66 protein-coding genes, 1 tRNA gene and 2 pseudogenes (1 of these 69 running past the window's edge) are annotated in these 56681 nt (G+C 44.3%); 42 read left to right on the top strand and 27 right to left on the bottom strand.

Annotation, left to right across the window (positions count from 1 at the left end):
* The 4 genes from RE317_RS07700 to tssD (RE317_RS07685) all read right to left on the bottom strand — a co-directional run.
* Nucleotides 1-408, bottom strand: partial view of a phage baseplate assembly protein V gene (locus tag RE317_RS07700; RefSeq protein ID WP_118214458.1) — the 5' portion only. It extends 1422 nt beyond the left edge of the window; only the first 408 of its 1830 coding nucleotides appear in the window; the start codon lies at nt 406-408; its stop codon lies off the left edge, out of view.
* Nucleotides 409-430: 22 nt separating this feature from the next.
* Nucleotides 431-1816: a DUF5458 family protein gene (locus tag RE317_RS07695; RefSeq protein WP_118214457.1), complete on the bottom strand. Its 1386-nt coding sequence runs from the start codon at nt 1814-1816 to the stop codon at nt 431-433.
* A gap of 28 nt (nt 1817-1844) precedes the next feature.
* A complete protein-coding gene (locus RE317_RS07690; protein ID WP_118214456.1) occupies nt 1845-2297 on the bottom strand; it encodes a hypothetical protein in 453 nt (150 codons plus the stop codon).
* A gap of 138 nt (nt 2298-2435) precedes the next feature.
* Nucleotides 2436-2828 carry a type VI secretion system tube protein TssD gene (gene tssD / locus RE317_RS07685; RefSeq protein ID WP_118214455.1) on the bottom strand — a complete coding sequence of 131 codons (393 nt, stop codon included), beginning with the start codon at nt 2826-2828 and terminating at the stop codon, nt 2436-2438.
* A 325-nt stretch (nt 2829-3153) separates the two neighbouring features.
* Here tssD (RE317_RS07685) and RE317_RS07680 point away from each other — a divergent pair, with 325 nt between their 5' ends.
* The 13 genes and pseudogenes from RE317_RS07680 to RE317_RS07615 all read left to right on the top strand — a co-directional run bounded on the left by RE317_RS07680 (nt 3154) and on the right by RE317_RS07615 (nt 16003).
* Nucleotides 3154-5643 (top strand): ATP-dependent Clp protease ATP-binding subunit, encoded by a 2490-nt coding sequence (locus RE317_RS07680; protein ID WP_257421175.1) that lies wholly within the window; start codon nt 3154-3156, stop codon nt 5641-5643.
* An 8-nt stretch (nt 5644-5651) separates the two neighbouring features.
* Nucleotides 5652-6068 (top strand): type VI secretion system tube protein TssD, encoded by a 417-nt coding sequence (gene tssD, locus RE317_RS07675; protein WP_118214453.1) that lies wholly within the window; start codon nt 5652-5654, stop codon nt 6066-6068.
* A 10-nt stretch (nt 6069-6078) separates the two neighbouring features.
* Entirely contained in the window at nt 6079-6642 is a 564-nt protein-coding gene (gene tssD / locus RE317_RS07670; RefSeq protein WP_118214452.1) for a type VI secretion system tube protein TssD, read from the top strand.
* Nucleotides 6643-6659: 17 nt separating this feature from the next.
* Nucleotides 6660-7097 carry a GPW/gp25 family protein gene (locus RE317_RS07665; RefSeq protein ID WP_118214451.1) on the top strand — a complete coding sequence of 146 codons (438 nt, stop codon included), beginning with the start codon at nt 6660-6662 and terminating at the stop codon, nt 7095-7097.
* A 23-nt stretch (nt 7098-7120) separates the two neighbouring features.
* Nucleotides 7121-7986, top strand: a pseudogene (locus tag RE317_RS20970) (TssN family type VI secretion system protein).
* 35 nt (nt 7987-8021) lie between these two features.
* Nucleotides 8022-9173, top strand: a complete 1152-nt coding sequence (locus tag RE317_RS07650) for a hypothetical protein (protein ID WP_118214449.1) — start codon at nt 8022-8024, stop codon at nt 9171-9173.
* A gap of 32 nt (nt 9174-9205) precedes the next feature.
* Nucleotides 9206-9712 (top strand): type VI secretion system TssO, encoded by a 507-nt coding sequence (tssO, locus tag RE317_RS07645; protein WP_118214448.1) that lies wholly within the window; start codon nt 9206-9208, stop codon nt 9710-9712.
* Nucleotides 9699-10226 (top strand): type VI secretion system transmembrane protein TssO, encoded by a 528-nt coding sequence (locus tag RE317_RS07640; RefSeq protein ID WP_118214447.1) that lies wholly within the window; start codon nt 9699-9701, stop codon nt 10224-10226. The genes tssO and RE317_RS07640 overlap by 14 nt, the downstream gene beginning before the upstream one ends.
* A 6-nt stretch (nt 10227-10232) precedes the next feature.
* On the top strand, nt 10233-11132 hold the full coding sequence (locus RE317_RS07635; protein WP_118214446.1) for a PKD domain-containing protein: 900 nt from the start codon (nt 10233-10235) through the stop codon (nt 11130-11132).
* Between the two features lie 8 nt (nt 11133-11140).
* Nucleotides 11141-13624: a type VI secretion system protein TssR domain-containing protein gene (gene tssR / locus RE317_RS07630; protein WP_257421174.1), complete on the top strand. Its 2484-nt coding sequence runs from the start codon at nt 11141-11143 to the stop codon at nt 13622-13624.
* 24 nt (nt 13625-13648) lie between these two features.
* Nucleotides 13649-14389 (top strand): hypothetical protein, encoded by a 741-nt coding sequence (locus RE317_RS07625; RefSeq protein WP_118214445.1) that lies wholly within the window; start codon nt 13649-13651, stop codon nt 14387-14389.
* A gap of 5 nt (nt 14390-14394) precedes the next feature.
* Nucleotides 14395-15255 carry an AraC family transcriptional regulator gene (locus tag RE317_RS07620; RefSeq protein ID WP_118214444.1) on the top strand — a complete coding sequence of 287 codons (861 nt, stop codon included), beginning with the start codon at nt 14395-14397 and terminating at the stop codon, nt 15253-15255.
* 124 nt (nt 15256-15379) lie between these two features.
* A complete protein-coding gene (locus RE317_RS07615) occupies nt 15380-16003 on the top strand; it encodes an RteC domain-containing protein (RefSeq protein ID WP_118214443.1) in 624 nt (207 codons plus the stop codon).
* Nucleotides 16004-16024: 21 nt separating this feature from the next.
* Here RE317_RS07615 and mobC read toward each other — a convergent pair whose 3' ends face one another.
* Genes mobC through mobA form a run of 3 tightly spaced genes read right to left on the bottom strand, consistent with a single transcriptional unit; the run spans nt 16025 to nt 19754 of the window.
* On the bottom strand, nt 16025-18040 hold the full coding sequence (mobC, locus tag RE317_RS07610) for a conjugal transfer protein MobC (protein WP_118214442.1): 2016 nt from the start codon (nt 18038-18040) through the stop codon (nt 16025-16027).
* 38 nt (nt 18041-18078) lie between these two features.
* On the bottom strand, nt 18079-19326 hold the full coding sequence (mobB, locus tag RE317_RS07605) for a conjugal transfer protein MobB (RefSeq protein WP_118214441.1): 1248 nt from the start codon (nt 19324-19326) through the stop codon (nt 18079-18081).
* Nucleotides 19311-19754, bottom strand: coding sequence for a conjugal transfer protein MobA (mobA, locus tag RE317_RS07600; protein WP_118214440.1), 444 nt, complete (start codon nt 19752-19754; stop codon nt 19311-19313). The genes mobB and mobA overlap by 16 nt, the downstream gene beginning before the upstream one ends.
* A gap of 129 nt (nt 19755-19883) precedes the next feature.
* Between mobA and RE317_RS07595 the strand changes: the two genes are divergently transcribed.
* From RE317_RS07595 to RE317_RS07505, 19 genes are all read left to right on the top strand, one after another.
* Nucleotides 19884-20114, top strand: a complete 231-nt coding sequence (locus RE317_RS07595; protein WP_303266229.1) for a hypothetical protein — start codon at nt 19884-19886, stop codon at nt 20112-20114.
* Between the two features lie 347 nt (nt 20115-20461).
* Nucleotides 20462-21211, top strand: coding sequence for a ParA family protein (locus RE317_RS07590; RefSeq protein WP_118214439.1), 750 nt, complete (start codon nt 20462-20464; stop codon nt 21209-21211).
* Between the two features lie 8 nt (nt 21212-21219).
* Nucleotides 21220-21693 carry a DUF3408 domain-containing protein gene (locus tag RE317_RS07585; RefSeq protein WP_118214438.1) on the top strand — a complete coding sequence of 158 codons (474 nt, stop codon included), beginning with the start codon at nt 21220-21222 and terminating at the stop codon, nt 21691-21693.
* Nucleotides 21690-22430: a hypothetical protein gene (locus RE317_RS07580; RefSeq protein WP_118214437.1), complete on the top strand. Its 741-nt coding sequence runs from the start codon at nt 21690-21692 to the stop codon at nt 22428-22430. Before RE317_RS07585 ends, RE317_RS07580 begins: the two co-directional genes overlap by 4 nt.
* A gap of 137 nt (nt 22431-22567) precedes the next feature.
* A complete protein-coding gene (locus RE317_RS07575) occupies nt 22568-22870 on the top strand; it encodes a DUF4134 domain-containing protein (RefSeq protein WP_118214436.1) in 303 nt (100 codons plus the stop codon).
* A 38-nt stretch (nt 22871-22908) separates the two neighbouring features.
* Complete coding sequence (locus RE317_RS07570; RefSeq protein ID WP_118214435.1) at nt 22909-23226, top strand: DUF4133 domain-containing protein; 318 nt, start codon at nt 22909-22911, stop codon at nt 23224-23226.
* Entirely contained in the window at nt 23223-25721 is a 2499-nt protein-coding gene (locus RE317_RS07565) for a TraG family conjugative transposon ATPase (protein ID WP_118214434.1), read from the top strand. The genes RE317_RS07570 and RE317_RS07565 overlap by 4 nt, the downstream gene beginning before the upstream one ends.
* Before the next feature lie 7 nt (nt 25722-25728).
* A complete protein-coding gene (locus RE317_RS07560; RefSeq protein ID WP_118214433.1) occupies nt 25729-26088 on the top strand; it encodes a DUF3876 domain-containing protein in 360 nt (119 codons plus the stop codon).
* A gap of 13 nt (nt 26089-26101) precedes the next feature.
* The gene (locus RE317_RS07555; protein ID WP_118214432.1) at nt 26102-26470 is read left to right on the top strand and encodes a hypothetical protein; all 369 of its coding nucleotides are present in this window, start codon (nt 26102-26104) and stop codon (nt 26468-26470) included.
* Between the two features lie 40 nt (nt 26471-26510).
* A complete protein-coding gene (locus RE317_RS07550; RefSeq protein WP_118214431.1) occupies nt 26511-27425 on the top strand; it encodes a radical SAM protein in 915 nt (304 codons plus the stop codon).
* Between the two features lie 58 nt (nt 27426-27483).
* Nucleotides 27484-28113, top strand: a complete 630-nt coding sequence (locus RE317_RS07545) for a DUF4141 domain-containing protein (RefSeq protein ID WP_118214430.1) — start codon at nt 27484-27486, stop codon at nt 28111-28113.
* A 5-nt stretch (nt 28114-28118) separates the two neighbouring features.
* Nucleotides 28119-29189 carry a conjugative transposon protein TraJ gene (gene traJ, locus RE317_RS07540; RefSeq protein WP_257421092.1) on the top strand — a complete coding sequence of 357 codons (1071 nt, stop codon included), beginning with the start codon at nt 28119-28121 and terminating at the stop codon, nt 29187-29189.
* A gap of 54 nt (nt 29190-29243) precedes the next feature.
* The gene (gene traK / locus RE317_RS07535) at nt 29244-29867 is read left to right on the top strand and encodes a conjugative transposon protein TraK (RefSeq protein WP_118214429.1); all 624 of its coding nucleotides are present in this window, start codon (nt 29244-29246) and stop codon (nt 29865-29867) included.
* Between the two features lie 4 nt (nt 29868-29871).
* Nucleotides 29872-30156 carry a TraL conjugative transposon family protein gene (locus RE317_RS07530; RefSeq protein WP_118214428.1) on the top strand — a complete coding sequence of 95 codons (285 nt, stop codon included), beginning with the start codon at nt 29872-29874 and terminating at the stop codon, nt 30154-30156.
* Nucleotides 30157-30162: 6 nt separating this feature from the next.
* The gene (gene traM, locus RE317_RS07525; RefSeq protein WP_118214427.1) at nt 30163-31560 is read left to right on the top strand and encodes a conjugative transposon protein TraM; all 1398 of its coding nucleotides are present in this window, start codon (nt 30163-30165) and stop codon (nt 31558-31560) included.
* Between the two features lie 49 nt (nt 31561-31609).
* Complete coding sequence (traN, locus tag RE317_RS07520) at nt 31610-32617, top strand: conjugative transposon protein TraN (protein ID WP_118214426.1); 1008 nt, start codon at nt 31610-31612, stop codon at nt 32615-32617.
* 1 nt (nt 32618) lies between these two features.
* Nucleotides 32619-33203: a conjugal transfer protein TraO gene (locus RE317_RS07515; RefSeq protein ID WP_118214425.1), complete on the top strand. Its 585-nt coding sequence runs from the start codon at nt 32619-32621 to the stop codon at nt 33201-33203.
* A 4-nt stretch (nt 33204-33207) separates the two neighbouring features.
* Nucleotides 33208-34098 (top strand): DNA cytosine methyltransferase, encoded by an 891-nt coding sequence (locus RE317_RS07510; protein ID WP_118214424.1) that lies wholly within the window; start codon nt 33208-33210, stop codon nt 34096-34098.
* 18 nt (nt 34099-34116) lie between these two features.
* The gene (locus RE317_RS07505) at nt 34117-34560 is read left to right on the top strand and encodes a DUF3872 domain-containing protein (protein WP_118214423.1); all 444 of its coding nucleotides are present in this window, start codon (nt 34117-34119) and stop codon (nt 34558-34560) included.
* 172 nt (nt 34561-34732) lie between these two features.
* Here the strand turns inward: RE317_RS07505 and RE317_RS07500 are convergent, their stop codons facing one another.
* Genes RE317_RS07500 through RE317_RS07485 form a run of 4 tightly spaced genes read right to left on the bottom strand, consistent with a single transcriptional unit; the run spans nt 34733 to nt 36086 of the window.
* Nucleotides 34733-35326 (bottom strand): hypothetical protein, encoded by a 594-nt coding sequence (locus tag RE317_RS07500; protein ID WP_257421093.1) that lies wholly within the window; start codon nt 35324-35326, stop codon nt 34733-34735.
* A gap of 19 nt (nt 35327-35345) precedes the next feature.
* Nucleotides 35346-35603, bottom strand: a complete 258-nt coding sequence (locus tag RE317_RS07495; protein WP_118214422.1) for a hypothetical protein — start codon at nt 35601-35603, stop codon at nt 35346-35348.
* 11 nt (nt 35604-35614) lie between these two features.
* Complete coding sequence (locus RE317_RS07490) at nt 35615-35836, bottom strand: hypothetical protein (protein WP_118214475.1); 222 nt, start codon at nt 35834-35836, stop codon at nt 35615-35617.
* A gap of 19 nt (nt 35837-35855) precedes the next feature.
* Entirely contained in the window at nt 35856-36086 is a 231-nt protein-coding gene (locus tag RE317_RS07485) for a hypothetical protein (protein ID WP_118214421.1), read from the bottom strand.
* 592 nt (nt 36087-36678) lie between these two features.
* On the opposite strand from RE317_RS07485, the gene RE317_RS07480 reads away from it, so the two are divergent.
* A complete protein-coding gene (locus RE317_RS07480; protein WP_118214420.1) occupies nt 36679-36963 on the top strand; it encodes a hypothetical protein in 285 nt (94 codons plus the stop codon).
* Nucleotides 36964-37594: 631 nt separating this feature from the next.
* Here the strand turns inward: RE317_RS07480 and RE317_RS07475 are convergent.
* The 4 genes from RE317_RS07475 to RE317_RS07460 form a co-directional block, all read right to left on the bottom strand.
* Nucleotides 37595-38026 carry a virulence RhuM family protein gene (locus RE317_RS07475; protein WP_118214418.1) on the bottom strand — a complete coding sequence of 144 codons (432 nt, stop codon included), beginning with the start codon at nt 38024-38026 and terminating at the stop codon, nt 37595-37597.
* A 45-nt stretch (nt 38027-38071) separates the two neighbouring features.
* A complete protein-coding gene (locus tag RE317_RS07470; RefSeq protein WP_118214417.1) occupies nt 38072-38665 on the bottom strand; it encodes a site-specific integrase in 594 nt (197 codons plus the stop codon).
* Nucleotides 38666-38679: 14 nt separating this feature from the next.
* Nucleotides 38680-39900 carry a site-specific integrase gene (locus tag RE317_RS07465; RefSeq protein ID WP_118214416.1) on the bottom strand — a complete coding sequence of 407 codons (1221 nt, stop codon included), beginning with the start codon at nt 39898-39900 and terminating at the stop codon, nt 38680-38682.
* Between the two features lie 402 nt (nt 39901-40302).
* Nucleotides 40303-40376, bottom strand: a tRNA-Asp gene (locus RE317_RS07460).
* Between the two features lie 230 nt (nt 40377-40606).
* Here RE317_RS07460 and RE317_RS07455 point away from each other — a divergent pair.
* Entirely contained in the window at nt 40607-41197 is a 591-nt protein-coding gene (locus RE317_RS07455) for a YqgE/AlgH family protein (RefSeq protein ID WP_005846781.1), read from the top strand.
* On the opposite strand, the gene RE317_RS07450 is transcribed toward RE317_RS07455, so the two are convergent.
* From RE317_RS07450 to recR, 3 genes are read right to left on the bottom strand one after another with little or no spacing between them, the layout of a single operon-like run.
* Entirely contained in the window at nt 41190-41726 is a 537-nt protein-coding gene (locus tag RE317_RS07450; RefSeq protein WP_005846779.1) for a GNAT family N-acetyltransferase, read from the bottom strand. The two genes, RE317_RS07455 and RE317_RS07450, sit on opposite strands and share 8 nt — an antisense overlap.
* On the bottom strand, nt 41723-42193 hold the full coding sequence (locus RE317_RS07445) for a hypothetical protein (RefSeq protein ID WP_005846777.1): 471 nt from the start codon (nt 42191-42193) through the stop codon (nt 41723-41725). The genes RE317_RS07450 and RE317_RS07445 overlap by 4 nt, the downstream gene beginning before the upstream one ends.
* 20 nt (nt 42194-42213) lie before the next feature.
* Nucleotides 42214-42831 carry a recombination mediator RecR gene (gene recR / locus RE317_RS07440; protein WP_005846775.1) on the bottom strand — a complete coding sequence of 206 codons (618 nt, stop codon included), beginning with the start codon at nt 42829-42831 and terminating at the stop codon, nt 42214-42216.
* Nucleotides 42832-42909: 78 nt separating this feature from the next.
* Here recR and RE317_RS07435 point away from each other — a divergent pair, with 78 nt between their 5' ends.
* Complete coding sequence (locus tag RE317_RS07435) at nt 42910-44391, top strand: sodium:solute symporter (RefSeq protein WP_016270447.1); 1482 nt, start codon at nt 42910-42912, stop codon at nt 44389-44391.
* Nucleotides 44357-44959: a ribosome biogenesis GTP-binding protein YihA/YsxC gene (yihA, locus tag RE317_RS07430; protein WP_005846771.1), complete on the top strand. Its 603-nt coding sequence runs from the start codon at nt 44357-44359 to the stop codon at nt 44957-44959. The genes RE317_RS07435 and yihA overlap by 35 nt, the downstream gene beginning before the upstream one ends.
* Nucleotides 44960-45068: 109 nt before the next feature.
* Here yihA and RE317_RS07425 read toward each other — a convergent pair whose 3' ends face one another.
* The 8 genes from RE317_RS07425 to RE317_RS07390 all read right to left on the bottom strand — a co-directional run bounded on the left by RE317_RS07425 (nt 45069) and on the right by RE317_RS07390 (nt 51126).
* On the bottom strand, nt 45069-47372 hold the full coding sequence (locus RE317_RS07425) for a DEAD/DEAH box helicase (RefSeq protein ID WP_032944640.1): 2304 nt from the start codon (nt 47370-47372) through the stop codon (nt 45069-45071).
* Nucleotides 47373-47475: 103 nt separating this feature from the next.
* Nucleotides 47476-47877, bottom strand: a complete 402-nt coding sequence (locus RE317_RS07420; protein WP_005846767.1) for a HEPN domain-containing protein — start codon at nt 47875-47877, stop codon at nt 47476-47478.
* Nucleotides 47874-48182: a nucleotidyltransferase domain-containing protein gene (locus RE317_RS07415; protein WP_005846765.1), complete on the bottom strand. Its 309-nt coding sequence runs from the start codon at nt 48180-48182 to the stop codon at nt 47874-47876. The genes RE317_RS07420 and RE317_RS07415 overlap by 4 nt, the downstream gene beginning before the upstream one ends.
* A 182-nt stretch (nt 48183-48364) precedes the next feature.
* Nucleotides 48365-49933 carry an ATP-binding protein gene (locus tag RE317_RS07410; RefSeq protein WP_022508943.1) on the bottom strand — a complete coding sequence of 523 codons (1569 nt, stop codon included), beginning with the start codon at nt 49931-49933 and terminating at the stop codon, nt 48365-48367.
* Nucleotides 49934-50057: 124 nt separating this feature from the next.
* Nucleotides 50058-50450, bottom strand: a complete 393-nt coding sequence (locus tag RE317_RS07405; RefSeq protein ID WP_032944567.1) for a DUF86 domain-containing protein — start codon at nt 50448-50450, stop codon at nt 50058-50060.
* A complete protein-coding gene (locus RE317_RS07400) occupies nt 50443-50736 on the bottom strand; it encodes a nucleotidyltransferase family protein (protein ID WP_008667148.1) in 294 nt (97 codons plus the stop codon). Before RE317_RS07400 ends, RE317_RS07405 begins: the two co-directional genes overlap by 8 nt.
* Before the next feature lie 77 nt (nt 50737-50813).
* A complete protein-coding gene (locus RE317_RS07395; protein WP_008781504.1) occupies nt 50814-50975 on the bottom strand; it encodes a hypothetical protein in 162 nt (53 codons plus the stop codon).
* A gap of 1 nt (nt 50976) precedes the next feature.
* Nucleotides 50977-51126 (bottom strand): hypothetical protein, encoded by a 150-nt coding sequence (locus RE317_RS07390; RefSeq protein WP_005847786.1) that lies wholly within the window; start codon nt 51124-51126, stop codon nt 50977-50979.
* 159 nt (nt 51127-51285) lie between these two features.
* On the opposite strand from RE317_RS07390, the gene RE317_RS07385 reads away from it, so the two are divergent.
* The 6 genes from RE317_RS07385 (at nt 51286) to RE317_RS07360 (ending at nt 56175) form a co-directional block, all read left to right on the top strand.
* A complete protein-coding gene (locus tag RE317_RS07385) occupies nt 51286-51942 on the top strand; it encodes a BT4734/BF3469 family protein (RefSeq protein ID WP_032944568.1) in 657 nt (218 codons plus the stop codon).
* A gap of 72 nt (nt 51943-52014) precedes the next feature.
* On the top strand, nt 52015-53820 hold the full coding sequence (locus RE317_RS07380; RefSeq protein ID WP_032944569.1) for a DUF3987 domain-containing protein: 1806 nt from the start codon (nt 52015-52017) through the stop codon (nt 53818-53820).
* A gap of 390 nt (nt 53821-54210) precedes the next feature.
* Nucleotides 54211-54405, top strand: coding sequence for a DUF4248 domain-containing protein (locus RE317_RS07375; RefSeq protein ID WP_008667139.1), 195 nt, complete (start codon nt 54211-54213; stop codon nt 54403-54405).
* A 365-nt stretch (nt 54406-54770) separates the two neighbouring features.
* Nucleotides 54771-55265: a DNA-binding protein gene (locus tag RE317_RS07370; protein ID WP_303266228.1), complete on the top strand. Its 495-nt coding sequence runs from the start codon at nt 54771-54773 to the stop codon at nt 55263-55265.
* A 219-nt stretch (nt 55266-55484) separates the two neighbouring features.
* A complete protein-coding gene (locus RE317_RS07365) occupies nt 55485-55595 on the top strand; it encodes a smalltalk protein (RefSeq protein ID WP_007852218.1) in 111 nt (36 codons plus the stop codon).
* 61 nt (nt 55596-55656) lie between these two features.
* Entirely contained in the window at nt 55657-56175 is a 519-nt protein-coding gene (locus RE317_RS07360; protein ID WP_005847794.1) for an N-acetylmuramoyl-L-alanine amidase, read from the top strand.
* Nucleotides 56176-56433: 258 nt separating this feature from the next.
* Here the strand turns inward: RE317_RS07360 and RE317_RS07355 are convergent.
* Nucleotides 56434-56681: pseudogene (locus RE317_RS07355) on the bottom strand (hypothetical protein); the annotation flags it as partial.

Raw genomic sequence — 56681 nt, 5'->3', positions numbered from 1 at the left:
GCCATAATTCTTCACCACCTCTCCGACAATAGCCGACAGGGTATAATCCATAAAGGAATCCATTGTCTTTCCGGATTCAAGCAGAATAGTAGGACTGCATCCTCTGTAATGGATAGTACCGGAAACTCCTCTCTCCCCATCCATTCCGATTTCGGTGATGATACCTTTGAAGATGCTTTCATCACCGCTAATTACATGTTTCATTCGGATTACCACACTCTGCCCCTGCATGGCAATCATGCTTTCACGCTCGTTGTACCAGATATTCTCTCCCGGCAGAGGGGGACACAACACACCAATATCAAAAACATGGTGCCCGTTGAACACCTGTTTGAGATAAATTGTAGTGAACTTACATTCACTGCCACCTATAGAAACAGTCGCTTCCACTTGATTCCAGTCAGTCATGATAATCCTTTTTTAATAAATTCTATTTCGACATTTCGTATTCAGAGTTCCAAGAGGTTCCCTCTTCACCTTTCGTCCCATCCAACTTAACGACAAATTCTTTTGCCGGGAAGAACGGTATCATAGTTATATCCAAATATATACGGTCTTTCTTTACCGGATCGCGCTCAAACCGCTCGATGCTATATTTTTCAATCAGTCTATCCGGCCCCTTGATGCTATCCAGGAAGCGGATCATCTGCTGGCGCAAATCTTTCTCCGACTTGCTTGTCCAGTTCTCAAATGCCCTTCTGTTCAGAAAGTCAACGAGCACTTTTGCCACGTAGTCAAATACACGAACCACGGAGTAGGTCTGTAATCCCAAATTATCACCGTTGAAAATGGATTTGCCGGAGAATGCCATCACTTTCTTATATTCATTGACCAACGGGATAAGTCCCATCTTTTCCAACTTAGATATTTCACTCTTTTTCAGAGGAAATACAACTGCATCCACCTCATCAAGTGCGCCGAATTTCTTACCGGCAGTAATCTGTGACATAAGAGAGCCATATACCTTGCCGGACAATGCTGATGATGGAGAGATGTGCAAATCTTCCTCTTCACCTAATTCTGCATATTTAGCCCGACCGATCAGCCAGTTACACACCAGTGAAGTATTGCTCTTAAAACCGTCACCGCCCGAAATATTAGACTCGTAGAACATTTCAATCACATCATCAGGCTTTTCAAGGTCGGCAAAATCAGAGAACAAATACACCTTATTATTATAGGCTATCTTTGCCCATTTCTCCACAGTTTTGTTGGAACCGAGGAATCCCGGAATGACAAGCAAAGAGTAGTTGTCTCTCAAATCAAGTTTGTCATAATACTGTTTCAGTTCATCCTCCACAGCATCAATGAAAATCGGATTATCCAAATCGGTGGTTTGTTCCATCGAAGCATTCATAATCGAGATATTGGTAATTTTATCCTGTCCGGTATTGTCATAGAACGATTTAACTTCTCTGTAAGCACGTTCCAGATCCTTAACCTTTTCGGCTGCTACCAACTGGTTGGCAGCAAGCAAGCCGGAAACCTCGTTCACTTCCGTATTGCAAGCGGACAGCATTTCATCAACTGTGCCGTTCTCTTCCAACATTTCAATCCACAAATCCAGCGTGCGCAACAAATTACGTCTGTCCTCCTTTTTGTCTTCATCTTTTAGATATATACTCATTCTAGCTTTCCGATCCGGATTGAGATTCTGCACCCTGTCAATCGCCGATTCGAGAAAACTGAAACCGCCAAACCGGGATAGTTTACCCAAATTTTCTTTCAGCGTATCCTGTGAAAAACGTTCATGAACAGCTTCACGGCTTTGTGACAACTGTTGCGTATCTGTCGCTTTAGTTCCTTGTTCTACCATGTTTTTTCCTTTTTATATTATACTGTAATTACAGTGACTCTTCCACCTGCTTTCTCAATTCTTTCAATATAATTAGCATGGCTGCCTTTGTATCATTGTTGGCAATAACACGCTGCAATACCTTGTTGGAGCGAAGCTGTTTAATCACTTTTTCATAAAATTCTTTGCGGATGCTCAGATTGTTAAGAAAAGGACTACGCTGGGTCATGCTTTTGACAGAGAAGTCCCCCACATTGCCGAACCGAAAATTCTCCGTTACATCCTGCCCTTCTTTATCCTGAAAATTCACATCGATGTTCGGATCAAAATACTTGAATACATCTTCTATCGTATATAAATGATCTACTATCTCAGGAACACCGGGTTCTTCGGCTGTCATTTGGTTAACTATTAGTGTACGATTGCCGGGAATATCGGCAATGCCCTCATTGGCTTCCTGCTCTACCGCATTACCGCCAATACCTATTTTGTCATCTATCATAATTCTGATTTATTAATTGTTTCTGCTTTAAGAAGTCTTATTTTTCATTGGTGCTATTAAAAAAAGAGACTGCCCATATTGCATACCTTATAGGAAAACTTTACAGAACAGCCTCTTTTTACGTTTTTTAAGTCCGGCTTATTTTGCATCCGGCCAGTCTTGTTCAAAGACAGCACCACCGATGGTTAATTTCTGAGCCGAAACTTCGAATTTGATAACCATAGGCTTCTTACCTTCAACATCAGCTACTTCCTGGAAGCGGGTGATATAGCCCTTTTCCCATTTCAACTCTTTCATCACAGATTCTTCATCTCCCTTCTTGTACACAACAGTACCTTCGTGAGGTTTGAACTGACTAACCATGTTTTCGATAATGGTTGTGTCTTCTGTAGATTCAATGGTAATTTTGATAATACCACCATACAGATGGGAAGCCGGACGCCCTTTAGCATCAACATCTCTCTTGATTTCGTAATCCACAAAGCGGATATCGAACTCCTTTGACTGAAATTTCAATGTCGATTTAAACATAGCATGAAATTTTTTAAATGAATAATAGGTTAACGATCTCGTTTGATGTGAACATTTGCGTTTGGTACTTGTTATATTATAACAGTCATAATACAATAAAGCCAAATAACTCCTGTATCACGCCCTAAAAATAGAGCTTTTTCTGTATATTACAAAAAAAATCTCTGTTTTTTTTATTGGTTTTGAAATAAAAATTAAGAAAATCTCTTGTTTTTATCGTTTTTATCCTATTTTTGCAGGTAGAAAAATTGATTGGAATGAGGTTTTTATACCTATTCTATATTATAACTATTATAATTCTAATACCCGATTAAAATAGAAGAACATGGAAAACGATTTTGTAAATTACTTAAGCGAATCAGTAAAGATTGCGATCCGTATAGCGAAATCTATTGCACGGGAATATGCAAACGAGTGTTATACACCTTCGCACCTGCTAAAAGCTTTGATGCATAAAGAAATCGGCCTGCAAGGATTCATTCAAAGCTTGGGAAAAGATACCGGATATATTGAGGATTGGGCAGAGGTGCGTATTGAAGAAGTACCCCGTTCGGGGAAAACTTCGGAAATTACGGCAGACAAGCAAATAGCCCATGTGTTTGAAGAAGCCGATATGGTACGGCTGAAACTGGGACTGCTGGAAATTAACCCGATATGTGTACTGGCTGCTCTCGCAAAGCCGGGGACTGCCTACTCCATCGCGCAACTGAAATCCTTTCCTATAAAAGAAGAAGAAATCTTATCATCCGTAGTAGACAGCCAAGATATTGCCCATGACATTACAGCCGACATACCGGCATCGGGAGGAGAAAACGGGACGGCATCGGCAGCCCTATATAAATATTGTATAGACAAGACCTCGGAAATCAGAGAAAATGAAATGCACGAAATCGTGTGCCGTGAGAACGAAACCCGCATGATGATAGAAACACTGGGACGCAAAGGCAAACCGAATGTACTCATCACCGGAGATTCGGGGGTGGGTAAAACTGCCATTGTGGAAGGTTTGGCACAGTCTATTGTAAAGGACAAAGTGCCATCCTTTTTGAAAGGAGCCGTTATATTGGAATTGGATACAGGTGCTTTGATTGCCGGAGCAAGCTATAAAGGCGAAGCGGAAGACAGACTAAAGAACCTGATAAAAGAACTTCGAAAAGTGGACAAGGCTATCCTGTTCATTGATGAAATACATACGCTGCTCGACCCCAAACAAGGGAACAATGGGATAGCGGGCATTCTTAAACCGGAACTGGGCAAAGGAGACTTGACAGTCATCGGTGCAACTACCGCCGACGAATACCGAAAAATTATAGAACCGGATCATGCTTTCAGCAGACGTTTTGAAGAACTGAAAATTAATGAACCGGATATTTCATCAGCTATCATAATGGTAGAATCCGCCTTGAATACCTACACCGACTTTCACGGGCTGGAAGTAACGGAAGAGGCAGTACCGGAATGCGTACGTCTGGCCAAACGTTATGTCAAGGACAGAAGATTGCCGGACTCTGCCATTGACTTACTCGATCGCACGCTGTCTGCCGTGAAACTTATCAATGAAACTTCCCAAGAATGTATAGAAGAACTGTCAACTGCCTTGAACGAGCTGGAAAAGAAGGAGGACGTGGATAGCGGAGCCAAATTGAAAAAGCTAAAAGCCATCTACCATACCATGCAGAACCGATTGAGTCCGGTTCTGCTCGGAATGATAGCCGAAGATATTCATCCGGAGAATTACGATACGGCGGAAGAACTATCCGGCTATATCAGACAGAAAATAGAAGCACTACACTCTTTTATTGCGGAGCCTATCAGCAAAGTCGGACCGCAAGAGGTTGCAGCAGTGGTATCCTACAAAACCGGCATACCACTAGGCAAACTGCAATCCGAAGAGAAAGAACGGTTGCTCAATATGGAAAATATCCTCCGAAAAAGAGTAGTCGGACAGGATAATGCATTGAAAGTATTGACTGATGCGATTTTGGAATCCAGATCGGGACTGAACAAAGCGGGACAGCCCATTGGTTCTTTCTTCTTTCTGGGGCCTACAGGAACCGGAAAGACCGAACTGGCAAAGACACTTGCCGAAGCACTTTTCAATGATGAGAAGGCTATGATACGGTTCGATATGTCGGAGTTTAAGGAGGAGCACTCCGCAGCCTTGTTATACGGTGCGCCTCCGGGATATGTAGGATACGAAGAGGGTGGACTGCTGGTCAACAAAATACGAAGACAACCCTATTCAGTCGTATTGTTCGATGAGATAGAAAAAGCACACCCTTCAGTTTATGATATTTTTCTGCAAATCATGGATGAAGGAAAGTTGCATGATCGATTAGGCAAAGAAGGAGACTTCTCAAACTCTATCGTGCTGTTTACTTCCAATGTGGGCAGTGAATGGTTATCCAATCAACTGGCAGAGGGGAAAAATCCTACTACCACTCAATTGATGGAAGTGATGGGAAGGTATTTCAGGCCGGAATTTCTGGCACGCCTGTCGGAGATAGTTCCGTTCTCACCTATCGGAGAAGATATATTGCTAAAGATATTTGATATTCAGTTCAGGAATGTTTCGAACTTGCTGGAAAAGCAAGGTATAACTATTATTCTAACGGATGAAGTGAAAAAGTATCTTGCACATAAGGGATTTGATCCTAAATATGGTGCAAGGCAGGTGGCAGGAGTGATACGAAATTATCTTCGAAGACCTATATCCCGACTGATTATCAGCGGAAAATTATCCAAAGGGAATGTACTGAAAGTAGGTATGGGAGAAAACGAAGAGTTAACGTGGAATATTGAAAATATAGATTAAGAAATTCTATGATAGATGCCGGGCACAATTATCTGTCGGTGGTATATTCCACAACAATATACCCCTATAATGCGGATGGAAGGGATTTGTACGAATTGTTGGAATGTGACTACTCATTCATGAAAGATACCGAAAAAAACGGGGAAGTGACATCACGGGTAAAGGGCGGTGTCATTACGTTGCGACTATCGTCGCTCTCTACTAACAGTCTGTTCGGATGGTTTGTGAATACACGCCAGAAGGCAAACGGTGAAATACTAGTAACAGGGAATGACCGAAGGTGCAAACCCGTGCTGAAATTCGAGGATGCCCGATGTACCGGATTCCGTATGCAGTGTGGCAGCACAGAAAAAGCTCCCGTTCTTATACTGAGGATCAGTTCTCCGAAAATACGGATGGGAAACACAGAGTTTGATAACTTATAAAACTCAACATATGAATTTTTGGAGTAAACTATGGAGAAAGAATAATATCTCCGAATCTTCTGAAACTCACTCTGACAGAAAGGAAGCGGAGGTGAAACAGGAACTACCCGGCAGAAGCGTGAAAGAGCAGAAGCAGGAAAGAGCAGCCCATATTGTTCATAATGAACAGGACGAACTGTTACAGATTCTATTGGAAGTGGAACAGTCGGTATACGAAGCCGCCTGGTTCGACATCGACTTTAACCAGGAGAAAGACAAGGAAGGACGACCGGACGGCAGTGTGTACGGAGGTATAATTTCACTCAAATTGAAGGAGATGGAATCAGAAGATTCACTTTATGAATGGTTAGCACAAACACAGGGACGCCACGAAGGAAGTGTGAGTATCTATCGTAAATGCAACGGGAAAATAAGCGGGGAGCCGATTTGTAACATAATCTTTAAGGATGCGTGTTGCGCAGGCTACCATAAGTATCTGAGGGGGGTAACTTCCGAAGATGTGACTGAATTGAAGATTACTTCCCGCTATCTTAAAATCGGTGATGAAGAATTTGAAAACAATTGGCGAAACTAAAAATATTTGAAGAGATTATGGAATACTACAAATTTCCACTCAGGATAGGTCTGCTGCTGCAAGATGGAAACAAGTCTCTGCCCAAATGCAGTGAGAAGGAATCCATCGACCAGCATCTGGAACTGCTGTTCACGACCTGTCCCGGTGAACACCGGTATGATCCCCGGTACGGATGCCGCATTTGGGACATGGACTTTGAAAAGGTGGCTTCGCAAAAAAGCTGGCAAGACCATTTCACAACCTGTCTGACAGAATCGATCAGAGCCTATGAGCCGAGATTGAGCGAAGTTGAGGTGCAGGTAACAGTCAGTGATATAACTTATACGGATGACGTTGCAGATACAACGACTATCAAAAAGAAGGCGGACGTGTTAATCAAAGCGGTACTGAATAGTACTCAGGAGAACTGCCGTTTTCGATTCAGGCTGTTTCTAGGCCCGTTGTCTAGTGAATAATAACTACTTAACACACTAATATTATGGAAGATTTTTTGGGACGATTCTTAACTTCTTACGTGTTATTCCCGCTGATAGCTTTCTTACTGGGAGGCGTAGTATTTCTTATTGCAAAAAAGAACAAGCTGATGGGGAACAGAAAGCTGATCACTTATGCTCTGGTGACTGTCTTAATTCTTGTTCTTCCGGCTTTAACAGGATTTGTGGAACAGTATTTTATTCCGTACATCTACATAGCTTTGCAGCTATTGTACGTAGTGTTCGGATATTACCATCTGAAAGCTATGGATTTGTTTTTGCCGGACTTCGCGCAGAAGCCTTTCAAATATGAAATTATTTTCACTTTAGTGCTCTGTATCATGGGAATGGCTTTCTTTTCACTGGTATTTAATTTGTGCAGTGAACTGCAATATGGCTGGTGGGCTTCAACATGTATAGTCCCGTTCATTTTTATATCGTTGTTCAGGAAAACATACCGTTTGTATCTGGATATACCACTGGAATTTATAAGATATGGGAATATTCGGATGACAGGAAGATTGCGGATGACAGCAGTATAGATACATCGGAATTAATACTGGTGGATATCGAACTCTTCAAACAAATTGGAGATCCTGTTCCTTTTCACTTATCGGTACAGGCTTCCGACACGATGATATTCGGTAACTGGTTCCAGCGATGCATCAAGGATCATAGCCGGAAATATCCCATGAGCAGAATCTATTATAATGATAATGAAATACCATACGGATGGATATTTTATACTAAACCGTCTTTCTTCCTACCTAGGAGATATATCGATCCCGATCTGTCATTCACGGATAATAAAATCAAAGGGGGTTACACTATAATCGCCAAACGGGTAAGAAAGGAAGAGGTATATAGCTAATTAATAGAACATAAGAATAATAATCATTACAAGATATGGAAAACAAAACATTTAACTTGGTTAACTGGGAAGAAGGTATGAGCCTTTCTCCCGATTGCTTCGAAATGACTGAGAATTATTTCATTAACGGGCAATGCCTGGGACAGGAGATACACATCACTAACTTTAACTACGGTCTTCTCAGACCGTTGAGAAATAATCAACAGTTGATGTGTGAAATTGAAGTAAGTCATTCCGTCACAGACAGTATAGAAGTGCGCTTGGTACGTTGCCACGGAATTACCACTGGGGGATTCATCATCAATTATGAACCCGGCCCAATGGAATACCTAAGTTATAAAGTTCCGGCAGGAGAGCTGACAAGCAGCTCTTCCTCTCGTACTTCCTATCTGAATGTCATTTTCTCGGTCAATCCCTACAGTCGTATTCCGACAGGTGAGCTAAACAATGACGTGCTTCCGCCACGATACCCGGAAGTCCGACCGGAATACAAACTTTACACGGTTCCGGTAGAACAGATGCAGAATGGAATTGACCCTTACAGTCTGATAGTAGGACGCATACGTAAGGATGGCGACCGATACGAAATGGACTACAACTATATTCCTCCATGCATGACAATGTTGAGCGATCCTGATTTGACTCGTTATTACGGACGCTTTGGCGTCTTCTTCAACAATATCGAGAAGGCTTCCAAGGATATTGTCGCTAAGGTTGTCAATCGCTCCGATTCATCGACAATGGCTTTGAACGTGGCTGAAATCTGTAAGAATATCCTGCAATATTCAGCTACCTCGTATTTCAGTTATAGGAATACCGGGGCGTATTGGCCACCCATACGGATAATCGGCTGTTTCTCAAACCTTGCACACCTATGCTTCAATACGCTCAATTTCATGGAGAAAACAGAAAAAGAAGATGTACTCAAATATTTTTACGAATGGAGCGATACTACTCCTGCACAATTTGAAACCATACTTTCAGAAGCGGTCGAAATCAAATACGAACATGATGAAATACGAAGTATGATGCTTATTATTGAAGGATTCCTAAACAATTTCTCTGAATTGTGGATGATGCTAAGTTCTTTAGAATATATCGGCAAGCATAAAGAAAATATCGTAGTTGGTGAACGAATCCGGCGACGGGACAATGTAACCCGGTCGGATTGGAATTTGTTAGACTAACTGTGTAATAATCATTTTAAACTAAATAAACGATGAAACCTCTGAATAATAATACTGTAAGGAAAGGCTATCTGAGATTCTCAGGTTTTCTGATTATCTGTGTGGCAGTCTCAGTATTCTGTTTCTATTCTTATATGAGAACGGCTTCTACTGAGGTCAAGATGATCATGGCCAAAACGATGGAATACGATAATATCTATTCCGCAGAGCTGAATATGGCGGCAGCGGTGGATTCTATCTACCAATATATGTCACTGATGAACAGTTCCCCGAAAATCAACGATCTCCTGCTGCAAAGCGTGGTCAGTAACCGGAAAATGCAGCTGCAAAACAGAATTAATGGTCTGGATGAACGGGACTTTCTGCTATACAAGAAATTGGCAGGAAACATTAATGTATTTTTAGGTGTGAAGGATTCTATCCGCCTGGCAGAAAAAGAAGAAAGCGTAGTACGGGAGGATTTATTGAGATGCGTAAGGGAAAACCGGGAAATTTCAAGAAAACTAAAAGTAGGAGGTATTACTTATGAGAGAAAATGAACAACTTACACAGAATAGGACTACCATAAACCATCGTGAGAAAACAATAGGATTTGTATATGTCCTGTTATTGTTCCTTGCCGTGTCTATTTGCTGCTGCATGATTATCTTTTGGACAAACTCTGATTTTGACACTACCCGGCAAAAGGATATTGTACTGGTAAAGGTGGAGAAAATCAAGAAGTTCCAGGAAACGCAAAAGGAGTATAAACCGGTGGTGGATTCCTTATATAATAGAATATACAAACTCAAACCGGGTATCAACGCGCAATATGAAGAGGAAGATATCAAATACCTGCTGAATGATCTGAAAAACACGTACCAGAACAACGGCTGGGATAACCGGTATAAGGTATTCATGCACGTAGCTGATTTTTATCAAATGTGGCTGACAGACAAAAAGGAGTTGTGGAGCAAACGGGAGAATATCAGCACTTTCAAAAGGAATCTGGAAGAGTGTGAAATCGGTCTGGAAAGCAAGAAACAAGATTGGCGTTCAGCATTAAAAAAATAATTTGTCATGGGAAAAATCAATAACAGGAAATCGTTCATTATAATAGGAGCCGTCATACTGTGTATTATAATTGCCTGTTTAATCAGTCTTTATCTGAGAGAGAAACCGGTAATTGCCTATATCACTCCCACTGATATAGAAATAGGAGAAGAAATCCAATACACTGACAGTACCAAAAGGGCGGATACGTGGTTATGGGAATTTGGAAACGGAGATGCCTCGGAACAACGGACAGGTAGCTATCGGTTCAATCAAAGCGGAAAATATCAAGTGAGACTAACCGTAGATAGAAAATATGAGAAAAAATTCATCATCAATGTACGGGAAAAGAACAGTGAGAATACAGAGGGAGAGTTGATCAAGATCGATGCCCCCGACTTTGCCCTTCAAGATGAAATTATCTCCTTTCATGGTATTGGGGATTCAAAAGAATGGAGATGGCAGTTTGGAGAAACAGGAATGGTGGATTCACGAGAAAAGAATCCGCTATATGCCTATATGGAACCCGGTATTTATGAAATTCTGCTGACAACGGAAGATACTCATTATCCGATACGGCATACCATACAAATCGAACCGAACTATCAAAAGAACGATTCTACCGATGTGCTTACCCTTGTGGGAAACGACATCAGGGAGAGATTACAGGCAATCGTGGACGGCAAGCCATTCAACCCCAACTATAATTATGTACTAAACACTTACCTGTGCGATAATCCGGATGTTGTCGTAACTGTCAATGGCGACAAACATAATGATTTTTATTCCTACTGCCAAGGTTTGAAAATTATTGGAAGAAAAAAACTCATTATCGAAGAGGTCGTAGTAGATACCGGGAATAGCAATGCAGATGAATGTATCAAAAAGCTGCTAGTCACCCAATCTGAAAAATATATATCAAAATAACCTGCATCATGAAGAGAACTAAAAGGACGTGGAACGCAACATTTGCACTACTTTGCACAGGAGCGGCTATTGTGACCTCCTGTGCTCCGATAAACCGGTTCACGAGAATAAAGCAAGTGCCTCGTGAACATATCATGAATTATTGCGGCGGTGAAATAAAAGCTCCAAAGACCCTACTGTTGAAAAATAATCCGTGGATTGTTTTCTCTGACCAGCCGGGCAATATGAGCTATCAGAGTCCTACGGGAAAGAATGAAATGAAAGAACTGAAATTTATGGATGCTTTTTTGGTAGTGGGAAAAAAGGGCGACTGGCTGAAAGTCGTCAAATATGATCCGACACAAATAAAAAGCCGAGGACGTAGGCTAGGAAACCATAAATCAGCCATCTATTACGGATGGGTTCACCAATCGGACTTGTTGCTGACACGAAGTTCCGTAACGGATCTGGCAACGGGATTGAAAAATAAACAGATTACTGTATTATCCGATACTCTTCCGTTGAAAGTTCCGGATAAATACTTTATAAATGATTCTCTACTGACGTTTGAAAATACGGATCTCAGTAAACCATATACCAAGATTCCCATACATCAGTTGGTTTTCCCACTGAAGCAATCAGAGGACAGAAGTAAAACATTGATTGCCAGAAAGTCTTATATTTCCCCGGACAGTTTGGGTATGGAAGTATGTGGCTGGGTAAGCAACCAAGTAATAAAGAATATAGGGCAGCAACTGCATGTTGATGTGCGAAGTCTCCCGGACAGTACGCTATGCTTCATGAACAAGGCAGAAACCGATACGCTAAATTTCAGACGGGCACAACTGACACCTAGCCGGGAACTGATACAAATAGCGCGTCCGCTGGCCTACAGTCCGATAACGTCCTATTGCCAAATGGATACGGTTATCCGTTTTAAAACCGGTGCATTCATGCCGGTGATAGACAAGCGGGAGAATTATGTTCTGAATGTGAATGGTAACCGTATCTATTACAACCAGTTCAAGAAGATAGAAAAAGACCTGCAAAAAATTAATGTCGTGTTTGTTGTGGAAGGAAATGAACTGGCAGTCAAACAATTCCCAGAAGTGGTCAATGTGATACAAGGATTGCAACCAATGTTTGCCGATCCCGCTGACGGGTTCGACTACAAATTCGGTTCTGTGCTGGCTTTCAATGAAAAAGGCAACAGTGAAAATCCCGAAGTAGATTTGACAAATGATTATATGCAAGTGCTCGATTTTTTGTCTGCCAAAAGCAATAATGCAAAACAACTGGTTCCCACAGGGGGAAGAAGCTGGAACGCACTGAGAACGGCCGTCAATCTGTTTAAAGGCCACCAGAAAGAAAGTAATCTGATTATCCTTATCGGTGAAACCGGAAACAATAGTGAATGGGCGGATTCAACACTGGTTAACCGTATGGCTGAATATAATTGCAGAATGCTGGGATTCCAACTTTTTGGTGGAAATCCGGACAAATTCAATAACTTCGTTCTGCAAGTTGAGAATATGATTGATAACTATGCTGTTAAAATCAGCCGACAGAAAAGAGAAATCATCGTATATGCCGACCAACTGCGTAAATACCATGAATACAGAGAAGTCAATAAGAATGTTTATTGTCTGGACTTTCCCGACAGGAGTATGACACAGGGATGGGTAGTCTTCCCTCAAAAACAAGAGAATCTACCCCTTGAAGGGCTGGCTTCATCCGTGGATACCTTGTTACAACAAGTAAAGTGGGATAACAAATTGCTAACGCAAAGTCTGTATAAGGCATTTAACGAAGTCGGAAACTTCCGCAACAGGGAGGATTCAACATTAGTAGACTATTTCCAAGTGCAACCATCAGGAATAAAATCTCTGACAAAAGCATTAAGAAATACCGAACCGGAATGGTATCTGCCGGCACAACCGGTAGTATTACATGATTCGGTGTCTCCATTATTGGAATATTGGTTACTTGTGACGGAATCAGAATTTAAAAAAATGCGCAGTTTTGTAAATACGCTTTCCAAATATGAAGTGGATTACAAATATGAAGCACAGAAAAAAGAAAAAAGAAAAAAGAGAAAAATTTGCGACTGCCCTGAAGACCAAAAATTGCTTAGAGATACCAGATCATCTGCCGCTAACATGAAAGATAGTCATGAGTATGCTTCTACCAAAAAAGTGAGAGCGAATCTCTTTGCTCTTTATTGTACATATATAAATGATGGAAAATTGTGCAGAATCAAGTATAAGAAACTAAAGAAAATGACTTTGGCGGAAGCGCAACGGTTTATTACAACCTGTCCCACGGATAATCCATTTTTGAAAGCCTTTACAGTAAACGACCTAAAGAGAAAAAGACATCTGCCGGATGAAACACTAGATATGCTTGTGGAATACTTCAAATCCAAAAAAACGGCATGGGAAGAAGCGGCCGGGAAGGGTTTCACCTCCAACGGACAAACTTATTATTGGATAGACAGGAATATGTTGCCATAAAAAGAGAATATATTAACCTATTAAATGAATAAGATGAAAGAAGATTTGTTTATTTCTATTATGCAGAAAAATGGAGTTTCCGATGAAACATCCATACATAATGCTTATCTGGATATTCTGCATGAAATAGAAAAGGAGAATGTAGTAAAAAAAGAGTGTAAATCCAAACTGGAAAAAATGGTATACAAACTAATTCGGGACATTCTCGCTTTTCGTATTGCCATGAATGCACCTTTTTTCTTATACAAAAACTATTTAGAAAAAAAATGTTCACAAAACAAAGATATTTTTCTATGGCAATTCGCTGATAATCTGAATGCTTATGCCGCATTACTTAAAAGCAATTTAGCCGGACGAATACGCATAAGAATCGTAGATAACGATATAAAGATTATTCCTACGAGTTTGATTAAAGAAATGAAACGTGTGGCAAGCATTGGAGCAGATGCTATAAATAACTGCATTTTCGATAATGTAGAGTATGATACAATAACCGGGCGTTTTACCGTCATTGCCAATATTATAGATGGAGCTTTTTTTGAACGACATGGCATCAGTTATTATTTCAGAGAAGCCGATGCAAGAAAAGCCGTCTTCTCGGGATCGCTGAAAGGACAGAAAATCAAACTCGGCTTAATGGTAAACAGAGATGAAATATTTACGGACTTTGAGATAGAAATGGTGCAAAAGAGCGAAGAAACAGGTATAAGCGTGATCCTCCGCGATTCGATAAATAAAGCCAATGAAGTGATTAACGGTAAGTAATATCTATGAATAAAACCAAACTACATACGTTTCTACCTTGTGACGAAATACCGGATAACTGTAACTTCCTGTTGAAAAAATACCAAAGGGGTGAAACTTTCAGCAACGTCAACAAGGAAACAAATTACCTCGTCTTCTGCCAGGAAGGCGAGGTGCATTTGACCAGCAACTTGTTTCGGGAAAAGATGCTGTATAGCGGTGAAATCATGTTTCTTCCCCGCATGGCAGACTGTCAGGGTGAAATTTGGAAAGAAACCCATGTGGTCATTCATACTTTCAATAATACGGTATGCCACCCTGAAAATTGCATACTTAGGTTTTTATACAGTCATGCGAAGAAAAGGGACGAGGATAAATCTGGTATCTATTGTTGCAAGTTACCTGCACATAAAGTTATCATCTTTTTTATGGAGAGCATATCCCAATATTTGACGGACGGCACCGGAGACTTGCTATTGTGGCATCTGAAACATAAGGAACTGATTCGTCTGTTCAGTTGTTACTATAGTCCAGAGGAACTACAAGCTTTCTTTCACCCAATGATAGGGGAAGTAGTGCCATTTAAGAATCTGGTGCTCTCGCATTATATGAAAGCTAATGATACGCAAGAACTTGCCGACCTATGCGGTTATGGGGTAGTCACTTTTCGCCGTATTTTTAAGGAAGAGTTCGGTACATCGGTTTACCAATGGTTGTTGAAGAAACGCTCGAAACATATCTTGTATCGGCTTTCTTTCCCTTATATTTCTTTTCAGGAGATTATTGAAGAGTTTAATTTCACTTCTCCCCAGCAATTCAACCGGTTCTGTAAGACCAATTTAGGCGATAGCCCTACCAATCTGAGAAAAAAACACCAATCTTCTTGACAATCCATGGGTTTTGCGCAATAATGATGAATTTATGATTATTTTTGGTAACACTTCCTACATGAAATGTCCATACCTTTGCAGCCAATTTCAAACAAAGAGAAAATTACGGAAATAATCATGTATGGAGGATTTTAAAACAACACTATATATTCAATTATTATCAAAAGGAGAGGCAACTAGAGAAGAATTTGAAGAAGCATTGAGTGATTTCACCAATCGTATCTATGAATTCTGTATGGATAAAAAAGATGTGGGATTCATCTACTTTTCACTAAACAATATACGGATATTGCTCATCCATTTAGAAGAGATGAGAGCTATCACGAATAGCAAATTGTCAGCCAATGGAGGTATCACCTTTGTTAATGCCGCTATAGAATGGGTGATTAAACAAAGTGAAATGCCACATAAAAAGAATGATGTATATTTAAAAGAGAAAGAATTTCAACAGAAGGAGGAAATACCAACACAAGTTATATGGACAGGAAAGATAATCCATTTGATGGAATTTATCTACGGTTCGGAGGCTTTGAAAAATTTCAATAACGGACAAGTGACTATCAAGGAGATTTCCGCCTACTTTGGCAAGATGCTAGGTATAGAAATCAAAGATCCATCAGGCTGTTATGTAAATATGAGGGAACGGGTGCAGGAAAGCCGCACCACTTATATTGACAGTATGCGGGACGCATTGCTGGAGAGGATGGAAAAGGATGATGAGAAGTTGTACCGGAGGAAAAAGTAACAGCTTTTTCCTCCGTTTTTTTTAATCCTGTTTATTCAGTTCCAATAAATGGCAAAGTGCCGGGTCATTCTTGATTCGTTCTAGTTCATCAGTAACTATCTGTTTCACGTCTTCTTTAATTTGATTGTAGTTGGATTGCACCATTTCCTGCATATGATCCACTCCGTTCTCATCCACAAAATTTGTGATAACGGGGATTTTTTGATAACTCTTTTCTTCTTCAGCAATCTTAGCAGCATCCACTACTATTTCACAGTGGAAAATCTTCTGCTCGATGCGCTCGGAGAAATTATCGGCAATTGCACCGACAAACATACCTTGTGTCAGTCCGCTGATTTTGCTTGGCGGTATCATGCTGTCCATCTGGGTAGAGATGGAAGTAGACTTGTCATTTCGGTTAATACTTATACTTTGACGTTTTTGTAGTATCTTTCCGAATCTCTCGGATAGGGTCTTAGCGGTTTCACCGACAACCTGACCGGAAAAAATATTGCCTACCGTATTGATGATTACTTTCGCTTCTTTGTCGGTATAGTCACGAATGAGCTGGGAAAAGTCCTGAAAGCCCAATAGTACCGCAACTTTGTTACTTCGAGCTGTGGCAATTAGGTTGTCCAGCCCTTTGATAAAAACGGTGGGCAATTCGTCAATGATGATGGAACTTTTCAACATCCCTTTCTTATTAACCAGTTTAATGATACGACTGTTATACAGTCCGAGAGCAGCTCCGTAAATTGCCTGTCTGCTGGGATTGTTACCGATACAAAGGATTTTCGGGGCTTCGGGATTATTGATGTCCAATGAAAACTCGTCGGCGGACATGACCCAATAGAGTGCCGGGGAAATCATACGGGACAAAGGTATTTTAGCACTGGCTATCTGTCCCATTAATTGGTCGGCTGCGCCGGCAAGCCATGCATCCAAAAACGGGCTAAGATAATTTTCCAACTCCGGATAGGAAGACATAATAGGGAAAATCTGCTCGTAGGGCTTGTTAAGGAACTCGATGGCATGAGGAAAGGTACAGTAACGTCCGTCCTTGTAGATGCGAAGGAACCAAATGATTGCGGCGAAGAGAATGGTAGGTGATTCGACAAAGAAGTCGCCCTGCTTTGCCGCCCAGGAACGGTTAAGGTTCAACATGATATTGTAACTGGATTCGTAGGCATCGGATATATCGGTCATGAATTTGGCATTCAGCGGATTGCACCGATGGCTGCGGCTTGGATCATCGAAGTTGATAATGTAGAACTTCGGTTTGACCTTATAGCCTTCCTGATGTGTGAGCAGATGATTATAAGCTATGGTAGTGAGATCGGGAAACTTGAAGTCATAAATGAACTGCGAATAGCCTTTTTCAATCTGTTGCTTAATGTACGAGTTTACCACGGCAAAGGATTTACCGGAACCGGGAGTACCGAGAACAATGCTCGCACGAAACGGGTTGACGACATTAATCCAACCGTTGTTCCATTTCTTCTTGTAATAGAAACGGGTGGGCAGATTGACGGAGTATTCATTTTCCATGAGCTTGGTTTCCTGCATGAAGCTCTCGTTTTCATTATTAAATACGTCATCAAGCAGATTATTCTTCAGCAAACGACTTATCCAAATACCTGCCGCCAAAAGACAGAGATAACCAACACTAAGCGTCAGTATATAGAAAGCTGTGCGGACAATGAACGATAACGGTAAGTCAAGTAACCACCAGTTGAAAAAGAACAGAACAAAGCCGACAGATAATACTACCCATATATGCACCCATTTTATTTTTTCTTCCTTTACCCCTTTAGTTCCAAGACAGGATAAAGCAAGAAACACTACACAAAAAAGTTTTGTATAAAGCGAATAAGTGAACAGTCCCGCCGTTCGCTGGAAATTAAGCAGTATCTTATCCACTACCCCTATATCTATCCCCCATTCCTTAATGGCAGGATAACAATACCAATAGATATTTATTATAACAAACAAAATACTTAATGCACGCATGAAGTCCATCACCCGTGCCAATCCTCTTAAATCATCTTCTTGTGACATAATTTCTAAATTTTAATTGTGATACCAAATGTTGTCCGTTAATCCTGACGACCGTAACGCCGACGTTTTTTCCTGCGCTTCTTGGGAAGCGGCGGTTCCCGGTCAAGCAATACCGGATCGGGAGAGAAAAGGGAAAGGAGACTGCCGGAGGAAGTGTCCTTTGTTGCAACTTTATCATCTGACGATGATTTCCGTTCCGTATGGTCGGCTGAAATGGGCTGTTGCACCGACAAAAAATCTTCTTTGGCATTCCGAAAATACTCGTTAAAAACATTTGCCGAGAAGTCTTTGCCCAAACGGGAACCGTTCAGAACTACCCGATTACGATGGTCAATGAAAGTTACGCCATAAATACGGTTATCTTCATTGCGACGTAATACCAGGTCAATGCCTTGTGCGGAAAGTTCCTTGCGAAAGTCCGATTCTGTCCGGGTGCGTTGTATGGCGGCGGAAACCACACGGCGGGTACGCTCTTTCAGTTTCTTGTCCTTGATAACTGTGCCGGACTGCTGCATCTGTTTTTCGATGGCTGCTATACCTGTCGATTTACCGAGGACGGAAGATTTTATCGGCGTGCCGTTTTTTTTTCCGTCTTTGTTCAGGGCGGAGTACAGGATGCCGTGGTAGTTACATCCGTTTACTTCGCCTTTAACTTCTTCCACGCCGATGTTGTAGAGAGAAAGCAAAGCCCGAAATTCACCCATCGATTGAAAACGGTACATTTTAAGCAAAGGCTTCACTACATTATTTATTTGTTTTTTCAAATTGCCTTTGTCGTTGTCTACAGGGGTAAGCTGCCAATCTTCCCCTTTTTTCTGCCCTTCTGCCGGATGCAGACCGTATTTTTGTTCCAACTCTTCGGTGATGGCTTTACTGCGGCGGTATTCGTTACTGTCGTTAATCTTTTTTCCGGTACTGTCCACCCGAAGGGAAACGATATGGATATGCCTGCGATCGATGTCCTCATGCTTAAAAATCAGATAGGGCTGATTACCGTATCCTAATTTTTGCATGTATTCTTCACCGATGGCAGTCAACTGCTCATCGGTAAGCACATCGTCGGGATGCGGATTAAGTGAGATATGAATGACGGGCTTCTCGGTACGGTAGTGGGACGGCATCCACCGCTGAAAATCCTTCATACAGTCACCGATGCTGAACTGTCCGTCTTCGGGTTGCAGTACAAGATTGGCCGCAAGGATCTTGGCATGACCTTCGTCCACCTTCTCCTGGTTATAAGCAAGTGCACCGTAAAGAGATTGTCCAGTACTTATTTTCGCAACCATTGGTTCTCGAAAGTATTGGAAAGTTCGACAATTTTACGGCTTAATTCTATCAGCTCCATTGTGGTTTTCTCCAGTTTATAAAGCATGGCAAGGGCTTTTTTCTCGGAGAAATGAACATGAAGTTCTTTCACTACCTGATTGTAATTCACTCCAACGGAACGGAATTGCTGATACAAGGCAGTGAGTTTGGCGACATATTCGAGCGCGGCACGGTCGGTTCGGACTACCCGAAATTCTTCGGAAAAGACACGGGCGGCAATAAACTGCGCCTTGGATTGGAGACCGGACTGCTCGAAAAGTGTGAGGAAACGGGCATGTTCCACCGCATTGAAATTGACGGTGTAGCGAAAAACGGCAGGATTGGTTTTAGGTTTTCTGCCTCCTTTCTTTCGTGAAGGCAGGCGTTTGTTTTCTTTTTCTTCATTCATAACTCTTGGATTTTTTAGTGGTACAATAGCAGGTCGGCGGAATAACTACGCCCTACCACTCTCCCCTGCAATTACCGACTTCGGAGGTAATTGTCCCCCTTTCTCCGTAGGAAAAGGGGCAAGCGTTTTTTGCGGCAGAACTCGTTTCGTGCTGCAAAAAACACAGCTTGCTATGTTCAAAGTGAACATAAAAATCTGACCGTACCCGGTCAGATTAGGGTTAGCGACAGACGGCAAGGACGGCGGTTACAATCCGGACTGCTTGACGATACAAAGTTAAGGGAATGGAAACGAGTGGTAGAATTTGCATCAGTGCCACTCCGTACCACTTTGATGCCTGTCGATGCCACTGAATTATAAAGCGATACAGGCAGCCGTTATTAGTCGTTTATTTGCGTTGCCGTTCTTTTGAGACATGGAAAGAATGAAATACAGAAGCAGTGATTTCTATCATTAACGGGACAATGAAGTCCTTCATTGAGGATAAATTGACATGGTGACGTAAAGATGTAATGAAGCATTGTCGTACTGACGTATTGCCATATAAAAGCATTGAGATTCTTCCATGCTGACGGACTGACAGAAAGAGATAACGAGGTAATGCGGTGATGATGCAATACCACACAGAAACACTGAAAGAATGCAGTAACGAAATAAGGAAACAGTGAAATAATTAATTGAATAACAAATGATTTAAAATTAAACGTATGAAAAAAGAACCGAAGTACATCGCATTCTCCACCCAGAAGGGAGGAGCGGGAAAAACAACGCTGACCGTATTGGTGGCAAGCTATCTGCACTATGTAATGGGATACAATGTAGCCGTGGTAGACTGCGACTATCCCCAACACAGTATCGTGGAAATGCGAGAACGCGACCTGAAAATGGCAATGGATGACCCGTATTACAAACGAATGGCTTACGATCAGGTGCAACGACTGAAAAAGAAAGCCTATCCGGTGATCGAGAGCACACCGGAGGATGCGGTAACCAAAGCCGGAGAACTGGCAGAAACGGATTTTGACTTTATCTTCTTTGACCTTCCGGGAACTATAAATAACGGTGGCGTGGTGCGAACGTTAGCACGCATGGACTATATCTTTTCACCCATCTCCGCTGACCGGGTGGTGATGGAAAGCACACTCCGTTTCGTGGTGGTACTGAACGATACGCTGATAACCACGGGCAAGTCGAAAATCAAAGGTATGCACTTACTATGGAATATGGTGGACGGACGGGAAAAATCGGAACTGTACGATGTATATGAGGAAGTGATTCATGAATTGGGATTGTCGGTGCTGAAAACTTTCCTGCCGGACAGCAAGCGATTCCGTCGGGAATTATCCGTAGGACACAAGGCATTGTTCCGCTCGACTATCTTCCCGGCGGACAAGGCGTTGGTGAGAGGCAGCAACCTGAACGAGATTATTGAAGAGATGCTTGAACTTATAAAATAAGGATATGTATGGCCAAGAAAACGAAAGAGGATATTAATTTGGACGAGATTGATGAGAATTTTATCATCGCGTCCTTCAAGACACCGGGGAAACCGCAGACTCCGGTTGCCGACAACAACAAAGTGGAAGCGGCAGAGCAGCAGGAGATACCGAAAGAACAGATGCAAACGGAACAGCCGCAAGCGGATGAAGAACAGCAAACGCCCGCTCGGACGAAAGAAAAGCAGGAAACGGGAAAAAGCAAAAAAAGAGGCTTATCGGAGTACGGCGAAAAATTCCTGAAACGGAACGAATTGAAAACACGGCAGTGCGTGTATATCAGCCAACCGATCCATGCGGTCATCTCACGGCTTGTACATGTAATAGCGGACAAGGATATAACAGTGGGCGGCTATATTGATACAGTGCTGGCGGAACATCTGGAAAGACATAAAGACGAGATTAATGAGCTGTACCGGCAAAAAAGGGAGGATTTGATATGAGCAGGGATTTAGAACTTATGCTTTTGTTCGGGCTTGCCATCCTCTATGTTCTATGGGCGGCAGGGTATCTGCAATACGAGAAATGGAAGCGGCGAAAAGCAAAGAGAAATGCCGCATCCATATTACCCCGGAAGGATGTACCGATGACCGGGGTACTGGGCAAAAGCAGTTTTGTACTTCCCCCGTCAGTGCCACTCGATACCACTTTGAAGCCACTCGAAGCCATCGGAAAAGAAAGTGAAAAAGCTATTGAAAAAGATGATACTTTTGTCCCCGAACCGGAAAAACACCCGTTGCAAGTACCTGATGAAGAACTGGATGAGATATTCAATGACACACCACCGCAGGGGATCGACAATGAGCCGATGGATATTGATGTGTCACTGGATTATGAGCAAGAAGATGAGGAACTGCAAGGATGCAGTAAACCGGGAGTAATGGCTTCGGGAGTGAGTTTTGAGGATATGTGCGCTGCCGTGAAAGTGCTGGGCAAAGCAAAGGAAACGGTAAGTGAACAGGAAGAGAAAGAAGCGGGACGGACACTGACGGAACTGCAACATACCGATATGTTCGAGCAATTGGTTATCAACCACCCGCAACGGGCGGAAAGGGTGACAGAGCTGATAAACCGGCATATGGAGAACTTCCGGCAAGAGACGGAACCGGTGACAGAAGAAACTGATGATGAAACAAACGGGATTATTCCCGATGATTTTGGAATAAATGATATTGTGTAACAAAAAAACGATTAAAAACATGAAAGAGAAGGAATACGGATAGGCGGACTATCCACCACTAAAAAAATCCATAACAAATTATTAACAACCGGATGCGGGGCTATCCATCCCTGCATCCACTAATAAACAATTATTTAATGAATACAAAGAAATTTCTTTTGACTGCTGCCGTCCTGTTGGCAGCGGTAGGGGTTACTTATGCGCAGGGAAATGGTCAGGCGGGCATTACGGAAGCCACGAACATGATCACTTCATATTTCGATCCGGGAACAAAATTGGTGTATGCCATCGGTGCTGTTTGCGGATTGATTGGCGGAGTAAAAGTCTATAACAAATTTTCATCAGGTGACCCGGACACATCCAAGACGGCAGCGAGCTGGTTCGGAGCCTGTATCTTTTTGATTGTGGCGGCTACCATTCTGAGATCATTCTTCCTATAATATGTAATAATGTACGCGTACATAATTAAATATATAGGATGAAATTTGAACTTAATAAGGGGATTGGGAAAAGTCCTGAATTTAAAGGGCTGAAAGCACAATATCTGTTCCTGTTTGCTGCCGGACTGCTTACGGTATTCGTATTATTTATCATCATGTATATGGCAGGTATCGACCAGTGGATCTGTATCGGCTTCGGTGTCATCACAGCTTCGGTGTTGGTATGGGCTACGTTCGCAATGAATGAGAAGTACGGCGAACACGGATTGATGAAACTGCTTTCTTCCCGCCGGCATCCCCGCTTCCTGATTAACAGGAAAGCCCCTTGGAAATTATTCAAAAAAAGAAGAAAATGAGAAATATATTAAAAGCTGCCACGATAGAAAGCAAGTTTCCCTTGCTGGCCGTCGAACAGGATTGTATCATCAGCAAGGATGCGGACATTACCGTTGCCTTCCGGGTGGAGTTGCCGGAACTGTTCACCGTCACTTCTCCCGAATATGAGACAATACATTCCACATGGGCGAAAGCAATCAAAGTTCTGCCGAATTATTCGGTGGTACACAAACAAGATTGGTTTGTCAAGGAGAACTACAGACCGAAAACGGATAAGGACGATCTTAGCTTCCTCTCCCGTTGTTACGAGATGCACTTTAATGAACGTCCGTTCCTCAATCATGCGTGTTACCTGTTCCTGACCAAAACAACGAAGGAACGGGCACGGATGCAAAGCAACTTTTCATCCCTGTGCCGTGGGACTATCATCCCCAAAGAAGTAAACAAGGAAACGGCAGCCCGCTTTCTGGATGCGGTCGGACAGTTCGAACAGATTGTGAACGATTCGGGATTTGTCCGGTTGACACGGTTAAGCACGGATGAGATTACGGGAACGCAAAACCAGGCCGGACTGATTGAAAAGTATTTTTCACTCTCGCTGGAAAATACCACTACATTGGAAGATATGGAACTTGGAACGGACGGATTGCGTATCGGCAATAAAAAGTTATGCCTGCATACACTTTCGGATGTGGACGATGTGCCGGCTAAAGTGGGTACGGATATGCGATACGAAAAGCTATCTACCGACCGTTCGGACTGCCGGTTATGCTTTGCCGCTCCTATCGGATTGCTGTTATCGTGCAACCATATTGTAAACCAGTATATTTTCATTGATGACAGCAATGAAAACCTGAAAAAGTTCGAGAAGACTGCACGTAACATGCAGTCGCTCTCCCGTTACAGCCGTTCGAACCAGATTAACAAGGAGTGGGTAGACCTTTATCTGAATGAAGCGCACAGTTATTCGCTGACTTCGGTACGCTGTCACTGCAATGTGATGGCGTGGGCGGAGGATGAAGATGAACTGAAAACCATACGCAACGATGTGGGAAGTCAGTTGGCACTGATGGAATGCAAGCCGAGACATAATACGGTGGATGCCGCTACGCTGTATTGGGCGGCAATGCCGGGAAATTCGGGAGACTTTCCGGAAGAGGAAAGTTTCTACACCTTTATCGAACCGGCGCTGTGCTTCTTCATCGAGGAAACGAATTACAAGAGTTCGCCGAGTGCTTTCGGCATAAAGATGGCCGACCGTATCAGCGGGAAGCCTATCCATGTCGATATTTCCGACCTGCCGATGAAACAGGGAATTATCACAAACAGAAACAAATTTGTGCTGGGCGGTTCGGGTAGCGGCAAGTCTTTCTTTATGAATCATCTTGTGAGACAGTATTGGGAACAGGGTACGCATGTGGTGTTGGTTGATACGGGTAATTCCTATTCGGGATTGTGCGAAATGATACGCAAAAAGACACACGGGGAAGACGGAGTGTATTTTACCTATACGGAAGAAAGCCCGATCAGTTTCAATCCTTTCTATACGCAGGATAAGATATTTGACGTGGAGAAAAAGGAATCCATCAAGACTTTGCTGCTGACGCTATGGAAAAAAGACAATGAGCCGGCTACCCGTTCGGAAGAGGTTGCACTCTCCAATGCCGTTGCCTTGTTCATTGACCGGATTAAGTTTGACGAGAATCTTGTACCGTCCTTCGACACTTTCTATGAATTTGTGGATACGGACTACCGTGCGATACTGGATGCGAAAGGGGTACGTGACAAGGAGTTCGACATCACCAATTTTCTGAATGTGCTGGAACCGTACCATAAAGGCGGAGAGTATGATTTTCTGCTCAATTCAGACAAGCAGTTAGACTTGTTGGAAAAGCGGTTTGTAGTATTCGAAATTGATTCTATTAAGGATCATCCCATCCTTTTTCCCGTGACCACAATTATTATTATGGAAATGTTTATCAACAAGTTACGACGATTAAAAGGCGTAAGAAAAATGATAATAATTGAAGAAGCGTGGAAGGCGCTGGCAAAGGAAGGGATGGCGGAATATGTTAGGTACTTGTACAAAACTGTCCGAAAGTTTTTCGGGGAGGCAGTGACGGTTACACAGGAAGTAGATGACATTATCTCTTCACCCATCGTCAAAGAAAGTATCATCAATAACAGCGACTGCAAAATTCTGCTCGACCAACGTAAGTATATGAACAAGTTCTCGAAGATTCAAGAGTTACTGGGACTGACGGATAAGGAGAAAGCGCAAATCCTCTCCATCAATATGGCAAATGCGGCTTCGAGGAAATATAAGGAAGTCTGGTTCGGATTGGGCGGCGTACAGTCGGCGGTCTATGCCACCGAAGTTTCGATACCCGAATATCTCACTTATACAACGGAGGAAACGGAGAAACTGGAAGTAATGCAGTTGTCGGAGAAGTTGGGGGGAAATTTCGAACTGGCTGTCAAACAACTGGCAGAAAGTAAAAAACATAAAAAGTAGAGTTATCATGAAATACATTTCCAATAAAAAACAGAAGAAAATATTTACGGCAATATTTGGCGGGCTGCTCTGCTTATTGATAGCAGCCTGCGCCGGACAGCAGACGGATATGAGCAAATTATGCGGAGAATGGGAAAGTACCGGCGGAAAGCCCGATATACGGATAGCAAAAGACGGGGAGTGTTACAGGCTGACGCTGTTCGCCCGAAAGGGAATGACGGGAAAGATGGAACCGGAAACTTATCTGATTCAAGAGAAAGACGGGGGTATGTTCATTGACACGGGCTTTCATATTGATATAAGCTATGATACCGGAAAGGATATTATTACATTCTCCACCGGTGGAGATTATATCCGTAAAACCTAAAAAAGTACCTGAAATGGAACATGCGGATTTTCTCTATTGGTCTACACTCCATCCGGAACTCTATCATATAAATACTCCCTTCGGAATATTATGTGGTTATTGGACGAACGGTGCGTATTCCCCGGACCTTTATATTTTCAGAAAAGATAGAGGATACTGGATTGCGGTAATCTACCCTTCAGGAGAATTTTATGTCAGCCGTATTCTGAAGTTTTTCCAATCAACTATAGCCAATCTCTTTGAAAAGGTGTATATAGGCTATAACGTAGAGAGTGACCTCCTGTTCCTTTCCTCTGAAGGATGTTACCACCGAAAGAAAGAATGGGAAGAAAGTTTTTCTTATTCCTGCCTGAAAACAAATTATAAACAGATTCAGTATTAGCACAGCTAATCCGGATCATGATGTAATCAACTATAAACAAATGAATATAGGATTAATAGATGTGGATGGTAAAATGCCTAATCTGGCATTAATGAAAATCAGCGCATGGCATAAGAAACAGGGGGATTCCGTTGAATGGTATAACGGGCTATGCAAATATGATAAAGTTTATATGAGCAAAGTATTCACTTTTACGGAAGACTATAGCTATTATATCAATGCGGGGATTATCGAAAAAGGAGGAACAGGATATGATTTCTTTAAGGAACTTCCTGTAGATATTGACCGTACCTTTCCCGATTACAGTATATATCGGGTGGATGCGAACCTGGCATACGGTTTTTTGACACGTGGATGCCCGAACAGATGCAAATGGTGTATTGTACCCCGGAAAGAAGGCGATATCCGCCCTTATATGGATATTGGAGAGATAACGGGAAACAGGAAAAAGGCAATCCTGATGGATAATAATGTTCTTGCGTGCGATTATGGTCTACAGCAGATTGAAAAGATTATAAAGATGAAAATAAAGGTCGACTTCAATCAGGCACTGGACGCACGGCTGGTTAATGAGGAAACAGCCTCTATGCTGGCAAGAGTGAAATGGATTGACCGGATTCGTTTTGGATGCGATACCCTTGCACAGGTGGAAGAATGCGAAAAGGCAATCAACCTTATTAGAAAATACGGATACAAAGGAGAGTTTTTCCTCTTCTGTATCCTGATGGACTTTAAGGAATCTTTTGAACGTACCAATTATTGGAAAATGAAAGGAGATCCAAAAATAATGCCTTTCTGCCAACCATTCCGCCACCTTGATAATAGATGCCATATCATTCCCCAATGGCAAAGGGATTTAGCACGCTGGGCTAACAAGAAAGAACTGTTTAAATCAATTGAGTTCAAGGAATATCAGCCGAGAAAAGGATTCTTGTGCAGAGAATATTTCTCCTAATGATTTGACAGTTAGTATGTAATAAAAGTAATTATCAGAATCATAAAAAAGAAAGTATATGAAAAAGTACATTTTAATTATTTGTATCGGTCTGTTGTGCTTCGCTCATGAATCGAAAGCGCAATGGGTGGTCACCGATCCGGGAAATCTGGCACAGGGTATTATCAATACCACCAAACAGATTATACAGACTTCCACTACCGCAAACAATACTTTGAACGGTTTCAAGGAAACGGCAAAGGTGTTTGAACAAGGTAAAAAATATTACGACGCACTGAAATCCGTACATAATTTGGTGAAGGATGCCCGAAAGGTGCAACAGACGGTATTGCTTGTCGGGGATATTTCGGAACTGTATGTGAAGAATTATCAGAAAATGCTGTCCGATCCGAATTTTACGCCGGCAGAACTGAATGCCATCGCTTTCGGATATACGAAGCTGCTGGAAGAAAGTAACGGTTTGCTGGTGGAACTGAAAACGGTAGTAAGCGCGAATGGTCTTTCCATGAGCGATAAAGAACGGATGGACGTAATAGACCGGGTGTACAGGGATGTAAAAGAGTACCGTAATCTGGTGGCGTATTATACGAACCGGAACATTGCCGTTTCTTACTTACGGGCAAAGGAGAAGAATGACGCCAAAAGAGTTCTTTCTTTATATGGCAGTGCTAACGAAAGATATTGGTAACGGTCATGAATGCGGAATTTGAAAACCTGCATCAGATTCTAAGGAGTCTGTACACGGAAATGTTGCCGCTTTGCGGTGATATGATCGGAGTGGCAAAGGGAGTAGCCGGATTGGGAGCCTTGTTTTTTATCGCCGCCAAAGTTTGGCAGGCATTGGCACGGGCAGAGCCGGTCGATGTCTATCCGTTGCTGCGTCCGTTTGCTATCGGACTTTGCATCATGTTCTTCCCCACTTTCGTTCTGGGTACTATCAATACGGTAATGAGTCCGGTTGTGAAAGGATGTAACAATATCCTGCAAGGACAAACGCTCGATATAGAGAAGTATAGCCAACAACGGGACAAACTGGAATATGAGGCGTTGGTGAGGAATCCGGAAACGGCGTATCTGGCATCGGATGAGGAATTTGACAAACGGATTGACGAACTGGGATGGTCACCGGAAGACTTGGGGACTATGTTGGCCATGCAAGTGAAAAAGGCGGGCTATGAAATGAAGAAGTCTATCCGGGATGCGTTCCGGTGGGTGCTGGAACTGCTTTTTCAGGCAGCTTCACTGATACTGGACACGATACGGACATTCTTTCTGATTGTACTTTCCATTCTCGGTCCTCTTGCTTTTGCACTCTCTGTCTATGAAGGCTTTCAGGGGACACTGACGCAATGGCTTACCCGATATATCGGGATCTATCTGTGGCTTCCGGTTTCGGACTTGTTCAGTGCGGTACTGGCCCGTATCCAGGTATTGATGTTGGAGAAAGATGTAGCCGCGCTGGAAGATCCGAATTTCATACCGGATATTTCAAATGCCGCCTATATTATCTTTATGCTGATAGGGATTATCGGGTATTTTACCATTCCAACGGTAGCAAGCTGGATTATACAGAACGGCGGGGCGGGCAGTTACGGCAAGCAGGTCAATTCAATGGGAATGAAAGGCGGTAAAGGGGCGGCGGCATTAACCGGCGCTGCGGTTGGACATACTGCCGGCAAACTGATGAACAAGGGCGGTTCCTCCAAAAACACGGACGGAAGTAATGATGAAAGCGATTACTCTCCTTCCGGTAAGAAGTTATAGCAATGGAAATTTCCAAAAGATAAGCTGAATACTCATTTAAAGAATTTATGAATTATGGAATTTAAAAGTTTGAAGAATATAGAAAGCAGTTTCCGGCAAATCCGGATGATTGCGATGGTATTCCTCGTGCTGTGCGTACTGGTAGCCGGGTACAGCATTTGGAGTTCGTACAGCTTTGCGGAAAAGCAAAGAGAAAAAATCTATGTGCTGGACAACGGAAAATCATTGATGATGGCGCTTTCCCAAGACCTTTCCCAAAACAGACCGGTAGAGGCAAGGGAACACGTGAAGCGTTTTCACGAACTGTTCTTTACCCTTTCACCGGATAAGGATGCGATAGAAAGCAATATCCGAAGGTCGCTGTTCCTCTGCGACAAAAGCGCATTCCGATACTATAAGGATTGGAGCGAGAAGGGATATTATAACCGCATAATCTCGGCAAATATCAACCAGACGTTACAAGTGGACAGTATGGCGTGTGATTTCGACCGCTACCCTTATCAGATAACAATGTATGGTCGGCAAATGATTATCCGTTCAAGCAATGTGACCGAACGCAGCCTTGTCACCCGATGCGGACTGATTAATTCGGTACGCTCCGACAACAACCCGCACGGATTCACGATGGAACGATTCGAGATATTGGAGAACAAGGATTTACGGGTACTGGAAAGATAGAGCGATGATACGGAAGAAAATCAATGAATGGCAAGATCGGATGGATGACGGTCTGCGCCGTATATGCGGAAGGCTTACGCCGGGAAAACAGTTGGCGATTACGCTTGCGATGTTGTTGGGATTGAGTGTACTGTCTGTCTACTTCACCGTTTCAGGTATTTACCGGATGGGAAAAGAGGAAGGTGAACGGTTACAGATTGAGCATATCAGGCAAATGAAACTGCATCAAAAAAACGACAGTACTGCTACGATACAGGGAAGTTTTGAAAACGGTAATGTGATAAAGTAAAAAGCAATGGAAAATAACATGAATGACGAAGGTACGGCGTGGGAAGAAAGTGCTGTACAAGTGGAAGAAGTAACGGAGGAGATTCGGGAAGCTGAAACTGTTATCCCCCCACCGGAAGAGAAAAAAGAGAAGGTAAAAGAAAGCAGGGAACTGACGCCGGCGGAAATCCAACGAAGAAAGAAGATGCTGGTGTTTCCCTTGATGTTTCTTGTTTTTGCCGGAGCTATGTGGTTGATTTTTGCTCCATCTTCAAAGGAGAAGGAAAAGGAGATACAGAAAGGTTTCAACATCGACGTACCGCTTCCCAATGAAAAGGGATTGCTGGATGACAAGAAGGAAGCCTACGAACAGGAAGCCTTTGAAAAGCAACGGAAGGAAAAGATGGGAACTTTGCAGGACTTTGATATTACCATCGGTCGGCAGGAAGATATTCCTATCGGTACTCCCGCCAATGAAATGGCAGAAGAAAACGTATCCCGCACAAGTGATTCGCCCATCCGTTCTTCTGCGGTTGCCTATCAGGACATAAACAGGCAGCTCGGTACTTTCTATCACGAACCGAAGGAGCCGGAAGACGACCAGAAACAGTTGGAACTGGAATGGCGGATTCAAGAACTGGAACGGATGCAGGAAGAAGCACGGCAAAGGAAAGTGGCAGCGGATGAACAACTGGAACTGATGGAAAAGTCTTACCAACTGGCGGCAAAGTATATGCCCGGACAAAACGGCAACATTTCATCGGAACAGGCCGCAACTGTTACTGCCGGAAACACGCGAGACAACCGGGTTACCGCTGCGCCGGTGCAGCAGGTGAAAGAGAAGGTAGTATCGCTGTTGGCTCCACCTATGAGCGACGCCGATTTTGTAAGGGAATACAGTAAACCCCGTAATCTCGGATTCAATACAGTGCAGGCGGAGAAGGAAAATGTAGTGAAGAACACCATCCGTGCGAGTGTGTACAGAACGGTCACATTGACGGATGGGAAAGAGATACAGCTCCGGCTGTTGGAACCGATGATAGCGGGGAGGCAGTATATACCTTCGGGAATGATCATCACCGGTACGGCAAAGGTAGGCGGGGAACGGATGGAGATAAAGGTCGGTTCGGTCAGTTATGAGGGAAGTGTGACTCCCGTCAATCTGGAAGTATATGACATGCAGGGAATGAAAGGCGTGTTTGTGCCGAACTCGGAAGAACTGAACGCTGTCAAAGAAATGGCGGCGAATATGGGTTCCTCACTGGGGACAAGCATCACCATTACGGAAGATGCAGGAGCGCAACTGGCTGCAGACTTGGGGAAAGGTGTCATTCAGGGGGCATCGCAATATCTGGCCAAGAAGTTCAGAACAGTAAAGGTGACGCTCAAGGCCGGTCACGAGTTCTACCTTTTGCCGGGAGAATAAGAAATACCACTAAAAAATCCAATTATAAACAATTAAAAAAGAAGTATTTATGAAAAAGTTGATTTTGATGCTTGCCATTGGTGCAAGTGCATTCAGTGCATACGCACAAAAGACCGTGAAAGTGGAGAAGGTTCAGCAGGAAACGGAAGTTACCGCTATTGAAACGGAGAAGAACGGGGATGAAGAAGAACCACGCAAAAGTCCTTCCACGGGAGACTTGTATGAGGGGTTGACCCGAACAGTGACTTTTGACCGCATGATTCCTCCTTACGGGCTGGAAGTGACTTTCAGTAAGACCGTGCATATTATTTTCCCTTCGGCTATCCGTTATGTGGACTTGGGTTCTGCGGATATAATTGCAGGAAAAGCGGACGGATCGGAAAATGTATTGCGTGTGAAAGCTGCGCTGCGTGATTTTTCCCGTGAAACGAACCTGGCGGTGATTACGGACGACGGAAACTATTACACATTTAATGTAAAATATGCCGACGAGCCGACAAAATTGAATATTGAGATGAAAGACTTTATTCATGACGGTGAAGCGGTCAACCGTCCGAATAACTCGATGGAAGTGTATTTAAAGGAGTTGGGTAGTGAATCGCCGCTGTTGGTACGATTGATTATGAAATCCGTATATGCCAATAACGACAGACTGGTGAAACATATCGGCTGTAAAAGATTCGGTATTCAATATACATTGAAAGGAATTTATACCCATAACGGGTTGCTGTATTTCCATACGGAACTGAAAAACTCGTCGAATGTGCCTTTCAATGTGGACTATATCACTTTTAAGGTAGTGGACAGAAAGATTGCAAAACGTACAGCCATTCAGGAACAGGTTATTGTTCCGTTGCGTGCGTACAACTATGTGACGACTGTCAACGGAAAAAGCAGGGAAAGAACGGTTTTTACGCTGCCTAAATTCACGTTGCCGGACGATAAACAGTTGGTGGTGGAAATGAACGAACAGGCAGGCGGACGCCATCAGAAATTCGTGATAGGTAATGCGGAATTAATCCGTGCCAGAGTGATTAACGAGCTGAAAATGAAGTAAGATGAAAAAAGTTCTGTTTTTATTGTGTATGGTAGTGTGTTTTGTCCTCACGGACAAGGCATACGCCCAACGATGTCTGCCCGGTATGCGGGGTATCCGCGTTACGGGAGGAATGGCGGACGGTTTCCACTCTCCGGATAAGCGAAATGAATTGGGGTATTATTTCGGGTTGTCACTGGATAGTTATACCAAACATTGCAACCGGTGGGTATTCGGTGCGGAATATCTGCAAAAGTATCATTCTTATAAGGCTATTCGCATACCCACCTCGCAATTCACTGCGGAGGGCGGCTATTATCTGACTTTTCTTTCGGATGCGAACAAAATGTTTCTGCTTTCGCTGGGCGGTTCGGCACTTGCCGGCTATGAAACGAACAATTGGGGGGAAAAGTTGCTCTATGACGGTTCTACACTGCAAAGCGGTGATAACTTCATTTATGGCGGTGCTGTTTCATTGGAACTGGAAACCTATTTGAGCAACCGGGTGGTATTGCTGCTGAATGCCCGTGAACGTTGTTTGTGGGGAAGTGATACGGGAAAGTTTCATTTCCAATTCGGAGCGGGCGTCAAATTCTTAATCAATTAGATTTATGGTATTACTGGAACTATTTTCGGGTATAGGCGGCTTCAGCAAAGGATTGGAAGCTGCCGGATATACCTTTGATAAGGTATATTTTTCAGAGATAGACAAACATGCCGTTGCAAACTTCAAATACAATTTCCCTTATGCAGAACACATTGGAACAGTCACAGAAATTACAAATGCCGTTATCGAACGACCCGACATCATCACTTTCGGAAGTCCTTGCCAGAATTTTAGCATTGCAGGCGACGGAACAGGATTGCAAGGAAAGGAAAGCTCCCTTATCCGATATGCAGTGGAAGCCGTTAGGAAATTCAGACCTGACGTTTTTATCTGGGAGAATGTTAAAGGAGTGCTCTTCTCAAAACATCGCAATGACTTTTGGAGCATCATCCAGGCGTTTACCCACATTGGCGGTTATCGACTTGAATGGCAACTGTTTAATACTGCATGGTTTTTACCCCAGAATAGAGAGAGAATCTATCTTGTCGGACGTCTTGCAAAAAAATGTACCGGAGACGTATTTCCTTTCCCGGCGCCGGGTGGAATGCATGGTTCGTTCGGGAAAGATGCGACTGCTGCCTCTGTATGTGGAACAATAACAAAGAATTACGGTAAACAACCCAATATCGGAAACTATGTCCTGTGCCTTAAACCGGGAGATGTGTATAACGGTAAACTCACTCCCGACCAAATAAAAGGAATACGGATGCTTACGGAAGTGGAATGTGAACGTTTACAAGGTTTTCCCGATGACTTTACAAAATATGGAAAGTATGAGAAAGAAACGAAGATCATCTCACGGGTCAACCGGTATGCTCTCTTGGGAAATGCCGTAAGTGTACCGGTAGTCAAGGCGGTGGCTGCCCGTATTAAAAAGAACACTGCCATTGTATAAAAGTTAATTCAGTAAAAAATGAAAAAGATGTTTGAAACAATATTTGTGCTCGGTCTTATGTTAGTCGGCGTGTTGTGTGTGGTAGCCTGTAGTGACAAGTTGGACGTGCAGCAGGTGTACGAGTTTGATATGGCGACCCTGCCGGTACAGAAGAAAATCGTAATGGGTGAGGAAGCGGAAATACGCTGTGAACTGGTAAGAGAAGGTACGTTTGAAGAAACGAAGTATTATATCCGCTATTTTCAGCCGGATGGTAAAGGACAGTTACGGATGGAGGACGGTACCGTACTACTCCCCAATGACCTTTACCCGCTGAAAAAGGAAACATTCAGGTTGTACTACAAATCATTGAGTACTGACCAACAGACGATTGATATTTATGTCGTGGATTCACATGGACAGTCCATACAGAAAACTTTCAACTTCAATAATGAAAGCCAAAACAAGGAGGATGAAGAATGACGGTAGCTTTGGTATGTTATGGCGGCTTCCTTGCCATTATCTGGTGCTGCATCGGTTGGTCTATGTACCGTGCTCCGACTGATGTCGAACTGTGGGGGAAAGAAATGGAATAACACTTCCTCTTTAATAAGTAAAATCCTCTTGTCTGAACCGCGACAAGAGGATTTTATATTTAGAACAGAGCCAATGTGAGTTGTTGCGGCTGGACGTATTGTCGTTTCAATTCCAATAATTTGTTTTTTAGTTTATTGATTACTGTGGGATTATAATTGCTTTTATCGGCAACAGAACAACGCTCTGCCTTTTCATACCGCTTTTCCAGCAAGTTGATACCTTGTCGGATTGCTTCTTTGTAATCTTTGACCGGTTCATCCCATACGGATGGATGGCTGCCACCGCCGGCACTGCCTGTACACCAACTAACCGTTACTGCATACGTTCCGTTTTCAGATTTACCGATGTGGATACAATTGGAATTACCCACTTTTATTTCTTCAATAATGGGTAACATGCCATTCAACAAACCATGTTGGTCGAGATGCTTACTTGTAAATCCGAAAATCAATCCTCTTTCATAGGTGCGTATATTGAGGATAATCCGGTGTACGTTATTGCCAAAACTCTCGAAATAGGCTGTTTGCTGCTTGTTATTGCGACGTACTGCCAAAAGATAACGGAGCACTGTTTCGCGTTCTACTTTACATGGATTAAAATCTAAAATCGCCTGCAATTTCTCTTCTCGTGTCATTTGGGATATAGTTTTCATACGGATTTTTATTAAAGGGTTAAAATTCAGCTATAAACAATCGGTTTTTCATAAACCGGATGCTTCCTTTGGAAATGCGTTGGTTTATCCAGAAATGATGGGAACCGTAACCATACTTGAAATACTGATCCAATTCTGTCTTTTCCCGAAGCTGTTTCACGGATTCACGGAGTTCTTGTTCGTCTCTGCAAAAAAGGATGGTATTCACTACTTGAATAAGGAGTGCAGGGATATTTTCATCCCATGCACAAATAATACTTTCAAATGTCACTTGCATAATTTTGATTTTTAAATGGTTGCTTTTAATATTTCGATGTGAAACTGGGGGCTTACTTCATAAAATAAATAATCAATGAAATCCTTGCGTGCTTCTTTTTCCAGTTCCTTGAAAAGTGCGGTGAACGTGGATATATTACCGTTCAGATAGACACTTACCATGTACTCAAAAATGTTTTCCACTTCATAATATCTGCATTGCTGCGAAACTGTCTTACTGTATCTTACTTTCATAATCATATATTTTTAAGTTTTAAATAATTGCGTAGAGAATAAACAGAGTTATCACTCCCCAAAAGAGGATTTTAAGAGTAAGGAAGAACACACGGAGTAACGGACGGACTGCCCACCATAAAAGGATGGCAAAAAGGAATTTTACTCCCAAGTAATACACACCTGCCACCATCAAAGCGACTTTCAAAATATTTATGCTGATTGGAAGGCTTGTAAGCTGCTGTTTCCTATTTTTTTCTTCATTTTTCATAATTTCTGACTTTTTTTTTATGCCTTATCGGAGCCGGCTGTTGAGCTGTGTTTCGTGTGCATCGGAAGATGACCGGATATGAACGGGCAAATTTTTTTTGTAAAATACTACCCGTAGGGCTGGAGATTTTGCAAATAAAAATTTGACAGGCAATAGACGGTCGTTTATCTTCGCACAAGGAACATTGCTTGACAGTTGGCTCCCATTAGATTGGCAGGAGTAAACGAGGAAGAAATTATAGAGAGAAAAATGAAGAAAAAAGCCATGTGATAACCATTAAAAAAGACAGCTCGCCGGGAGCTGTCCGTTATATTATCATTGGATGTTTTCATGAGAATACTTTTTATCTTTTTGCTTTAACCATGAAAATATATCCTATAATTTTCCTACTTTTGCCGCGAGAGGATAAATAATCCTCTGTATTTAGTGAGTTTATTTACCGTTCCGAGAAATCGCCAATTTCAAAACACAAAGGTAAGTAAACTGGCTCGGTCATATACTAACGTGACCTGTCAGTTACTTTTGTGTTGGGCGTTTGGCGATGCCTTTGGAACTGTGATTGGCAGTGTCACGTTTTTAAATTATATATGATATGGAACAATTAAATGAAACCCCTTTGCAGGGAATCGTGGGAACAGACAGCGGAGAACTGTTCTACCTCTTACAAATTGAAAAAGTCAGTGACCTTGTTAAGTTGCGGGGAGATTTAAGCACTGCTATCGACCTTATATCCAAAAGCGGAAGTTCGGAAAAAGAGATAAATGTCGTCAACGCATTGAACAGGCTGCTTGCCGGATTGATGAAGTATGATAACGACCACTACGAGGCAATGGATATAGCACTTATCGGTGCTATGAAGGAATTGAAAAAGAAATAATCCGAACTGTTTTATCCGGGCGGGTCAGACAATCATAAAAATGACCTTTTATCATAACCGGAAAAAGAAAGGTGTTCCGATGGCCGATGAATATTTATATTCGGTGGTCGGCGGAATTACTTTTCTGCGGTTATGGATAGGCAAAATGGAATTTCCGTTACAAAGTACGGGGAATTGCTTTTTGACGAATAAATGATTTTTATACCGATGGAGGGGTGGGAAAAGTATTAGATTTGATTTTTTCCTACGGATTCAATATTACTTCCCGCTTTTACTAATTCAAAAAACAAAGATATAAATAACTCATAATTACATAGTTATACTTAAAATCGTTACTTTACCAGTATTTAAGATTTTGAGTAACGATTTGGGGATTTATTTTGTCTTTGTCCTGTCTTTCCAACGGGTATTAGAATGGCGTAAGAAAAAGGATAGTCATTCATCAAGTGCCGTTATTGTCTTTTGTATGTCTTTAAAACAAAAGAATCAGACTGTGAGATTCTATTGGGATAAAATTCTAACGGGTGGTAATGAAGACGGTTTGTTCAAAAGCAGGGTTTCTTGGGAAGATGAAAAAAGCCCAATACATTTCTTTGTGCATCAGGCTTTAATTTTACTATAGGATATGCGGTTAATTGGGCATTGAGGGGTAGCAAATGGAAGCATGGCGGGTATCGGCATTGAAAACGACAATAACATCTGTTTCTTTCCTGTCCATACGATTGTATTCGCAGAGAGCGTTCATGACCCATTCGCGGAAGGCTTTAGCATAACGAGAATCTATGCGGTAACTCAGGAAAATAATAGCTTCGAGGTTATAGAAAGTAACGTAGATGTCCTGCCCTTTTTCGTTTTTCATCTTGCGCTCCATCGTCACGTCGTCTTCACATAGTACGCCGGATTTGAAGATGGAGCGGAAGTTATTACCCACTGTCTGGAGATATACGTCGAAAAGACGGGCGATTTCATGCTTGAACATCCATACGGTTCCATTTACTATTTTGACTTCGACAACGGGCTTGCCGATTTCTTCTTCGGTGATTTTGATGTATCCTCTTTCCATTTTGATTTTATTTAGGGGGTAAAATTAGTTATTTATGCAGTAAGTCTATTTATTGGTTGCAAGTTTCTTGGATAACTCAAGGATTTCCCGGCTGACTTGCTTGTCAGAGACACGTGTGCAACGGGTAGTATAATCCCGGAAACCAAACAGCTTGGAAATGATTACGGGAGGAACTTCATTAGCCATGCCGATCGTGACGGCAAAGGTGGAACGGGCGGACTGGAAACTCAATTTCCGGTCTAAACCGCACTGTGAGACTATTTCTTTCAAGTAGGCGTTTACTTTCTGGATGCTGGGGACGGGCAACAGGTTTTCGGTATTGCCATCCCTATATTTGTCAATGATCCGGCAGGCATTTTCCAAAAGTGGAATTTGGCAGGAATGTTTTTCCGTAGGACGAAAAATTGACAACCATCGGGTCCCGTCCTTTGCGCGGATAACATGATAATCCTGTAAGTTCTTGATGTCACGGTAAGTCAAACCCGTGTAACAGGAAAAGAGATAGAGGTCACGGACTTTTTCAAGACGGGAGCTTTGAAGCTCCTGTCTTTCTACCGTTGCCAATTCTTCTGCTGTCAGATATTCACGTCCTGTTTTCATGCCGTTTGTACGGCTCTTGCTTAAATAATCTATATACATTTATTTTTCCTCCTTTATTTAACTTCCATATGCAAGTTCAACTGCTCCGAAAGATTTTGCATACTGCGGCCGACAAGAATATTGGTTGCCTTGGCGTAATGCTGCGTTTGGCGAATATTGGTGTGTCCCAACATCTTTGCAATGCTCGCCATCGGAACGTCGTGCAGCAGGGTGAGCGAAGTGGCAAAGGTGTATCTGGCAACATGGTAGGTCAACTCCTTGTTGATACCGCATACAGTGGCGAGTTCCTTCAAATATTGGTTTACCTTTTGGTTGCTACATACGGGAAGCAATCGTCCTCCGGTCTGTTGTCCACGGTATTTTTCAAGGATTTGGAGAGGAACTTCCAGCAAAGGTATATCGGCTACAACTTTTGTTTTTTGGCGGGGTTTCTTAATCCAAATTTTCCCGTCATTGGCTTTATGAAGATGCTCTTCCGTCAGAAAATAGGTATCTGAATACGCCAAACCTGTGAAGCAGGAAAAAACAAACACATCACGGACACGGCGTAAGCGGTCATTTAGAATGTTTTTTTCCATAATGGTTTGCAGTTCTTCCAGTGTAAGATAGGGAACTTCCACTTCCTCAAATGTAATTTTCTTATCGTAAAACGGGTCTTCCTGTAACATGCCGTGAGACTGTGCATAATTGGTGGCGGTTTTCAGCTTCTGTAACATCTTGGCGGTGGCATTATGACCGACTTTCTTGTCTACGCGCAGAAAAATATCAAAGCCGTTCACAAAATCATCGTCAATGCTGTATAGTGGCAGGTCTTCGTTCTTATACTCCTGTTTGATGTACTCCTGCAAACGACGATAGACCAATTCATATTTGCCGTAGGTGGATTTGGATATTGATACACCGAGCTGCTTTTGTTTTTCATCAACTATCTTTTTAAAGATGGTGAGTATCGTATGGCTCTTTGCTTTTATACCTAAATAGGCATTCTTTAACATCAACGGGGTGGGAAAACAACCTACCGATCGGATTTTTTCGTAGTGGTTGTTCAACTCTACCCGCATCTTTTCCAGTTTCAGGTTAATTTCATTGGCTGCCGGAGTACGTCCGGCTATTCGTGAGGATTTGGTATCCCACTTCTTTTCTTCTGTTTCAAGTTTGGTACTGAACTCTACTTTTTCACCGTCAATGGTGATACGCACCATAATGGGCAGTTTTCCGTTCTTCAATGGAGCGCCCTTCTTCAAATAAAATAAAACTCTAAATGTACTTCGCATAATTCTACTTTTTTAGGTTACAAAATTAATTCAACGCATTGCAAATGAATTATTTATGCCAAGACACTTAACGGTATTGTCAGAGACTTCCGAAAGAAGAATTGAAAAAAATGGCTTAGTGAATATTTGCCGATAGTCATTATTATCGGTTTATATTCAAATCGTTACTTTTTTCAGATATGTTTTTGATGGTCTAAACTGCGACAAATCAACGACATATCTGTGAAATCGTTACTTTTTTTGGCGTCCTGATTTTAGGTAACGATTTAGAAACGCTTTTTGTCTCCAAGATGACTTTTAGGGGAGTATCGGGTTGTCGTAGGAACAACAAAAAAACAGCCCTAAATTCATGATTTAGAGCTGTTTTACTTACTTTTGACACTTTGTTGTCTAGTGTATTTGCGGTGCGTACGGGACTCGAACCCGTGACCCCATGCGTGACAGGCATGTATTCTAACCAACTGAACTAACGCACCAAATTTCATTTTTCTTATACTGCATCTCTCTCGATTGCGGTTGCAAAGGTACGCAAAATTTCGATATCTGCAAGCATTTTACGAATATTTTCTTGAACTTTTTTACATCAACTCTGATAATAAGCCATTTAAGATACAAGAAAAATAAAAATACAAAAAAAAGAGAGCACTTCATGTATTTTTTAAATATAATATGTATATTAGTCGTGTAAATAAAAGGAAACGCAACTATGGATATGCATGTTTTTCAAGTAGAATCAAATAAAGTACTTCCACAACAGGGAAGCATCCTTATATCCTCCCCTTTCATGAACGACTACCACTTTACAAGAGCAGTCGTGCTTCTTATCGAACATAATGACGAGGGAAGTATGGGTATTATCATGAATAAAGATTTCCGTTACCACATTCTGCTCAATGACCTCATCCCCGAATTGGAATTCGCACAGCGGGTCCCGGTGTATAAAGGCGGGCCGGTGAGCCGGGAGACAATATTTTTCCTGCATACGCTAAAAGATCTGGAAGGCGCACTGCCTCTGGGAAACGGGCTTTATCTGAATGGTGATTTCAATGCCGTGCAACAATATATACTGGACGGGAAGCCCATTGAAGGAGTGATCCGTTTCTTTGCCGGTTATGCGGGATGGGATCATGGACAACTTGCCAAAGAAATAAAAGAGAACTCATGGCTCATAGGAAAAGCCGGGAAAGAAACGTTGCTCAACCAGCACTTCCGCGACTTATGGCATACCAGTTTGAACGAAATGGGAGGCAAATACGCCATTTGGGCCCGCTATCCCCAATACCCCTCCCTCAACTGAGATTCAGCTTCTGAACAACCAGCACATCCGTATAGCCACCGCCAAACGTATGCGCCCACTCTTTCAATACCGCACTCTCTTTGTACCCGCACGCCGCAAAGAGTCTGCGGGAAGGAAGGTTTTCCACAGCGATATAGGCAAACAACTGATGAATTCCCAGATAACGGAAACAGTGTTCTTCCAGCAAAGCCAAGGCGTTACGCCCTATCCCCTGCCTGCGACAGGATTTATCCACCATAATCCCCACCTCGGCCCGGTTGTGCAAAGGATCAAAAGAACATAGATCCACAATCCCCACCACCTGCCGGTTCCCGTTTTCTATCATCAGGCGCAACTGGCGGTCGGCAAACAAATCATTCTGGGTCTGCTCTATGTACTGCTTCAACTGAAAACGCGAATACGGGCCTGTGGTATTGCTCATCTCCCACACATCCGTAGCGTTCTCAAAGCGGAACATGACTTCCAAGTCTTCCGGCTCCGGTGCACGGAGCCTTATCCCGTTCCCTTGAAAATGCCGGTCACTCATCATAAAGCAGGCTCCTCATTCTCCTCTTTTACCAAATCCAGCTCATCCAGCATCCGCTTGCGGGTAGGGACACAGAACAGGGAAGCGATCAGCGCCATCATGGCACACAATACGCCCGTGTTGTTCAGAGTCAGATAATAAAATGACAAGTTCACCAATACGGGAACCACCAGCATCCCCGTCCTTATCTCACTCCAGCGGCGATAACTTTTCAAGGCTTCCGGCAATGAACGCTGCTTCACATTCTTCACCAAGGAAAGGCTGAACAGCCGGAGCGATAAAGGAATCAGCCCCACCGCCAATAAAATCCCTACCGTCTGCAAGACATAATCCATACGGACATCGCCCGCGTAAGCCCCCTCGGTCATCACCCCTGTTTCATAAAGAGCCACCAAGAGCAAAGGCAACACCCATACCGCCACATATTCTATCTGCAAGTATCGCAGCAATTGTCTTATCTTCTTTTCCATCTCTTTCTGTTTTTCCCAGTTTATGCCGTTCCCGTAAACAAAGTACGATTTATGATGGAACGTCCCAACGTCACTTCATCCGTATATTCCAGCTCATCCCCGATAGAGATACCACGCGCTATCACACTCAGCTTCACGTCCATGCCGTCCAGCTTGCGCGAGATATAGAAATTCGTCGTGTCCCCCTCCATCGTCGAGCTCAAGGCAAGGATCACTTCCTTCACCTCACCGCCTTTCACCCGTTCCACCAGACTTTCTATCTGCAGATCGGAAGGACCTATGCCATCCATGGGCGAGATGACTCCCCCCAGGACATGGTACAGCCCCCTGTACTGCTGCGTGGCTTCCACCGCCATCACATCACGGATACTCTCCACCACACAGATCGTGGAAGCGTCCCGTGCCGGATTGGAACAGATACGGCAAGTTTCCGTGTCCGATATATTATGGCACACTTTACAATATTTCACTTCATGTTTCAAGGTAATCATCGCATTACCAAACGCCTCTACCACAGCCGTATCCTGTCTGAGCAGATGCAATACCAGCCGCATGGCGGTCTTGCGTCCCACACCCGGCAACTTGGCAAACTCTCCTACCGCTTTTTCCAGCAGCATGGACGGATATTGTTGGTTCATCAGTTATTTTGTATTATAATGGATGCAAACTTACGCAATTTCAACGATTTTGAGTACATTTGCACTCAAAAAAATAACATGAACGGAATTTATATTCTGCTGACCATACTGCTCTATTTCGGAATACTGCTGCTTGTAGCCCGCCTTACCGGCCGTCATTCCGATAATGACGCGTTCTTCCGCGGCAACCGCCGTTCTCCCTGGTATATTGTTTCTTTCGGAATGATCGGAGCCTCCCTTTCGGGAGTTACCTTCGTTTCCGTTCCGGGTATGGTACGCGGCATCGACATGACCTATATGCAGACCTGTTTCGGCTTCTTCATAGGCTATCTCATCATCGCCCACGTTCTGCTGCCGCTTTATTACAGGTTGAACCTGACCTCCATCTACACGTATCTGGGAGACCGGATCGGAAGGCACGCTTATAAGACGGGAGCTTCCTTTTTCCTTCTGTCCAAGATCATCGGAGCCGCAGCGCGCCTTTATCTGGTATGCCTTATCCTCCAGCATTATGTATTCGACGCCTTTCATATTCCTTTCGCCGCCACGGTGATAGGGATTGTCTTACTGATCTGGCTGTACACCCGCCGCAGCGGCATACGCACGATTGTGTGGACGGACAGCTTGCAGACACTCTGCCTGCTGCTGGCGCTGGGATTAATACTTTATGAGGTTTCCGGCCAGCTGGATCTGGATTTTCCGGGACTGGTACATGCCATCCGGGAAAATGAGCACAGCCGTATCTTTGTTTTTGACGACTGGCACAGCAAACAGAACTTCTTCAAGCAGTTTTTCAGCGGCATCTTCATCACGATTGTCATGACAGGGCTGGATCAGGATATGATGCAGAAGAACCTGTCGTGCAAGAACCTGCGTGAAGCCCAAAAGAACATGTATTGCTACGGCATCTCATTCGTTCCGGTCAATTTCCTGTTCCTGTCACTCGGAATCCTGCTGTTATTGTTCGCCTCGCAACTGAACATCCCCCTGCCGGCAGCCGGGGATGAGATACTGCCCTTGTTTGCGGCGGAAGGCCATCTGGGATTCGCCGTACTGATATTCTTTACCATCGGCATCATTGCAGCCGCCTTTTCCAGCGCCGATTCGGCATTGACCGCCCTCACCACCAGCTTCTGTATAGACATAGCGGGCATAAGCCATTTGTCCGGCAAGGAAGCGGAAAGACGGAGGAAGCTCGTGCACTTCTGCATATCAGTCCTCTTTATCGGATTCATCCTGCTGTTCAAGGCAGTAAACAACAAGAGTGTCATCGACGCTATCTATACCATCGCCTCGTACACTTACGGCCCGTTGTTGGGGCTGTTTGCATTCGGGCTGTTCACCCCAATGCGGCCGCGCGACCGTTTTGTTCCTTACATAGCCATCGCCTCGCCGCTATTATGCTATGCCATAGACCGGCTGGTGTTCACCTCCACCGGCTATCAGTTTGGCTATGAAATGTTAATGTTTAACGGCTTCCTGACTTTTATGGGGCTGACTTGTTTAAGTATAAAAACAAAGAATTATGGAAATACTCAGTGCAGAATTTGTAGTAAGTAACACAAAAGTAGAGAAATGCCCGCAGGACAACCTGCCCGAATATGCATTTATCGGCCGTTCAAATGTAGGTAAATCGAGTCTGATAAACATGTTGGCCAAACGTCCCAAACTGGCTATGACTTCCTCCACTCCGGGGAAGACTTTGCTGATCAATCACTTTCTGATCAATAAAGAATGGTATCTGGTGGATTTACCGGGATACGGATATGCCTCCCGGGGCAAGAAACAGGTAGAAAAGATACAGCAGATTATCGAGGATTATATCCTGGAACGCGAGCAAATGACCAATCTGTTTGTATTGATAGACTGCCGTCTGGAGCCTCAGAAAATAGACTTGGAATTTATGGAATGGCTGGGAGAAAATGGAGTACCCTTCTCTATCATCTTCACCAAAGCCGACAAGCTGACCAATGGCAAGGTTAAGGATAATGTAAACAAATATCTGAAAAAACTGACAGAACAGTGGGAAGAACTCCCTCCTCATTTCGTATCCTCCTCTGAAAAGAAAACAGGCAGACAGGAGATTCTGGATTATATTGACAGCATTAACCGGTCGCTTAAGGCATAGCGTTTACCTAGTGGTGACTACTTAGAACGCAAATGACGCAAATGACACAAATTTATACCCGTTCCTATTTGTGTCATTTGCGCCATTTGCATTCCGTTCCGGCAAACGCTCAGAGTTTTATGGTCTTCACCTTACCCGGAATCACCGTCAGATGCACCGTACCGTTGCATTCTATATCCACCTTCTGGTATCTGGCCTCCACCACCACTTTTCCGTCCAGAGCCATTATTCCCCATTGGCAGGCGTTTTCCTCGTAAGCGCAATAATAGCCCACAGGAGGCAGAATCTTCCTGTATTTGGGAGGCACAATGATACGTTCCCCCAGTTTCAAGCCCCATTTCATCCCCATCCGGAAAGGCAATGCATCCCTGATCTCTTCCAACCTTTTCAGCCTTTTCTGTTCCTCTTCCTGCAATTGTTTCCGTTGAGCTATCCCGGCACGCCGCCCGGCTTCTTCCTTCAGACGTTCCATCACCGTATGGAAATCTTCCTCGCCCGGCCGGGGAGCATTACAGGCTATATACCGCTTTTCCTTCCCTTTCTCCACATGATAATAATTCCCGTTCCCGTCCATCACCACGATACTCCGGTCCGCCAGACGGCCACAGCACCAATATACTTCCTCCTCATTCCCTGCCAGCACACAGGCGAAAACATCAAACAAGGTAGTCCAGACAGGATCCACCAGTTGGCAGTCCTTCGGAACACGGTAATCCGGTATCTTCAGATAAAAGTCATAAAAGTAGATGCCGTTCTGATCCACCCCTCGCATGGAGACATACGGTTTTCCGGTACGGCTGAAAAAGAACGCTCCCACCTTCAGCAGCTCCACACCGCCGTATGGCAATTCCATACAGCCGAATGACAACACCACGGGTTTCTCCCGATAGGTTCTGTTTACCTTCAGGTCGATGTAAGATTCATTGCCCGCACAGTCTGTCACGGCAAGCAGATCCCCCTTCATGAACTTCATTTTCCGGCAGCGGTCCAGCTGTATTCCGGGCTGTCCGGTTTCATTCACCACACCTGCCCAGTTATTCCCGAATCTCACTGCCGCCCGGTCTCCACAGATATCAAACACTTCCGGATACCGGGGCCTTACCGTCATCCTCTCCCCGCGCCTCAATCCCCAAAGCCCGCTTTGTCTGTCATAATAACTTTTCAAAACGGGCTGTCCGCCTTTTTCCGTTGCTGAATCTTCCCGGGTTGTAAGGAAGTCCATCAGCCGGTCGTGCGTTATCACCACCTCCAGTTCATCCTCCCGTTGTCTTTCCTCCTCCGGCAGCAGACCGGATACGGACAGCCTGCCTGTTTCCGCCCGTGCCCGGGACAGCGCGTTGCCAATCATCCGCCCCTCGAACATCGCCGCCCAGTCATGGTTCCGGGCGGGCAGACCGAAGATGCGGTACAGACCCACATTGTCTATCAGCATACAGGACGCCTTGTCGGCCGACCTCCTCAGCCCACGTCCCACCTGTTGCAGGTATTTCGCCAGGGAAAGCGTAGGACGTGCCAGCTGCACGAACTCTACATCGGGACAGTCGAAGCCTTCGGAGAAGATATCCACATTGACCAGCACTTTCACCTTCCCCCGTCTGAAAGCCTCCACCAGTTCCCGGCGTTCCGAAGCCGGAGTCCTGCTGTCGATAGCCACAGCCTCCAGTCCGTGTGCGCTATAACAAGCCGCTATCCGGCGGGCATGGGCGATGCTGACAGCATATACGATTCCTTTCTTTCCGCGAGCATATCGTTCCACGCTCTCATACAGCCGGCCGATACTTGTCTCCCGGTTCAGCACCTCGTTCATCTCCTTTACCTGGTAGTCCCCGTCCGCACCCCGTTTCTTCAGCGAGTCTATCAACCGCTGTTCCCTGCTGTTCGCACGGATGGACACATAGTCAAAGGATGACAACCAACCCTTTCCGATGAATTCCGCGACAGTCCACGAAGCAATCAGGCTGTCGAACAAGTCCGTGAATCCCTTGCCGTTCAGCCGGCAGGGAGTGGCGGTCATACCCAGTTTCCTTGCCTCCGGATAGTTCTCCCAAAGTATCCGGTAGGTTTCCGCCAGGGCGTGATGCGCCTCGTCGATAACGATCAGGTCCGGCTCTTCATCCATGTGCTTCCGGTTTCGTGACAGCCACTGGATGGACATCACCCTCACCCTTCCGTCCTCTTTGCTCATCCCGTGCCGGGACACGGTTTCCTCTATCTGCTCCACCAGCTCCCGGCGGTGCGCCACGATCCATACCCGGCTGCCGGAACCACGCAGGAATTCCCTTACTATGGCGGCCAGCAGATGCGTCTTGCCCGTACCGGTAGGCATCTGTACCATCACACTTCGGTGAAGCTCCCACTCCTTGAAAAGGCGGAGCTTCATCTCCTGCTGGTAGTCGCGAAGAGTGTCGTTCATGCAATACATTATGCGGATGCCGGTCGCTACCGGCAACAAAAAAAAGGGAAGGCCACATGCATCATTGCATGCAGCCTATAGTAAATATCTTATTCTTTACGGATTAATTTTTATCGAAAACCCAATTATCAATAAGTCCTATAAAAGCACAGACTTTAGGATACATTTCCTGAGTTGCTGCTAAATCAAAGTTCTTAAAGTCTTCATAATCGGCAGCTGAACGATTATTGAACAAAATAGAATAAAAGCGTCCCCATTCTTTAGGGAATTTACCTGTAAGAATAAAATGCTGGCTGAATTTTTGACGTACACCTTCATGACTCTTGACTCCGTCTATCTCCGACTGCAACAACAATCCACTCACAGCATAAAAACAGGCATAATACATCCTATTCATTGCCGTATTGTAATAACCACGCTCTATATGATCTTTTATTTCATCTAACAATGATTTGGCTGAATTCAGCCTATATAAAACAATATCAAACCGCTGTTCCGGAGTCATAACAATATCCCCTCCTTCATTATATTCTCATAAAACGGAGTGAAACGTTTTCCCCATTCTTTCATCGACTCTATAAACGGATTGATTTGAACACCGGTTTCTAACTCAATGTCATATAAAGGAGCAGTTAAAAGCATCTTGTCCTCCAAAGTAACCACATCCTTATCTATCAACAGCAACAGGTCTATATCACTATCACTACGCGCATCACCCCGCGCCTCACTTCCATAAAGTATCACCTTTATACCAGGAGCAACCTTATGTAAGGCATTTTGTATAGATTTCACGATTTCAGGACGCTTCATACTCCTTATCTTTAGATTGAATTTGTTGTTAACTGCAATCAAGCTTAATACAAAGAACGAAATTTTTCTTCAAACAAACAAATATTCAGCATCTTAATTGATATCCTATCGAAAAGTTCCTGTTCCATTATTTTTCGCTTTTACCGTCCCTGCAATGAAAGAGTTCTTACATCATATACGGCCTATTCTTCTATGACCCAATCCCCCAGGGTGTGTTTCTCCACATCAAAATTGATCCCCACCTTCACCACTTGCAATCCGCTGAGGGAAAAGCGTTCGGGATACTGCTTCAGATTGATCTGGGCCATGGCCGCTTCCGCAGACCTACCCAGCTTCAATTCAATGACATACAGCTTACCGGCAACACGCATCACCACATCCACACGCCCCTTGGGGGTACGCACCTCCACATCGACATACATCCCGAACAGGGAGAAGATGATGTAGAACAATTGCTGGTAATGTCCCTCATAATTCGTGTTATCACAATACGGAACAGTAGAAAGGAATTCCTGAAGAAGACGCAAGGCCCCGTCCATATCTCCCCCGGCTATCGCAAGATACATACGGGCGATGGTCGTATTGCCTTTCAGCGTGTTATGGGCCAGATAGCCAGGCAGCAAGCTGCGCATCAGCCCGATCCGTATCTCACCGTTCGGAATGTCCAGCGTATACAGTTCGGCCAGCTTGTTGTAATCCTTTATCGTAAAGTAACCGCTCTGATAGAGCAGAGGAACAATGCCCTCCATTTTCTCCGTAGGCGCATCGAAATCAGCAGCCATAGCCTGCATACTTCCCCCTAACTGGGAGGGAAGGACGTGGAACTTGCGTAGCATCTCTATCAGATAAGTGGGCGTGCCGCTGCCAAACCAGTAATTGTTCAACTCGTCATTGGCAAAGGCATTCAGCAGGCTGAACGGATTATAGATATCGGGCGAAGGCCAGGTAAAATGATAACCGTCATATTTCTCCTTCAACTTCTGCAACGTTTCCTCTTTGCTCATTTCCTGCGAAACGGCAAGCCGTTCTATATAAGCTGTCATCTGTTCCTGCATTTCTTCCTGAGTGATGCCACAAATGGCGGCATAGGGCTTCAGCATACTGATATTCAAGATATTGTTCAGCTCGCTGAAGATGCTGAGTTGGGAGAATTTGGTAATGCCGGTCAGGAACACAAAGCGAAGATAAGGGTCGCACGCCTTCAACGGGCTGTAAAAATTGCGCATCACGTTACGGAGAACGGGAAGATCCGTTTCCTCATGCATCACATCCAGCAAAGGCGCGTCATACTCGTCAATAAGGACTACCACCTGTCGGCCGGTCTGTTCGTTGGCACGCATGATGAGTGAAGTCATCCGGTCGTTCAGCTTCACAGCCTCCTCAGGCTTGCCATAAATTTGTTCATATCCGCTAAGCTGGAAGCTCAGCATGCTTTCCAACGTATCCTTGTCCACATGCTTCGCCAGACTCATGTCGAAGTGCAGCACCGGATATTCCGTCCATTCGGTTTCCAGCTTCTCAATGGCCAATCCCCTGAAAAGGTCCTTCTTCCCGGCAAAGTAACTGTGCAACGTAGAAGTCAGCAATGACTTGCCGAACCGGCGGGGACGGCTCAGGAAACAATATTTGGAGGCGCCGTGCGCCATCCGGTAAACATATTCCGTCTTATCTATATAGAGGTAACCCTTGTTGATTATTTCCTCAAAAGTCTGTATGCCTATCGGGCATTTCTTCAATTGCTGCTGTTCCATCATTTTTTCCATTTTAACATTACCGCTACGAAGATAAACAAATTCCGCCACTTCCTGTTGCGTTTACCGCAAAATATGACTTCTTTTCTTCAGAAAAGAATTTTACGATATTGGTAAAGAAAAGCTATCCCATTATTAGGTTATCCGTCTTCAGATCATCCAGCATTCGTTTTATCGCTTGCTGCAATTGTGGTATGTCTTCCAGGCAAATACGATAAATCTCATCAGCATCTACATCGAAATAATGATGTACTATTATATCACGTACCCCCATCACATACCTCCATGGAATCTCCGGATATTGAGCCAATAATTCTTTGTTTGCCACCTTATCCAGATTTTTAATGCTTTCTCCAATCGCAGTCAGTTTCATGCAGATACTATCCAGTTTCATCATACCGCTTTCACTCAATAGAAAATCATCCGGACAGGAGATATCCGAAAAACGAAAACTTATTCTTTCCAGAGATTTCTGTATCAAATCCAATATATGGAAAGCGATCAACGTGTCATACATAAATGCCCTCCCTCTGAATTCTTTCACGTAAAAATGAATCCATTCTATCTCGCAGGCGTACAATATCCACTTTGCAGCCCAATAATTCTTCCAACTCTTGCTTTATACCCGCTAAAGCGAAAAAGCCATGCAGCTGACCTTCCACACACACATCCACATCACTATTTTCAGTCTGCTCGCCACGTGCCACAGACCCGAAAATACCCATACGCACAATGCCATATTTATGAGCATTCTCAGCCATATACTTACGCAATAATGCAATGTATTCAGATGTCGTTTTCATATTTTTCCTCCAAGTAGGTTTTCGCAAATATACAATTTATTTTTCTTCAGACAAAAATTTCTCATTAAAGAATTTACTCAAAGCATCCCCATTATCTCCCTCACTTTTCCCTTCCACTCCCCCAGTTCACGTTCCGCCTCCCGTGACAGCGGCGGGTTGACATACCTGTAAAACTCGATACGCCTCTCATAGTGTTCTTCTATAACCGCCTTCACCTCGAAAAAAAGAAGAAGCGTCATGTTATTTTTTTTCTTCCAGGCTGGTAAAAAAGCCATTAGCCACATGGAGCTTACGCTCCAACTCCCGTCTGTGCAGATTCAACTGGCCCAGACGTTTCACTACCTCGGCAGCCAATTGCCGGGCCTGATCAACAGGATTCAAATGTTCCATCGGATTAAATCGTATTTTTTTATATGAATACTCATTTACATGTCCTCATTCAGGACAAAAACACACGTATCTCGGTTATTATATCGAACTTTGTAACATTGAAAATCAATAACCTGATTCATAAATATCAGGGCTTGCAAATTTAATAAATAAAAACGAATGAACCAATTTAAAATGTCACTGTTTCTGCCACCGATATCACCGGTAAAGGACAGTGCCACCGGACGAACCATCCAGCCGCCCACCTTAACGCCCTACAAGGAAATAACCTTACAGAAAGTGTACAAACTTATCACATCCAGCGAACGCCTGAAAACACTGACCGAGACCGTGCGCCGGGCAGCGGAAAACGGGGATGAAAAAATCTATCGTATGCTCAAGCAGCAGACACTGCCCTACGTTACTCCCTGCGGCGTCTTTTCCTACCGCAAAAGCGACAGCCTGACCGGACCGTCGGGCTTGATTGTAGTGGACATAGACCATCTTGATTCCCGTGGGGAAGCGGAAAAGCTGAAAAGACAATTGTTCGACGACCGCCTCCTGCGCCCTGTACTGGCATTCACCAGCCCCGGCGGACGCGGAGTAAAAGCGTTCATCCCCTACGACCTGGCACGCATACCCGACACCAGACAGAATACCTCCGAAAACATCCACTGGGCGATGAACTACGTACAAGCAATCTATGACAGCCACCCGGACGGGGAAGATAAGAAAACGAGCCGCTCCGGCAAAGGCGTGGACCGTTCCGGCAAGGACCTGGTACGGGCCTGTTTCCTCTCGTATGACGAGGAAGCATTGATACGCCGGGAAATTTAAGAAGAATAGAAAAGCATACTCAAAAGAATGCCGGACAAAATTTAAACAGGCACTCAAAAAACAACAAATATCATGAACATGAACAATCCTTTAGAAAATTTGCGGCAGCTGACCGAAGCTGTCCGCATGGCAGGCGCGGATATCGCTCCCACCTACATTGAATATGTACAACTGGCTTTCGCCATCGCAAACGATTGCGGGGAAGCGGGACGCAATGATTTCCTCTCCCTCTGCTCCCTTTCCTCCAAATACGACGAAAAAAATGCACAAGCACTGTTCTCGAACGCGCTTCATGCCGATAAAGAAGATATACATCTGGGAACCGTGTTCCATCTGGCCGGGCAATGCGGAGTGAAGATTTCCGGCAGTGCCGGCTCTCACAAGGCAGGGACAATGGGGACAGCAGGGACAGCCCCGGATTTTCCACACACGTGCGCGCGATATAATAAGGTGGAAAATAACATTTCCGATGATACCGACGAGGAGGAACAGCTCACCGAAGGCTCCGATCCTTATTCCCCCCTGCCTACCTTTCCACAGAACTATGTGTGGCCGGAACTGCTGGAGAGAATCATTTCCTTCGGTAAAAATCCCGAACAGCGTGATATATTGCTCCTGGGAGCGTTTACCGTACTGGGCGCCTCCCTCTCCCACATAGTGCGGTGCCAGTACGGCCGGAAGTGGCAGGCCCCCTGTATGCAGACTTTCATCGTGGCCCCGTCCGCCTCGGGAAAAAGCGCGTTGACGTGGGTACGGCTCCTCATCGAACCCATACACGACAAGATACGCAACGAGGTGAAAGAGGCGATGAAAACTTACCGCCGGGAAAAGGCTGCCTACGACTCTCTGGGCAAGGAACGGAAAAATCAGGAAGCTCCCGTATTGCCTCCCAACCGGATGTTCCTCATATCGGGAAACAACACCGGAACAGGCATCCTGCAAAATATCATGGATTCCAACGGAACGGGCATCATCTGCGAAAGTGAGGCGGACACCGTATCCACCGCCATAGGGACCGAATACGGAAACTGGAGCGACACGCTGCGCAAGGCGTTCGACCACGACCGCCTGTCCTACAACCGGCGCACCGACCGCGAATATCAGGAGGTGAGCAGAAGCTACCTCTCCGTGCTGCTCTCGGGTACGCCCGCACAGGTAAAGCCCCTGATCCCCACGGCGGAGAACGGTCTGTTCTCCCGGCAGAACTTTTATTATATGCCACGCGTCACCCAATGGGCAGACCAGTTCGGCGAGGATGAGGTGGATGTGGACGAGGAATTCCGCCTGATGGGCAACGAATGGAAAAACACGCTGGACGAGCTGACGCTTCGGGGATTGTTTACCCTGAAGCTGACTCATGCCCAGCATAAACAGTTCAACTTCCTGTTCGACAAACTGTTCCATCGTTCCGGCAAGATCAACGGGGACGAGATGAGCAGTTCCGTCATCCGTCTTGCCGTCAATGCGTGCCGCATGATGTCGATAGTCGCCATCCTGCGAAGCCTGGAAGACCCTTCTCTGGTGAAACCTGACGCGCATATTTCTTCCGATAATCTGAAGGACCGTATCATCCCGCGCTGGAACCTGGTGATTACAGACGATGATTTCCATGCCGTGCTTGCCTTGGTGGAGCCGCTTTATCTGCACGCCACCCATGTTCTTTCGTTTCTGTCCTCCTCCGTTATCAAGCGCCGGAGCACGGCGGACAAGGATATGCTCTTTGCCGAGATGGAGGACGAGTTTACCCGCCGGCTGTTGCTGGAAAAAGCGCACGACAGGAGGATACCTGAATCCACCGCGCTGACCTGGCTCAAACGGCTCACCAAACAGGGGGCGCTGGTGAGTGTGGACGGCAAGGGAACGTATCACAAGAACTGACCCGGCTCTCTATATGTACACGCATGTGTGTGTGAGGAAAAAAGGGGCTGTCCCCACTGTCCCCGTGTCCCCGTCGCTGCTCCGTGCGGCCGTTGTTCCCGGATAGCAAAAATCGTTTGTGGCAGTTCATTGGGATTGTTCGGAAAACTCCGGATAAACTTTATATACGACACTCCATGCCGGTTAGTATAAAAACAATCGGGCACGCTTTATGCCGAAAGGGGATTTGAATAATTTGCCCATGTGTCAATGTACCGATTTATTGATTTGCTGCTATGTACAATTTACCAATGCGCCAATGTGCCAACCGGGCCGCACTCTATCCGTAGGTGATTGGCCGTTGGTTCATTATCATCATCTATCAAACTCACGTTAAACAAGAAACCATTCATGAATAAGACCGAAACAGCCCTTCTCTATTTTCCGGACAGTACGCCGAAAGTAGCCGTGCGTCATCTGATGCGCTGGATCGCCCGGTGCGCACCGTTGCTCCACGCCCTGGAAGCCACTGGATACCATCCCTGTCAGAAATCCTTCACCTGCCGCCAGTTGCAACTCGTCTACCTCCACCTGGGAGAACCGTGATTCCCCCTGGAATCTGCCACAGACTGTCCGAGAACTCTTCCTCTCTCTTTGAGCGTGGATTACGCGGAAAGAATAAAGAGGGAAGCGTGCCCCCCCTGAAGTCACCACATGACGCAAGTGCTGGCCGAGTTCCCGGACAGTTTCCCCAAAGGGTCAAAAGGGGTCGGAAGGGGTCACGCCGCACGGACGTGAAGTTATCTTTGCAGTGTCAGAAGGAAGAAGCCGCAACCCGGCACAAGATTACAAAAATCCTGGTACAAGATTCCGCGGATCTTGCCCCAAGTTTCACCGAACGCCGCAGCAGTGTGCGCCTTGCTCCTACCTGACACTTTTCCGATAATAATAACCCTTTAAAAACAAAAACGATGATCAACTACAGTATCTCACTCCGTGCCAATCCCAGTGACCAGGATGCTCCCAAGAAGGCTTATGCCAACGCCCAGTACTCAGAAATCATGACACTGGACAAGTTTGCCGAGCATATCTCGACTCACGGCTCCAAATACAACCTTGCCGACATCCAGGCGGTCCTGATCCAAGCGGTGGACTGTATGCGGGAGCAGCTTCTGGCAGGACAACGCATCCAGATGGGCGATCTGGGCACTTTCTCCATTCATATCAACAGCATGGGAGCCGAATCACTGGAGACATACAATCCCGCCATCCATGTGGAAGACCTGAACGTGCGCTGGAAAGCCGGGACCCGTTTCCTCAGCTTGCTGAAAGACAGCGTATTCAACCTGGTCCCTACCCGAAAGGCTGCCAAGCTGGTGGTTAAAGCCCTGAAAGCGGGGAAAAACACCGTGGACCTGACGGGAGAGGCTTCCGGACCAGATGACAAGACGGAAGAAAACGCCTGAACTTTCCGGGCTTCTAAAGTCTGATCGTATTTTGTCTTTCTGAAATGAAACGGTTGTTCCGAAGTAGACCTGTATTTCTATAAAGATCTGCCTTTCTGAAATAAAACTGTTATTCTGAACAAAGTGAAGAATCTGAATGCAATCGTTTTTATGCCCACAGATTCCTCGTTTTTGTCCGGAATGACAGAAAAAAACAAATCCTTTAAAACAAATATCCCTATGAACAATTCAAAGAAAATCACCTGGAAGCAAATTCTGCACGCCATTATCCAAGCTGCCATAGCAGCGCTCACCGCCTTGGGCGTAACCAGTTGCACCACTCTCTTTTAAAAAGCCCCCTGGCCCATCGCATGACACTTTTTAATTTTTAATTCCCTATTTCAATTCAACCATGATTCAAGAAACTTTCCCTATGATAATCGGTGAGGAAGAGATCCCGAACGAACGTGCTCTCCTCACTCAAGAGGACGGCCCGATGATGGCATCCTCCGCTTCCGTGAAATATATCGTCATTCATTGCAGCGCCACACGCTCCACCCGGGATTACACCGCCGAGCAACTGCTCCGTGACCACAAAACGCGAGGTTTCCGCACAGTGGGGTATCATTTTTATATCCGTCGTGACGGAAGTGTGACCCAGCACCGCAAGCTTCTGGAAGTGGGTGCGCACTGCCGCCCCTGGAACCGTTGCAGCATAGGCATCTGCTATGAGGGCGGGCTGGATGCGGACGGACGTCCGGCAGATACCCGGACACCGGAACAGACGGAACAATTTATTTTGTTGCTGATGCGGATGGTGAAAATCTTTCCCGGTGTCCGGATAAGGGGACACAGGGATATGCCGGGAAGTATCCCGAAGGCTTGTCCGTGTTTCGATGCGGAGGGGGTATTCGGGTACTTGGAGAAATAATAAAGAAAGTGGCAATCACCATGCAGTTTCTTCTTTGGAGGAAACTGCATGGAGAATGCCCTTACGTATGATTTGTTTTTCTTTGTAGAAAGGTTTTACAATAATGAATTTACTCAATCTACAGACTACCATACTAATCGTATACGATAGCCCTATAGAGAACCGACATTGACATCATTCTAATTTACCCTACCCACCATTCATCTTTCTACAAAACAGAAGCAAATCACCTAGCAGTACAATCAATCGTGCACACCGTTACAGCTTATCAATTTCTTCCGCTGAAAGTCCGGCAACCCGGACAATATCCGCTATGGAAAAACCGTTCTCTTTCAGTTTACGGGCAATTTCCAAACGCTCCTTCAAACGTCCTTCCGCCTCTCCTTCCGCTTTTCCTTCCGCTTTTCCTATTGCTTTTCCTATCGCTTTTCCTTCCGCGACAGCCTGTTCACGGATATCATTTTCCACAATACGGCTCACGTTATAACGGTCCACCGCCTTATCAT

It is taken from the genome of Phocaeicola sp. GP0067 (genome assembly GCF_031119655.1).
Classification (GTDB): domain Bacteria; phylum Bacteroidota; class Bacteroidia; order Bacteroidales; family Bacteroidaceae; genus Phocaeicola; species Phocaeicola vulgatus.
This window is presented reverse-complemented; position numbering and strand designations above follow the sequence as displayed.

Bases quoted from the DNA above. Each gene is read 5' to 3' on its own strand.
- RE317_RS07530 (WP_118214428.1), top strand. From the start codon at position 29,872: ATGATACGGAAGAAAATCAATGAATGGCAAGATCGGATGGATGACGGT.
- RE317_RS07425 (WP_032944640.1), bottom strand. From the start codon at position 47,372: ATGAACGACACTCTTCGCGACTACCAGCAGGAGATGAAGCTCCGCCTT.
- tssD (WP_118214452.1), top strand. From the start codon at position 6,079: ATGAATTTTTGGAGTAAACTATGGAGAAAGAATAATATCTCCGAATCT.
- RE317_RS07625 (WP_118214445.1), top strand. From the start codon at position 13,649: ATGAATAAGATGAAAGAAGATTTGTTTATTTCTATTATGCAGAAAAAT.
- RE317_RS07420 (WP_005846767.1), bottom strand. From the start codon at position 47,877: ATGACTCCGGAACAGCGGTTTGATATTGTTTTATATAGGCTGAATTCA.
- tssO (WP_118214448.1), top strand. From the start codon at position 9,206: ATGAAACCTCTGAATAATAATACTGTAAGGAAAGGCTATCTGAGATTC.
- RE317_RS07570 (WP_118214435.1), top strand. From the start codon at position 22,909: ATGAAATTTGAACTTAATAAGGGGATTGGGAAAAGTCCTGAATTTAAA.
- RE317_RS07560 (WP_118214433.1), top strand. From the start codon at position 25,729: ATGAAATACATTTCCAATAAAAAACAGAAGAAAATATTTACGGCAATA.
- RE317_RS07505 (WP_118214423.1), top strand. From the start codon at position 34,117: ATGAAAAAGATGTTTGAAACAATATTTGTGCTCGGTCTTATGTTAGTC.
- RE317_RS07480 (WP_118214420.1), top strand. From the start codon at position 36,679: ATGGAACAATTAAATGAAACCCCTTTGCAGGGAATCGTGGGAACAGAC.
- RE317_RS07465 (WP_118214416.1), bottom strand. From the start codon at position 39,900: ATGCGAAGTACATTTAGAGTTTTATTTTATTTGAAGAAGGGCGCTCCA.
- RE317_RS07445 (WP_005846777.1), bottom strand. From the start codon at position 42,193: ATGGAAAAGAAGATAAGACAATTGCTGCGATACTTGCAGATAGAATAT.
- RE317_RS07435 (WP_016270447.1), top strand. From the start codon at position 42,910: ATGAACGGAATTTATATTCTGCTGACCATACTGCTCTATTTCGGAATA.
- RE317_RS07550 (WP_118214431.1), top strand. From the start codon at position 26,511: ATGAATATAGGATTAATAGATGTGGATGGTAAAATGCCTAATCTGGCA.
- RE317_RS07665 (WP_118214451.1), top strand. From the start codon at position 6,660: ATGGAATACTACAAATTTCCACTCAGGATAGGTCTGCTGCTGCAAGAT.
- RE317_RS07405 (WP_032944567.1), bottom strand. From the start codon at position 50,450: ATGTATGACACGTTGATCGCTTTCCATATATTGGATTTGATACAGAAA.
- RE317_RS07410 (WP_022508943.1), bottom strand. From the start codon at position 49,933: ATGGAACAGCAGCAATTGAAGAAATGCCCGATAGGCATACAGACTTTT.
- RE317_RS07415 (WP_005846765.1), bottom strand. From the start codon at position 48,182: ATGAAGCGTCCTGAAATCGTGAAATCTATACAAAATGCCTTACATAAG.
- RE317_RS07620 (WP_118214444.1), top strand. From the start codon at position 14,395: ATGAATAAAACCAAACTACATACGTTTCTACCTTGTGACGAAATACCG.
- RE317_RS07555 (WP_118214432.1), top strand. From the start codon at position 26,102: ATGGAACATGCGGATTTTCTCTATTGGTCTACACTCCATCCGGAACTC.
- traJ (WP_257421092.1), top strand. From the start codon at position 28,119: ATGAATGCGGAATTTGAAAACCTGCATCAGATTCTAAGGAGTCTGTAC.
- traM (WP_118214427.1), top strand. From the start codon at position 30,163: ATGGAAAATAACATGAATGACGAAGGTACGGCGTGGGAAGAAAGTGCT.
- RE317_RS07475 (WP_118214418.1), bottom strand. From the start codon at position 38,026: ATGGAAAGAGGATACATCAAAATCACCGAAGAAGAAATCGGCAAGCCC.
- RE317_RS07565 (WP_118214434.1), top strand. From the start codon at position 23,223: ATGAGAAATATATTAAAAGCTGCCACGATAGAAAGCAAGTTTCCCTTG.
- RE317_RS07450 (WP_005846779.1), bottom strand. From the start codon at position 41,726: ATGATGAGTGACCGGCATTTTCAAGGGAACGGGATAAGGCTCCGTGCA.
- tssR (WP_257421174.1), top strand. From the start codon at position 11,141: ATGAAGAGAACTAAAAGGACGTGGAACGCAACATTTGCACTACTTTGC.
- RE317_RS07545 (WP_118214430.1), top strand. From the start codon at position 27,484: ATGAAAAAGTACATTTTAATTATTTGTATCGGTCTGTTGTGCTTCGCT.
- yihA (WP_005846771.1), top strand. From the start codon at position 44,357: ATGGAAATACTCAGTGCAGAATTTGTAGTAAGTAACACAAAAGTAGAG.
- RE317_RS07485 (WP_118214421.1), bottom strand. From the start codon at position 36,086: ATGAAAAATGAAGAAAAAAATAGGAAACAGCAGCTTACAAGCCTTCCA.
- tssD (WP_118214453.1), top strand. From the start codon at position 5,652: ATGATAGATGCCGGGCACAATTATCTGTCGGTGGTATATTCCACAACA.
- RE317_RS07680 (WP_257421175.1), top strand. From the start codon at position 3,154: ATGGAAAACGATTTTGTAAATTACTTAAGCGAATCAGTAAAGATTGCG.
- RE317_RS07650 (WP_118214449.1), top strand. From the start codon at position 8,022: ATGGAAAACAAAACATTTAACTTGGTTAACTGGGAAGAAGGTATGAGC.
- RE317_RS07695 (WP_118214457.1), bottom strand. From the start codon at position 1,816: ATGGTAGAACAAGGAACTAAAGCGACAGATACGCAACAGTTGTCACAA.
- RE317_RS07515 (WP_118214425.1), top strand. From the start codon at position 32,619: ATGAAAAAAGTTCTGTTTTTATTGTGTATGGTAGTGTGTTTTGTCCTC.
- RE317_RS07380 (WP_032944569.1), top strand. From the start codon at position 52,015: ATGAACATGAACAATCCTTTAGAAAATTTGCGGCAGCTGACCGAAGCT.
- RE317_RS07400 (WP_008667148.1), bottom strand. From the start codon at position 50,736: ATGAAAACGACATCTGAATACATTGCATTATTGCGTAAGTATATGGCT.
- RE317_RS07375 (WP_008667139.1), top strand. From the start codon at position 54,211: ATGAATAAGACCGAAACAGCCCTTCTCTATTTTCCGGACAGTACGCCG.
- RE317_RS07690 (WP_118214456.1), bottom strand. From the start codon at position 2,297: ATGATAGATGACAAAATAGGTATTGGCGGTAATGCGGTAGAGCAGGAA.
- RE317_RS07370 (WP_303266228.1), top strand. From the start codon at position 54,771: ATGATCAACTACAGTATCTCACTCCGTGCCAATCCCAGTGACCAGGAT.
- RE317_RS07385 (WP_032944568.1), top strand. From the start codon at position 51,286: ATGAACCAATTTAAAATGTCACTGTTTCTGCCACCGATATCACCGGTA.
- RE317_RS07585 (WP_118214438.1), top strand. From the start codon at position 21,220: ATGGCCAAGAAAACGAAAGAGGATATTAATTTGGACGAGATTGATGAG.
- recR (WP_005846775.1), bottom strand. From the start codon at position 42,831: ATGAACCAACAATATCCGTCCATGCTGCTGGAAAAAGCGGTAGGAGAG.
- RE317_RS07470 (WP_118214417.1), bottom strand. From the start codon at position 38,665: ATGTATATAGATTATTTAAGCAAGAGCCGTACAAACGGCATGAAAACA.
- RE317_RS07510 (WP_118214424.1), top strand. From the start codon at position 33,208: ATGGTATTACTGGAACTATTTTCGGGTATAGGCGGCTTCAGCAAAGGA.
- mobC (WP_118214442.1), bottom strand. From the start codon at position 18,040: ATGTCACAAGAAGATGATTTAAGAGGATTGGCACGGGTGATGGACTTC.
- RE317_RS07490 (WP_118214475.1), bottom strand. From the start codon at position 35,836: ATGAAAGTAAGATACAGTAAGACAGTTTCGCAGCAATGCAGATATTAT.
- RE317_RS07395 (WP_008781504.1), bottom strand. From the start codon at position 50,975: ATGACGCTTCTTCTTTTTTTCGAGGTGAAGGCGGTTATAGAAGAACAC.
- tssD (WP_118214455.1), bottom strand. From the start codon at position 2,828: ATGTTTAAATCGACATTGAAATTTCAGTCAAAGGAGTTCGATATCCGC.
- RE317_RS07390 (WP_005847786.1), bottom strand. From the start codon at position 51,126: ATGGAACATTTGAATCCTGTTGATCAGGCCCGGCAATTGGCTGCCGAG.
- RE317_RS07575 (WP_118214436.1), top strand. From the start codon at position 22,568: ATGAATACAAAGAAATTTCTTTTGACTGCTGCCGTCCTGTTGGCAGCG.
- RE317_RS07590 (WP_118214439.1), top strand. From the start codon at position 20,462: ATGAAAAAAGAACCGAAGTACATCGCATTCTCCACCCAGAAGGGAGGA.
- mobB (WP_118214441.1), bottom strand. From the start codon at position 19,326: ATGGTTGCGAAAATAAGTACTGGACAATCTCTTTACGGTGCACTTGCT.
- RE317_RS07640 (WP_118214447.1), top strand. From the start codon at position 9,699: ATGAGAGAAAATGAACAACTTACACAGAATAGGACTACCATAAACCAT.
- RE317_RS07360 (WP_005847794.1), top strand. From the start codon at position 55,657: ATGATTCAAGAAACTTTCCCTATGATAATCGGTGAGGAAGAGATCCCG.
- traN (WP_118214426.1), top strand. From the start codon at position 31,610: ATGAAAAAGTTGATTTTGATGCTTGCCATTGGTGCAAGTGCATTCAGT.
- RE317_RS07635 (WP_118214446.1), top strand. From the start codon at position 10,233: ATGGGAAAAATCAATAACAGGAAATCGTTCATTATAATAGGAGCCGTC.
- mobA (WP_118214440.1), bottom strand. From the start codon at position 19,754: ATGAATGAAGAAAAAGAAAACAAACGCCTGCCTTCACGAAAGAAAGGA.
- RE317_RS07615 (WP_118214443.1), top strand. From the start codon at position 15,380: ATGGAGGATTTTAAAACAACACTATATATTCAATTATTATCAAAAGGA.
- RE317_RS07580 (WP_118214437.1), top strand. From the start codon at position 21,690: ATGAGCAGGGATTTAGAACTTATGCTTTTGTTCGGGCTTGCCATCCTC.
- RE317_RS07495 (WP_118214422.1), bottom strand. From the start codon at position 35,603: ATGCAAGTGACATTTGAAAGTATTATTTGTGCATGGGATGAAAATATC.
- RE317_RS07500 (WP_257421093.1), bottom strand. From the start codon at position 35,326: ATGAAAACTATATCCCAAATGACACGAGAAGAGAAATTGCAGGCGATT.
- RE317_RS07455 (WP_005846781.1), top strand. From the start codon at position 40,607: ATGGATATGCATGTTTTTCAAGTAGAATCAAATAAAGTACTTCCACAA.
- traK (WP_118214429.1), top strand. From the start codon at position 29,244: ATGGAATTTAAAAGTTTGAAGAATATAGAAAGCAGTTTCCGGCAAATC.
- RE317_RS07365 (WP_007852218.1), top strand. From the start codon at position 55,485: ATGAACAATTCAAAGAAAATCACCTGGAAGCAAATTCTGCACGCCATT.